This window comes from Shewanella sp. SR43-8 (genome assembly GCF_014163775.1).
GTDB classification, from domain to species: Bacteria; Pseudomonadota; Gammaproteobacteria; order Enterobacterales; family Shewanellaceae; genus Shewanella; species Shewanella vesiculosa.
Genome location: NZ_JACJDX010000005.1, coordinates 173,015 through 230,685 on the forward strand (window position 1 = coordinate 173,015; position 57,671 = coordinate 230,685).

The window sequence follows — 57,671 nt, forward strand, 5'->3', positions numbered from 1 at the left end:
CAGTTTTGTTGTTTTAGGGCCATTTGATTGGCATATCAGAGTCTTTGATAGGGTGTTTAATCATCGAAATATTAATCGAATAATTATTTTTATATTTTATTTCAGTATCTTATGTTTGTTTTTGATAGTTAACGTGTAACAAGTAAATAGACTTTTCATTATGTTTTATTGATTTACACACTTTTTATTGATGCATATAGAGGGTTAGGATAAATGGTAAAGCCATAACACTATTGTTATTGCCGACGATGATTTTTCATCTCAGTTAAAGTGACTCGTTGTGTTATGGCGCGATTATCTAATCCATTACTCGATTCAATATGCACGTTCGCGCAGCGGATGTATCGATTAGTTCACCTTGCTAATAATTACAGCTCAAATGGTTTTTGTTCAAATTATTTTTATGTTTGACAGTTTGTATCGCAAAGCCACTTTTAGCGTTAACGGCTCGGTTTGCAATTGGGGTTGAGTTGATTATGTAAAGTAGTGGATACATTTTATCGAGGTTACTAGTGCCTGATTTTGCCAGTATCACCTTGTTAAACAATCTAAAATTCTTATTCAGTTTAGTCAGGCTTAGGCATTTATCTGATGTATTATTAACATAAGTTGCCCCAGTGATAGCGTTGATATTTGAAGAATGTGAGATCCAGGTTGCGCTTAAACACAATAATATTGTATTTAAATAGACGTTCGGTCTAATATAATTGTTATGAACAATTTAAGCTTAGATATAATAATGAGTGCAGATATAAGTCCAAGCCAGAAACCCCGTCGTGGAAGGCCCCCTAAAGTGTCGCGTGATAATCCAGATACACGGGCCGAGCTTATTCGAAGTGGTCTAGAACAACTGACAGAACAAGGCTTTGCTTCATCGGGTATTGAACCGATTTTAAAAAAAGTGGGCGTCCCCAAAGGCTCCTTCTATCATTATTTTGCTAGTAAAGAAGCATTTGGTCAGGCGGTATTGAAAAATTATGCCGACTATTTTTTACATAAGCTGGAAGTTCATTTACTGGACGAATCATTTTTGCCACTAAGGCGAATTAGGAATTTTGTCGACAATGCCAAAGCAGGCATGATCCGTTATAAATTTAAGCGTGGTTGTCTAGTGGGTAACTTAGGGCAAGAAGTTGGCGTATTACCAGAAAGTTTTAGGCCGCAAATTATTGAGATATTGGTGAGTTGGCAAGACTGTCTAGCTCGGTGTCTTAAAGAGGCGCAATTACATGGAGAGCTGGCAGAAAGTGCAAACTGTCAACTTTTAGCTGAAAACTTTTGGGTCGGTTGGGAAGGGGCTGTCAGTCGAGCAAAGTTGGTGCAACAGGCCACACCGCTGGATAATTACTGCGATCTTTTTATGGCTGCATTACCCAAGCAACGTTAGCTTAGCCACTCTATTTTAAGTTGGTGTATTTTTAAGTTGGTACAAGTTCACTCAAAATGTATTCATTAATAGACGAGCAGTCTAAATTAGGAGAAGACAATGTTTCATGGCATGTTAATTGAAAAAGATGATCAAGGTTATCGTACTACAGTGAAAAGCATTGATGAAAATGTGCTTCCTGCAGGAGATGTAACGGTAAAAGTACTTTATAGCACGCTTAATTATAAAGATGCCCTCGCTATTACAGGTAAAGCACCTGTGGTGAGAACATTTCCTATGGTGCCTGGTATTGATTTAGTGGGCGTAGTCGAACATAGCGATAGTGATAAATTTGCCGCTGGTGATACGGTATTATTGAATGGTTTTGGTGTCGGTGAAACCCATTGTGGTGGTTTAGCCACTAAAGCACGTTTAAAAAGTGAGTGGCTCATTCCACTACCAAGCGCATTTTCCCCGCAGCAAGCCATGGCGATTGGCACCGCAGGCTACACGGCAATGTTATGTGTAATGGCACTTGAGAAAAATGGTGTCACACCCGATAAGGGTGAAGTGTTAGTGACCGGTGCTAATGGCGGTGTCGGCAGTTTTGCTATCGCAATTTTGGCCAAGCTTGGGTATCAGGTAGTGGCATCTACCGGGCGGGTTGATCAAAGTGATTATTTGAAAAAGTTAGGCGCTAAAGACATTATTGATCGTGCGAGCTTATCAGAAGCTGGTCGACCTTTGGCTAAGGAGCGTTGGGCTGGGGCGGTAGATTCTGTTGGCAGTCATACATTAGCCAATGTGTGTGCCAGTACAAAATATGGTGGGACTGTGGCTGCATGTGGTTTAGCACAGGGGATGGATTTTCCAGCGAGTGTCGCGCCTTTCATTTTACGCTGTGTGACGTTAGCGGGTGTTGACAGTGTGATGCGACCGTTAGCCGATCGTATTGAAGCATGGCAACGTCTTGGTGAAATCCTTGATCCTGCCATTTTTGATGACATAGTTCATGAAATCAGTTTGATTGAGGCGATTGATGTCGCCAGTGACTTATTGGCAGGTAAGGTTCGCGGCCGTGTTGTTGTTGACGTAAATCGTTAACATTCATGTTTAATCAGTTAGCCTAAGTTGATGATCGATTAGCTCGCTAAATATTAAAAATGCGACTAAGTAGGGTTATTTTGTTTAAGATGAGCTAATATTGATTTGTGGTTTATTTTTGAACTATTATGTTTGTGAGATAGTATCAAGCAATCAGTAAATAAACGCTGATATTAAGATATTTTTAGTGTTGATATCAGCGTGATAAGGCCATTAAATACTTTAAATATTATAATCTTAACTCTTTTTTATTTTACGATTATTTTTATGATGACTGAACCGTAACAGTTCTTAATCATTATGGTTAACATGTCAAGGATGATGAAATATTTATGCGCGAGAACATTCTGCTACACAAGCAAGTGACAATATTTATTGTTGATGACGACGATGTAGATGTCCTTGGTATTGAAAGAGCCCTGAAGAAACTTAGAATCGCTAATCCCACCATACGCGCCAAAGATGGTATCGAAGCGCTAGAACTGCTTCGTAAAAAAGCCATTGCCAAACCTTATATTATTTTACTTGATATCAATATGCCTCGAATGGGCGGAATCGACTTTTTGAAAGAACTCCGTGCTGACGATGACCTATGCGGAAGTGTTGTCTTTATATTGACGACTTCAAGTGACGATCAAGATAAAATGTTAGCCTACAAAAAAAATGTTGCTGGATACATAGTCAAAAAACAAGTTGGCGAATCCTTTTTGAACATTGTTGATATGTTGGGGCATTATTGGCGTGTAGTGGAGTTGCCGTACAATGAATAACGTCGCTGCTAACCAAGAGTTACCTATCACGCTGTTAATTATCGATGACGACCTTGTGGATAGGAAATCAATTAGGCGTGCTTTAATGTCCAGTCATCGGCCTATTATTATAATAGAGGCCAAAACAGGCGAAGAAGGGATCGCTCAGTTCGAAAACAACATTGTTGATGTGCTCTTGATTGATTACCGGTTGCCAGATATTGACGGTTTAGCATTAATTAAAGTTCTATTAGCGCGAAAAAAAACAGACGCAACGATTATTATGGTGAGTCAGCATGAAGATGAAATTTTATCATTAAATGCACTCAATGTTGGCGCGCACGACTTCCTGTTAAAAACCGAGGTCAATTCCGAACGTTTAATGAGAACTATCCGTCAGGCGCAACATCGTCAGTTTCTTGAAGGCGTAGTGCGTGAGAAAAATAACGCATTAGAATGGCTAGCAAATAGAGATTCATTAACACAATTAATCAATCGTTATACTTTTGAGAAAACACTTAAAGATGCTTGTACTAGAGTGTTATTCACCGGTGATAACATCGCGCTTCTGTTTATCGATTTAGACAATTTTAAAAAAGTGAATGACACATTAGGCCATTTTACTGGGGATAAGCTGTTACAAAACGTAGCCACTAGATTAGCTTCAGTAATTAAAGACGGTGATTGTTTAGCGCGTCTTGGCGGTGACGAATTCGTTATTTTGGCGAATAATATTGATTCAGAGCAACAAACATTCGCCATTGCCACTCAAGTTATTGATGCATTGACCCCTCCTTTACAAGTCGGAAATACGGCTTTTTCGATAACAGCCAGTATTGGTATTTCTATGTTAGGTGAGTTTGCCTCTTCACCTGAAGCAATGATGAAGTGTGCTGATATTGCCATGTATAAAGCTAAGCAGAACGGTCGAAATCACTTCTGTTTGTATACCGATATTCTTCATCAAGAAACACAGAGCAACGCCATTCTTGAAGAAGAAATGTCTTATGCGCTGCAATTGGAGCAGTTCGTAGTTTATTACCAACCTCAAATTTGTACAAAAACGAAAAAAGTTAAAGGGGTTGAGGCACTGATCCGTTGGGATCATCCTACCCGAGGTGTTTTAGCGCCAGGCGTATTTCTTGATATGGCTGAAGAATTAAACTTAATTAGTGAGATCGGTCAGTGGGTATTACAAACGGCTTGTAATCAATTAAAGCAATGGCAGTTGCAATATAACCTCTTAGACGAAGAGCTGACCATATCGGTCAATTTGTCTGCCTTACAATTACAAGATGTGCGATTGCTCAGTTTAGTTTCTCATGCCTTAGAATCGAGTCAATTATCACCATGTTGTTTAGAGCTAGAAATTACTGAAAGCTCGATTATTCATAGCCCTGAAAACATAGTTGAAAGGCTCCATGAGCTGACCAGAAAAAATGTAAAATTAGCTTTGGATGACTTTGGTACCGGCTATTCATCGATTAAACATTTACACCTGTTTCCTATTCATTCTTTAAAAGTGGATAAGAGTTTTATTGCTGCCTATAAGCAAAAAAAATCCCAAGATAAAGTGCTTGAAGCCATGATTAACTTTGCTAAATACCTTGGACTATGTGTGATTGCCGAAGGGGTAGAAACTGCAGAGCAGCTTGATTTTTGCCAATCTCAAGGCTGCGATTTGATACAAGGTTATTATTATTCTAAACCGATTTGCGCCGCAGATTTTGAAGCTAAATATTTAGCCATATAGTGAGTGAACTGCATATTTGGTAATGAAACACTATTGAGATAATTATGTTAAAGCAAATACCTTTGTTAAATCGTATTAAACCGCATTCATCGGCAATCACTTTTGTATTTGCGGCAGTGTTAATGCTGATTATTTGTCATTTTGTTTATTGGCAAGAAGTCGGCTCGATACAGCGTGAAATTGATACCGTCGCGCGCGCGAAAGCCGACATACTTAGAGAACACATAGATAACTTAAAACGTGAAACTTTATTCCTATCTAAACTGCCTGATGTAAAAGGCATTGCATCACTTGCTCACCAACCAGTATTAGACACTGAACAGCAAGCCCAATTTAATACCCATATTGCTCACTTAAAAGACGTATTTAAATATTATATTCAAAGTATTCCTGAGCTAGAACAAGCGCGTTTTATTGATAGTAAAACGGGCTTTGAGACGATTCGAGTAGAACGAATGAAAGGTAGCGTAATCGCGTTACCTGATTCATCTTTACAACAAAAAAGTGATAGAGATTATTTTATTGAAGCTCAAAAATTACAAGAGGGTGATGTATACGTATCGCCTTTTAATCTCAATCAAGAAAATGGCTCACTTGTCTTCCCTTACTTACCGGTAATGCGGGTGAGTACATTAGTTTTTTCTCAAGCGAAACCGCAAAAAGAATCGATTGGGCAAATCGTGATTAATGTGTCTGCTGAAGTACTATTTTCTCAACTAGATATCACCAGCACTTACTCAAATATTAATATCTATTTAGTCAATGATGCTGGTGATTACTTACTTCATCCAGATAAGACGAAAACCTTTGGCTTTGATATTGGTCAACGATACACACTAGAAGACGATTTTACTGATGTTGGTGACGGTATGTACCTCACCAAGGATGACAGTGATTTTTTTAGTTGGCTTAAGGTATTATTTTTTTCTGAGGAGAATGTTTACTTAGATAGCACCAATACACAGCGAAAAGTGGTGGTGCTTGCGGTGGCAAATAATCACCTAGCAATAACCAAAACACTCACGGTGATTTTTTGGTATTGGGTCATTATTGGCATTTTAATACTGCTATTGAAGAACACAAAAAATGAAGTCGCATTAAAGGCTAAGCAACAACACCTCAATACTGTTTTGACTATGGAGCAAGAACTAAACTCAATATTAAGCCATGCCCCTAATGGTATTATGGTGGTTAATCGACAAGGTATTATCACCCTCGCCAATACTCAAGTTGAACGTATTTTTGGCTACTCTCAAGGTGAGTTGTTAGGCCAATCGATGAATGTACTATTACCGGCAAGGTTTTGTCATGTACACCCTAATTTTATGCAAGCGTTTTTCTCTGCACCTGAAACTAAATTAATGGGCGGCGGTCGAGAATTATATGGCTTACACAAAACCGCCAAAGAAGTACCGCTTGAGATAGGTTTGAGTGTTATTGAATATAAGGGTGAGTTACAAGCTATTTGCGGTATTGTTGACATCACATTGAGAAGGCAATTAGAGCATTTGTTTGAGATGGTTGTAGATACCTTACCCAATGCGGTTTTGCTGGTTGATTATAATGGCGTTATTGAGTTAGTTAATAAACAGACTGAGAGGCTGTTTGGTTATTCAAGAGACGATCTCTTAGGTAACAATATTGCTATGCTGGTGCCTGAGTCTTTTCGTGAACAGCATTTAGCCTGGCGACAATCGTTCTTTATTGCCGCAGGTGAAGAGATTGATACCGAACGCTATTATATTAGTGGTTTATGCAAAGATGGCAGTATATTCCCGTTATCCATTGGGTTATGCACTATTGAAACGCATAAAGGTAAAAAACTGCTTTCATCTATTGTTGATTTAACGGATAGCGAACTCGAAGCAAGCGCATTAAAAAAGGTCACCGAAAATTTAGACCGCACCAGTAAAATGGCTGGCATTGGTGGCTGGGAGCTCGATTTAATCACCAACGAGTTGTTTTATTCTGAAGAGACCTATCGTATTTATGGCTTGCCATTGGGTTCTAAATTATCTCTAGACGAAGCAATTGCATTTTATACGCCAGATTCACAACCGATTATCCGCAAAACCCTTACAGAAGCCATTGAAATGGGGAAAGATTGGAATGTTGAGGTGCGTTTTACTAATGCTGCCAATAAGCTCATATGGGTCAAGGTTGCGGGCACTATAGAGTATGAAAATGGTAAAGCCGTTAGGCTTGCAGGAACCATGCAAGATATTTCAGAACGCAAATATTTCATTGAGGAACTTTCCAGAAGTAATACCGAACTGGATAACTTTGCCTACGTTGCCTCGCATGATCTTAAATCGCCTTTACGCGGCATTGATCAATTAGCCAGCTGGTTAGAAGAAGATTTAAAAGACAAATTAGAAGATGAAGATGCTGAGCATTTACGCTTAATGCGTGGTCGTATTAGCCGGATGGAAAAACTGTTAGATGACTTACTCTCCTATTCAAGAGCGGGCAAAAAAGGCGATGTTATTCATTCAATTAATATAAAGTCTGTGGTCGAAAATGTGTTTGATTTATGCAATACCAAAAATGCCTTTTCGCTGGAGTTTGAGTCCGCGACAACCGACATAACGACTGCTAGTGTGCCACTTGAGCAAGTGATAAGAAACCTGATTAATAATGCGATTAAACATCATGACACCGGAAAAGGCACTGTATATGTATCTATGGTGGTGAACGCTCCTTTTTATGAATTTGTGGTTAGAGATGATGGCCCAGGGATACTTGATGAGTTCTCTGAGAAAATATTTACCATGTTCACCACCTTAAAACCTCGAGATGAAGTGGAAGGCAGTGGCATGGGATTAGCGATTGTGAAAAAGATAGTGGTCGCCATGGGGGGCGAAATTAGCTTAGATACGAGTGTGCAAAAGGGCGCGTGTTTCAAGTTTACTTGGCCAATGGAAATACAAAACTTGATGCCCAACACCAGAGATGTCGAGTAGTGTTAATTTTGCCATCGTATGGGTTATCGTTGAAAAAAGATTTTATAGGCGCCTCAGCACTTTAGTTTAGCACTTTAGCTCAGCTCTTTAGTTCAGCAACTTAGCTTGGCAGCTGATTGGTAAGCTAAATTCCGCTGTAAATCGCCACATAAACTGAAATGTTTAGCCCCTACGGATAACTCAACAGTTAGCGTATCTGTTGAGTCTTTTGGAGGCGATGTTTGGTTAATTTATAAAGTCGTTTATTTGGGTGTCACTATTTATCGCTTATACGCTTAATAATGAAATAAGTGATAGTGAAGCGTCATCTGTAAGAAAGTCCATTTAATTTCAATACGCATCAGCGACTATGCAAGATGCATAAAGACGATAGCGTCATTTCACGGTAAACTATGTAGATTGTAGAGACAGCTTTTTGAGGTCATGAGAAAACATGGTAGAACTGCAGCAAAATAATCCACTTCACGGTTTAAAATCAGAAACGATGATTTCTGAGTTAGTGGCATTTTATGATTGGAAAATTTTATACGCCGCGTTGCGTTTAGAATGTTTCAACACTAATCCCAATATAGAAGCTTGTGTTAAGTTTCTTAAAAAAACCGAATGGGCCAGAGAACGCGTTGAAAATTTTTATTTGTATCGTTTTAAGCGTATGCCAAAAGGTAACTCTGCACAATTTGAACTAAAACCCCGAGAACGTGGCTTTGCTGATGGTATTTTACCACGCAAACCGCAACCTTTAACGGTTGAGTTAGTCGCAGAAATGAAAGCCAAAGCAACCGCCGATTATGAACAAATGAAGCATAATCAAAGTCGTTCATATGCTTCTCCGTCATCAGTTTCATATTCATCATCGAGTCGTTCAAATGACAGCGATGCAGCGACACAGCGTAGTAATAAAAATAAGCCTCAGCCGACATTTGATCCAAACAATCCGTGGAATAAATAACGGCTCGATTAATCTCATGTCCATACTAACGCAACCCAAAGATAATCATAATATTTTTGGGTTGCGTTTTTTATTGGGCATAAATTATATCTTAGTTAGCGATATAGCGTTCAGTGCCTTTCTAAGATTAGGTTGGCTATTTTTGTCAAGGTGTAGACACGCGACACAATGATTGCTTAAATAGAAATGCATGTCTTTGTTGTAATTAACTACGGCGCATTCGTATCAAGGTAACTGGGGTTATGTTGGTCGTGCTGTTAGCTTAATTTGAGGCATAAGGGATTAAGTACCTCACCCATTTTGCTATTAGCATTGGGATACAACAGGATAATAATAATGAAACTGAATAAAACCTTACTCGCCATGGGTATCGCATCTAGCGTGGTTATTGTTGGTTGCGGTGACGACACTCAATACGGTAAAACTCCTCAAGTCACACCTGAGCCTGAAGCCGCTCCTCTACTGCAAGCTTTTGCCCCTAATGGCACTTTAAAAGCGCAAATTCGTCGTACCCAATATGGGGTGCCGCACATTACCGCTGACAATTTAGAAAGTCTTGGTTTCGGTAACGGTTATGCCCAAGCGCAGGATAATTTATGTGTGATGGCGGATGGATTTATCAAAGCCAATTCAGAACGGTCGATGTACTTTGGTCCTCATGCATCGCTTGATTTTACAACTGGTCTTCCGACCAGTGAAGATAATGGTAACCTCATTTCCGACTTTGCATATAAAGCGTTAAAAATACGCCAGCTTGCTGAAAACCAATATTCGCAGTTTAGTTATAATTCGCGAGCACTAATGGAAGGGTTTAGTGCTGGATATAATCAATATCTTAGCGACATTGAAGCTGGGACTCAAACTGGCGAACCATTTTGCGCCGGTCAGCCGTGGGTTAAACCCATTACCGGTGTTGATGTGGCCAGCTATTTATTTTCTATTGCATTATTACCTGGTGCGGCAAACTTTTTAGATTTGATTTTTTATGCTAACCCCGGTGATGGCCAAGAATATTTACCGCGTATAGTGGGGCCGGCACCGTCTGCAGCACAGACCGCGTTTGTACATGATATGAACAACACCTTAATTGCTCGTGCGGCAAACATTACCACTCCAGAAACTAATCCTCGTAATTTGGGATCTAATGGTTGGGGATTAGGCAAAGACAAAACCGAAAATGGCAAAGGTATGGTGTTGGGTAATCCACATTTTCCGCATACTGGTAATTTACGCTTTTGGCAGTCACATTTAACCATACCAGGACAAATGGATGTGATGGGCGGTTCGTTAGTCGGTATGCCAGGGTTGGTTAACATAGGCTTTAACAAAGATGTTGCTTGGACGCATACCTTTTCTACCGCCGAACACTTTGTAATGTATAACCTTGAGTTAGTTTCAGGTGATAGATTGCAATATTTGTATGACGGGTCGCCATTGCCGATCACCAAAGAAACGGTTTCGATATTAGTTAATGGCGGCGCGGCAGGCATGCTGGTGGCGGAAAAAGATATCTATACCACAGCTAAAGGTCCAATGGTTGAAGCGCCGCCAACATTAGCGCCGTTTGGGTGGGATGACGGTCAAGCTTTCTTTATTCAAGATGCCAATATGGCCAACAAAGATCCGATTGATCATTGGTTAGCCATGAACCTCGCTAGCAATAAAGATGAATTTCAACAAGCGTTTAAAAATTATGATGGGGTAATATTCAATAACACCATGTATGCCGATAAAGAAGGTAATGCATTTTATATTGATGATTCTACTGTGCCGGGTTTTTCTGATTTAATGATCGATATTATTAGAACCACCCCAGCGATTGTTGCGGCTAAAGCACAGGCGGGATTTACTATTCTACCTGGTAATACCTCCGCATTTAGTTTTAGCGAGCCTATGCCTTACGAGCGTGCGCCCAAGCTTGAGCGAAGTGACTTTGTACAAAATTCAAATAACTCATTTTGGTCGACCAACCTTGCAGCTCCTTTAGAAAACTTCTCTCCTTTATACGGACCAGAACGAGGCCCATTGTCGCTCCGCACTCGCATGGGGTTAACCTTAATGAATGATGCCGCGGGTGATGACGGGAAATTTAATATTGACGAATTAGAAGCCGCTTTGTTATCTAACCGCGCCTATCTCGCTGAAATCGTGTTAACTGATTTAATTAGCCAATGTGATCAACAAGGTTCTACGCCTGTGATGGTGAGTGCAACATTGTCTAAAGATATCTCAGCATCGTGTGCAGCATTAAAAGCCTGGAACGGTAAACAAGATAATGACAGTAAAGGGGGCGCGTTAATTCGTGAGTTTGCCCATCAATTTGATCAAAATACTATGTTAACTGAGCCGTTTGATTATATGAGCGCCGCAAGCACACCTAATAAGCTTAATACTGATGGCAGCGCATTAATGGCTTTAGCCCATGCTGCGTTGAATCTCGAAGCGGCAGGTTTTGCTGTTGATGCTGCATTAGGTGACGTGCAATTTGTTGAAAAGTCACTCACTGATGGCAGTGCTTCTGGGGTTAAGTTACCTTGGCCTGGTAGTCATAATGCTGAGGGGGGATTCAACGTATTTTCAACCAGCTTATCTGGTGATGACACCTTAATCCCTCAGCATAAATACGCACCAGTATTAGATGTTGTGACAGGTAAAGCGACAGCATCAGGATTAACCGCACAAGGATATCAAGTGCGTTATGGTTCAAGTTGGATGATGACCGTCAGCTTTACTGATGATGGTCCTAAAGCAAAAGGTATTTTGACTTATTCGGAATCGAGTAATGTACTAAGCCCGAGCTTTTCTGATCAGAGTGAATTGTATTCTACACAAAAGCAGTTACGTCCGTTGTTATTCACTGAGGCAGAGATCCAAGCATCACTTGAATCCACTACAGAGCTGACCTACCAACGAAATTAGTAGTGGTCAGACCAAATAAACCAACCTGTTAGTTGCAGGTTGGTTTTCCATCAACAATTAACTAAGTTTGTGATTAAAATCAATAAAGCTATCAAATTAGCCCCATTCGGTGCCGCTTTTAGATTATCAACCCCTACTTTGGTATAAGAAGACCTAGCTTGACCTATTCTTGTAACTACAACAAACTCACAACTAAATATTATTATAATTAATGGGATAACAAAACAATGTTGATTTTTCTTATTTGTATTGGCGTGCTGCTGCTTGCATACAAGTTTTATAGTCCGTTTGTAGAACGACAAGCTGGCATTGACCCTAACGCAAAAACCCCCCAAGCGCGTTTTGAAGATGGTGTTGACTATGTTCCTGTTCATCCAGCGAAAGCATTTTTAATTCAATTTCTTAATATTGCCGGAGTTGGACCGATATTCGGCCCCATTTTAGGTGCGTTGTACGGCCCTATTGCACTGGTGTGGATTGTGCTGGGTAATATACTGGGTGGTGCAGTACACGATTATTTTTCTGGCGTAATGAGCATTAAGGAAGACGGTAAAAGCTTACCTGAAATTGCAGGGCATTATTTTAACATCTACTTTAAAGCGGCCATGTTGATCTTTACCGCTATGCTGCTGTTCTTTGTTGGCGTGGTGTTTATCATGAGCCCAGCAGGTTTGCTGAGTAACTTAGATTATTTTAAAGATACTATTTTTGCTAATAATACCTTTTGGGTATTAGTTATTTTAGCTTACTACTTCTTCGCAACATTACTGCCGATAGACAAAATTATTACTAAGCTTTATCCTTTTTTTGGCGCGCTAATGATAGTGATGACAACCTCTATTGCAGTGGCGTTGTTAATCCATGCGCCACAACTTCCAGAATTTGGCGATGTGTTTGCTTATTTTAATCACAGCCACTACAACAATGATTTATTAGAGCCTAATCCAGACGGTTTACCTGTATGGCCATTATTGTTTGTCACCATTACTTGTGGTGCCATCAGTGGTTTCCATTCAACGCAAGCTCCGATTATGGCCCGTTGTTTAACCAACGAAAAGTATGTTCGTCCAGTGTATTATGGCGCCATGGTTGCTGAAGGTATTGTTGCTTGTGTATGGGCAACAGCGGGTATTGCTGCATTCCCTGGTGGTTATGTTGAGCTAAAAGCTATTCTTGCTCAAGGTGGCCCGGGTATGGTGGTTAACCAAGTCGCAACCACTTACTTAGGTGTTATAGGTGGTATTATGGCGGTTATCGCGGTTGCTGTATTCCCTATTACATCTGGTGATACTGCATTTAGATCGTTACGTCTAACCATTATCGATGCGTTTAAAATTCCACAAAGCATGACTAACCGTCTGTTAGTTGCGGTACCTGTGTTAATTATCGCTTACTTTATGACCAAAATTGACTTTACGTTAATTTGGCGTTACTTCGCATTCTCTAATATGTTGTTATCTACCAGCGTATTGTGGCTAGCGACTAAGTATCTGTTTGATCGTGGCGCGTTCCATTGGATTGTTAGTCTGCCTGCTATTATCGGTACTTGTGTGACTCTGTCGTACATTTTAACTGCCGGTATTGGCTTAGGTTTTCCACAAGAGATGAGCCAGCCAGCGGGTATCGTAGTGGGGATAGTATGTCTTATTGCTCTGATTATTGCGCACAACAAGCGTAAAGTGACTCCTGCTGCATAATTTTTTACAGCGTTAATTCAAAGGGCTGCTTAATGCAGCCCTTTTTTATTGTTCAGCGAAAAAATAGATGTGATTAGTGACCCACACGATCAAGCTTTTGTATCAGTTCCATCTTAATACTATTGGGTGTTTGGCTGTGCCAGTAGCCACTGACGTAAGCAAATAGCGGTAACATGAACATAGTGGTCAGCAACACTATCAATATCCCTCTGGCGGACAGCTGAATACCATTACGAGTACTAAATTGTAGAGCTTGTTTTTTTGGACAAGCTGATACACAACGCATACAGGCTTGGCACTCGTCGGAGCGAATATTTTTTTGAGTATGCACTGATATATTAGCAGGGCATGCGCGAGTACATTTATCGCAACTCATGCCTTTGGCATCAATTAAACAATGTTGAGTATCGCGGCGTATTTTGAATGGGCTTAAAAAACTGACAATACCTAACAGTGCGCCATAGGGGCAAATATAACGGCAAAAACCTTGGCGACGCCATGCTGCTAAGGCAAAGATAATACTAAAACCTATCAGTGCCACTATGGATGGCATCATAAAAAACACAGCCATTTTTAAGTCAGCTACTTTGTGATAATTGCCCTCTAAGTAGTGGGGAATACTTGCCGATGGCATAGAAATGACCAAATAAAGCAGCGCTGCGAGTAGTAAATACTTGACCATTCTCAGTGGCCAGTCAATCCATGCTGGTGGTAATAGTTCAGCATGAATAACACGCTTTCTGAGTTTATACAGGTATTCACCAGCAAGTCCCAGCGGGCAAGCCCAGCCACAAAAAGCGCGTTTGCACACCACACCGGTAAGTAGTACGACACAGAGCATCACTACAGCCGCGGGGTGATTTTGATCCCACAGGCCTAAGGTTAAAATTGCTTTAAGTTCTATGCCGCCAGCAATAGGTAAAAATGCATCACCGATATCGGGTCGCATTAACCAAGGTGTTTCTCCTGCATATAATAAGCCTGCGTTGATGGCATATTGTACCCCGACTAATAACATCGCCAGGGCAAAAAAATGTTGGCAAATTTCACGTACTTGATTGGGTCTACCTTCAGCATTAGCAAATGCAGGTTGGTATTGCCCTACTGCGGTGACGATTAATACTGACACGAGCAATAGGAGCAATAATGGCCAAAAAAAACTGGCTAAGGTGGCACCAAGTAATAATGCTCCGCTAGCGAGTGCCCCCCATTTTTTGCCACTCCAATACAGTAGGCTAGTGCTATACACTAGGGCTAGCATTAAGGTGATTGATTCAATTGTGCTCATTATCCAATGCCTGTGCTGTGGTTCTCTCGGTTAATAATGATAAAACCTCAGCATTCAAGCGAATGTGAGTTGGGTCGCCAAACTTAATAATAGTTTTCTAAATATATGATCTATATTGATTTGTTCTATTTATGTAAACATTGTTAAGTCTTGTGTTAATTAGCTTGTTTCAATTGATTGTCATTAACCTGTCTTATTTTTTCGTTAACGTATTAAGATGATTTTGTGACAGTAAAAAGTGGCTAATGGCTAGGTTTTCATTTGAGCATTCCTTCGAGATAGACACCTTAAAGCGCTTGATTGCTCAGCATCAGCAGCAATTTCGCCATCAGTCCTTGGCAGATTTATATTACCGTGGTGAAAAATTGTCGGTTACAGCCATTGAGCTAGGTCAACAGAAACAGCCATGTCCTACGGTATTGTTTGTTGGCGGGGTCCATGGGGTTGAGCGTATCGGTGCCCAAGTGATTTTGGCCTTTTTAGACAGCTTACTCAATCGGTTACCATGGGATACTCACTTACAGCAATTATTGCAACACGTGCGCTTAGCCTTTGTCCCCGTGGTGAATCCGGTTGGCTTTTTGCGTGGCAGCCGAGGCAATGGTAACAATGTTGATTTAATGCGTAATGCTCCCATTGATTCAGATGAAGACGTGACCTTTCTCGTCGGCGGTCAGCGACTTTCGCCGCGTTTGCCTTGGTATCGAGGGCAAAATGGTATGGAGCTAGAAACCCATGCGTTAGTGAGCTATGTGCAACAATTACAGCAAGACAGCAGCAGTGTTATGGTGCTCGATGCTCACTCAGGTTTTGGTTTACAGGATCATTTGTGGTTTCCACATGCGCATACTCGACAACCCTTTGAAGGCATAGGTTATATTTATCAGTTAATGCAGTTGTTCGAAAAAGGCTATCCGCATCACAGCCATTATCAGTTAGCACCTCAAAGCCATTTCTATCGTACCCACGGTGATATTTGGGATTATTTGGTGGCGAGTAATGTCAGCGGGAAACCGTTTATTCCGTTAACCTTAGAAATGGGCTCGTGGGCTTGGGTACGTAAAAATCCACGGCAGCTATTTAACTTCTCTGGTTATTTTAATCCGCAAAAAACACATCGGCATCAACGTATTTTACGCCGTCACCTGGTATTAATGCAGTTCATTATAGATGCAGCTTATGCGCAAATTATTGAACAAATAAAACCCCAACAACTGACACAATTGACTCAACAAGCTAAGCGCTTCTGGTCTAAAAAGGCTAAGTGAGGATAAACGATGACCACCTTAGTGTTACTCAGAGGCTTAATGCGCGACAGCCGCCATTGGTATGGTTTTGACCAGCGTTTAAACCAGCAAGGGCTCAATGTCATTTGTGTTGACTTGCCCGGTAATGGCCTATTAGTCAATCAGCCTAGCCCAGGTAAGATGCAAGACTATTGCGAGGCGGTGTGGCTACAAATTGATGCCGCTTTGCTCAAGCAGGCCATGCGGCCAAGCCAAGTTAAGTTGGTCTTGGTGGGATTATCTATGGGCGGTATGTTGGCGCTAACCATGGCGGCGCAGTGTCGCTCACGAATTCAGCATGTGGTGTTAATTAACAGCAGTGCGGCCAACTTGTCGCCTTGGTATTATCGGTTTCAATGTGTCGGCTTAGTGACCTCTATAACGCATGTTTTACTAAGGTTTTTGCGCTCTGGCTTAACGAGCTCTCAGCAAGCCAACACAGGCAAAGGTCACTGGTTAGAAGCGATTGTCGTTGATTTTACCAGCAGGCATTTTAGTCACAACATTGAAGTGATTAATGCTTGGAGTTTACTGAGATTGCAATGCCATACATCATTTATCAATGGACTAAGGCAATTGTACGCTTCGGCCCGTTTTCATAGTCCTGAATTGAATAACATACCGGTCAGCGTGATAGTCGCCAATCAAGATAAGTTAGCTCACCCCAAATGCAGCGAACAGTTAGCGCTATTTTATCAAACACAGTTACATAAAATGGATGATTGCGGCCATGATGCCAGTCTCGATCAGCCACTGAAATTACAACAAGTATTACTGGATATTATTCGTTAGAAGTCATTTATTAGGGCTTATCAAATCGTGATTAGTGACTCTAGCTTGCTTGCCATTTTTTTATGTCTTGCTGCCAAGCATTGGCGGTAAAGTCGATAAATGCTCTGGCGACGGTTTGTTGATAACTGCGCGACAAATACACGGCCCATATGGTTTTACCTGGTACCGTCAGTTGGGGTAATACTTCAACCAGTTCTTGGCGTTCAAGGTAGCCATTGGCTAAATCGGTAGGTAAACACACTATGCCATTGCCGCGACGGGCTGCATTGATTAATACGCCCATGTCGTTGGCTTGTAAATTACCGCTCACATCCAATAGGTGAGGTTGTGAGTCTGCAATTATTTCCCAGCGTTGCTGACTAGAGTGACGCAAACAGTTGTGTTGCAATAAGTCATTAACCGATTCGATGGCTGAGTGTTTGGCGAGATAGTCTGGGGAGGCACAAATGACGCTATCGATGTGCATTAAGCGTCTAGCTATTAAGCTTTCATCTGGCTGATGAGTGTAACGCAGGGCGATATCAACCCTGTCGTTAACCAATTGTGAGACATTATCCGACAGTAATAGTTGTATATTAACCTGAGGATGTTGCAGGCAAAAAGCCTCAACTACGTCATACAGTTTGTGTTGCCCAAGTCCAATGGGCGAGGCGATACGGATACTGCCTACCAGTTCATTATTATGACTATTGGCGCGACTCTCCATCGCGGTGACTTCACTTAAAATACGCTGGCAATAATTCAGTGCTTCTTCGCCTTGTAAGGTAAGACTCACTTGGCGAGTGGTGCGATGTAATAATCGCAACCCCAACCATTGCTCAACTTCTTTGATATGGCGTGACACTTGTAAACGGCTTAAACCTAGTTGCTCGGCCGCTTGGGTAAAGCTGCCACAACTGGCCACTTCCACAAAGCTGCGTATAGCAGATATTTTGTCCATAACATCATCCTATCGCGACAGCCAAAGGTTATAAGCTTTCTATATTTTCCAATAGGTTATCGGCTTTGTTAATAATGGCCTGTTGCGTGTGCGCATCCATTTTTTGCCAGTTTTTATACACCATAGTCATGCGAGGGTTGTGTTGAAATTTCTCTTGATGGCGTTGAATAAAATGCCAATATAAACTGTTGAATGGGCAGGCATTATCTTCTGTCTTGAGTTTGACATTGTAATGGCAGCTTTTGCAATAGTCGCTCATTTTGTTCAAATAGTTACCGCTGGCGGCATACGGTTTGGTGGCCACAATGCCGCCGTCGGCAAATTGAGTCATCCCGCGGGTATTGGGCATTTCGACCCATTCGATGGCATCAATGTAAATGCCCAAATACCACTGGTCGACGTCATCTGGATTGATACCCGCGAGTAAACTAAAACAGCCCGTGACCATTAGCCGTTGAATATGGTGGGCATAGGCATAATCGAGCGACTGTTTTATGGTGTGGTGCATGCAATTCATCTTAGTGTTGGCGGTCCAAAAATACTCCGGCAGGGGTCGTTGTGCTTGCAAGGCATTTTGCGTCGCGTAGTCGGGCATATTGATCCAATAAATACCGCGGACATATTCGCGCCAACCGAGTATTTGGCGGACAAAACCCTCTACTTGGGCCAGTGAAATATCATCTTGATGCGCTTGCCAATGGGCGATAACTTTATTGATGACTTCGCTAGGTGAAATCATTTTGCTGTTAAGCGCAAACGATAATCTTGAGTGATATAGACTCCAATCCGCACGACTATTTTCGGTCATTGCATCTTGAAAATGACCAAAGCGGATTAATAAATGCTGGCAAAAAAAGTCAAGTAACTCACGTGATTGGCGTCGATTAAGCGGCCATAATAATTGGCTTTCTGCTTTGCCTATGGTGTTGATATTATGGCGCTTAAGTCGGGCTAAAATATCACTGACGTCATTGGCAAACATTAATGGCGCAGGAATATCGCCAAGGTCATTCTTTTTAAAGCTGGCACGGTTTTGCTGGTCAAAGTTCCACTGGCCTCCCAAAGGTTCTCCATCTTGCATCAGCACATTAAAACGTTTGCGCATCCGCCGATAAAAGAACTCCATTTTGGCGTGTTTTTTCGGGGTGAATTCAGTTTGAATATCGCTAAACGGCAGTAAAAAATGTTCACTGTCAGTGCTATTGATAGCAATGCCTGGTAGTAAAAGAGAGCCCAATTGCTGCGCTAAACGGTATTCGTCAGCGTGTTGGTATTGAAAATGGGTTAATTGATGCGTTGCAGTAATGTGTTCAAGCAAGGCGGGTAGGTCGGCATACTGCTGGGTTTCATCTAAGGTCAGGTACAAAACTTGATGACCACTCTTGGCTAAGGCCTGTGCAAATTGCGCCATAGAGGCAAAAAAGGCGCAGACCTTCTGAACATGATGAGTGACGTAGCTTGCTTCTTGTCCCAACTCGGCAATCAAATACACCACATTAGGATCGACTTGTTTAAACCAGGAGTGTGACGCATTAAGTTGATCGCCCAAGATGAGTCTCAATGTGCTGGTTTCTGGCAATAATGTTGGTGAAGCATTGGTGTAAAGTGTCGTCATGGTGATTACCTTTATTCAGATTTATGTCGGCGACAGCGTTCAGAACAATATTTAACCTTGTCCCAATCTTTAGCCCATTTTTTACGCCACGCAAACGGGCGTTGGCAAACTAAACAGACTTTATGCTCAAGATGGCGTTTTTTATGTGTCATGACGGTCTTTAGCCTGAGTTGTTGTGGCTATCGGTTTGCCCTTAGTTCGTTTTCGCTTAGGGCTAACATGACGACCTAATACCGCAGCGATATGGCGTTTAACTTGAGGTTGATCGCGATATGACCACAAGCGATCGCGGGCAATTTGTGATGCCAGAGTAAGATCTATCATAGGTTCAGGGTAATCACGGCCTAAGATTAGGTCATTGAAAATAGCTTCCATTGGCGGTTGCAGCCAAGGTTGATGAATATACTCATTGGGTAAGTTGGTGAGCTCTGGGCACCACAATCGAATAAACTCCCCGCGTGGATCTTGGTCTTGTGACTGCTTGATGGGATTGTATAAGCGTATGGTGTTAATGCCTGTCACCGAGGCTTGCATTTGCAGTTGCGGGTAATGGATCCCAGGTTCAAAATCGAGAAAATAATTGGCTAACGGTAAGCTAGCATGTTGCCACGCAATGTTTAAATGATGGGTCACAAAACTGACCAACATGGCGCGCATTCTAAAATTGATATAACCAGTCTCTCGTAAACAGCGCATGCAGGCATCAATAATGGGGATCCCCGTTTGGCCTTCAGCCCAGCGCTGAATATCTTGCGCTACGTTGTCGTCGCTGCGATAAGGATAATCTAGATACCCAGGGTTTACCGGGGTGAATTCCATGCTGCATTGGCTTTCAAATTTCTGCATAAAATGGCAATGCCAATGTAGGCGCGACATCATCGCCAATAAAGGCTTTTTCCACGCTTTATTGCTGGTTTGTACTGCGTTATAACGGGTTAATGTCGCTTGATACACTTGCTTTAAACTGATGTTTCCCCATGCTAAATAAGGTGATAAGCGTGAACAGTGGCTGCGACTTAAGCTCGGGCTCGAAATACTGCGTTGGTAGTCTTTACCACGGTAGCTTAGAAAACTGCTCAGTATTGCTCTAGCCGCTTTAGGACCACCCGTTTGGAATTGATCATTGTCTGTAATGATGGCCTGATCGATAAGCGGAGTATGGTAGTTGTCGAGCTTTTGCAGCTGACATTGTTGCCAATTTGGGACCGCAATACGGCTGTTCATCACTTGTTGCCAGTGTTGATCCCAGGCTTGACGATGCTTGCGCCCTCGAACTACCGCACCTGTTGGTGATTGTTGCCAAGGGATCTGTTGCTGATGACACCAGAGTGCCACCGCTTTATCGCGCTCAAAGCTGTTGTGTAGACCAATCTCTTGATGGCTGAACATAGTGTTAATTTCAAACTGTTGTGATAACTCGTCCAGTAAATCAATTATTGGTACACAAAAGGCATACACCTGACCATTAAATCGCGCCAGTTGTTGATTCATATCTTGCAGCGACTGCCACACAAAGCGCCAATGACGTTGATTATAATGCGGGTCAGCCAGCATAAAGGGTTCAAAATCATAAATAAGCAAGCAGGGTAAATCATGGTTAAACGCATCGACCAGCGGCTGATGATCAGACAAGCGCAAGTCGCGTTTAAACCAGACGATATTAATAGCCTGTTTGATCGTGTCGGGCATGGCGCCAAAAATCTCATGGTGAATTAGGCTATTAGATACGCATTAGCATGCCGTTTAGATTGCTTTAAACTTCACAATTATGATTTATTTTGTATCTCTAAATGAAACAATTAAGCGCAATAAGTGATATTTATCTCGGATTATGTTGTCTATACACTGGCTTCATTGTTAATTAATAGAGCGAGACAAAACATGAAACTAGCAGTATTAGGCGCAACAGGTTGGATTGGTGGCACTATCATGCAGCAGGCTATTAGCCGTGGTCATGAAGTGGTTGCCGTCGTTCGCGACGCCAGCAAAGTCAGTCAAGATGTGGCCGTACGAACACTTGATTTAACCACTATGACAAGCGATGCCATAGCTAGCGCATTTGCCGACGTTGATGTGGTGATAGCGTCAATCGGCGGCCGCGCCGCACAAAATCATCAAGTGGTAGCACAAACCGCACAGCAATTATTACAGCACTTACCTCAAGCAGGCACACCGCGTTTGTTGTGGGTCGGTGGTGCTGGTAGTTTAGAAGTCGCGCCAGGGGTGACGTTAGTGTCAACAGCAGAATTCCCTGAAGAATATAAAGCCGAAGCCATCGCCCAAGGTGAAGCATTGGCAGTATTCTGCGCTACTGATTCTGCTATCAAGTGGACTTATGTTAGTCCCGCCGCCTTTATTTTCCCTGGCGAGTCCGAAGGCCCGTACCGTGTAGGTGGCGATGAATTCTTTACTGATGCAGACGGCCAAAGCCGAGTGTCAGTAGTCGATTACGCCAAAGCCATGTTAGATGAAGCCGAAAATGCCAAGCATATTAATCAACGTATTAGCGTTGCTTACTAAGTTTATTGAGTGAGCTGATTTATAGAAACAGGCCTAAACCTATACGTAAAGGCTATGCTCTAAAAACGATGCTATTGATAGCATTTTGAGTTTAACGGTACATGCCAGATAACCATGAAACAATCATTTATCATCGTTAAATGGGTACTAGGCACTACCTATTATCTTATATAAATCATAGATATAATAAAAAGGGTGCCAAAATTATTGGCACCCAGTAGCCTTAACCTTTTTTCTTTCTAGGTTTGACTATCTCTGTCGTATTTGACTCTTTTTTCAATTTACGTTTTTCTTTTAACGATAACAATGGTTTTTTCATTTCATGCTTAGACATATTATCACCTAATAATAAATAAAATATTAATAATGCTTATTTAATGCAATAAAAGAGATTGTTGAAATAAATAACCCATCGCCCTCCTTAATCATCTGTCACAGTTAATGCGTAGCTTAATTTAAAAATTTAAGCGTAGATTGCCTTTCTACTCAGAATAACGTATCTCAACCATTTAATAAGATTGTGAGACATGACTATTTAATAAATCTATTTTTAATAGTCCATATAATTAAAATTCGCCATTCTAAGCGAGCTTAAAACTATATCAACTCAATGATTTAATTAAAGATGAGTATTTTTTGATCTGTAAAAACAGATGGGCGTAAAGGGACGCCCGCTTAAACGGGGAATTCTAGGGCGAAGCTCCCTAAAAAAATAATAGAATAAAATATAATAATTGATATTTTCATAACGTCAATATAGCAGCTTAAATAATAACTTCAAGCAAATTTGTGGAAATAAAAAAGATAATAGTAACCTTAATATTTTAAATATATGACAAGTCATGAAACCATCAGTTTTCGCTAGATTTAATAAAATTACGGTCACATCGTTATGGTCTGCTATTGATTGAAATCGCTTAATGATAAGTATGCACAATTGGTAACGTCAGTGGATCCAACCCGCTAAATCTCTCGACCCAACATACACAGGTTTTAACAACATTGAGATTAATACTTCTGGGTAAAAGCTTCGGGATAACATTTTTAGGATAAAAAAGGCTCAATGATGTATTACATCAGAAGGTGAAAAGCTTAGTAAGGGCATGATATATATTTCTATGAAAAATATATCATGCTCTTAGGTTTTAATATTAAGCTTATAAGGTTCAAGTGATTGATTTTTATTTCAATTTTTTGCTAGGTAAGTTCAACGTGTATCAATAATTTCGAGCTTAGCGGTTGTATTCGCCAGCTCTTTCAGGTTGATAGAAAATTTCTTTAATTTTAATTTTTATTAACCCTCCACCAGGCTTAGGCCATTCAATTTCATCACCTTGAGAAAGCCCAAGTAACGCACTGCCAACAGGTGCAAGAATAGATATTTTATCACCACTTAAATCAAGGTCTTTGGGATAAACAAGAGTCATCATAAATTCATCACGAGACGATTCGACAGTAAATTTAACTGTTGAATTCATCGTCACAATTGTAGGCGGCACTTCCGTTGGTTCAACTATATTTGCACGGGCGAGCTCTTCTTCTAGCTCACTAATGCCGACCATTTTTTTTGTCGGTAATGACTCAATTAACTTAAAGAGTCTTATAGAATCCAGTGACGAAATAGTTATTTCAGGTCGGTTACTCATTTATCCCTCAAACAGTCCAGTAATTAATGCTTTAAAATTCACCTTGTGATCAAACTTTAATTTAAAAGAAAGTTTAATGAGGTAAAATATATTGATTATAAAATTTATGTACGATCTGAGATGCTATCCCTAATACATTAAAAATACCTTAATAAATTTAATTATTAATCTATAGTGATAAAAATATATACGCCGCCTAAATGATTAACCATAAGAACATCAATAAAGCTACTATCACAACCGACCTCGGTATTTTTATGTATTATCCCATTGATGGCAAAACTCAATAAAGCTTTTCAGCAGCGGGCTATGGTATTTGTCTTTATGAACCACTAACCAAAATGGTCGTTGCATATTAAGATGATTGCTCGCTTGAGGTAGATCCAGCCGAACTACGCGGCCATCGTTAATGGCATATTGTGCCGCTAAAGTTGATAAGCAACCTAAGCCGAGTCCCGCGGAAACACTGTTAATTAGCGCTTCTGTAGTATTAAGTTCAAACACTTCATGCCACGACGCTATTTGCGGCGCTATGGTATGTAAGAAAAACTCTCGCGAGCCTGAGCCTGCTTCACGTAATACCCATTCACTGTGTTCTAAATGGCTAAATTTGCACTTAGCTTGTTGGCTTATAGGTAACTGAGGCGCTGCGATAATACACATCTCATCATGGCTGAATTGAGTAGCGATAAGTTCTGGATGATGACTTTTCCCTTCGATCAAGCCGATATCTAGTTCGTAATCCAGCAGTTTTTGGCAAATAAGCCGTGAATTAGAAATCACCACACTTTGCGAGAAATGCTGATATTGCTGCCGAAATTGGCTCAATAACCCCGGAACAACATGGTTCCCTAGGGTGTCACTGGCACCTATTTTCAATTGACCTGAAAAAGCGTGGTCTGCATCAAACAATTGGCTGATGTTATTTGCTCTACTAAGCAGCTCGTCGGCCAGAGGTAACAGCTTGTGACCTTCTTGATTAAGAATTAAGCGGTTGTTAACCCGATCAAATAGCGCATGACCGAGTTGTTTTTCTAATTCTGCCAGTGCCATGCTCACCGCTGCTTTAGACAAATATAACGCCTCGGCTGCTGCCGTTAGGGTTTTATGTTGAGTAATGCTGCTAAAAACATTGAGCTGTTTGAGTGAAATATTCATCGCGCCTGACTTAGTGAAGGTATTGGCTAATAAACCGATAAAATGGCGGCAGTGACTTTTAAACCGCTAATTGTTTAATTTTTCTGAACGTATGTTCCGTATAATTGGATATATATAAACAAAGTGCAAGCGTAATATTGGCTTATTCTCTGATGGGTAGTTTGAGGTTGTAATGATTCGAGCAGTAAAAAATTCACTAATGGCCGCACCAACGCCGATGGCAGGGCTGGCGTTGGGTATTGCAAGTTTAGGTTGGAGTTGGGAAAACCTTGTGGATTTACACCGTTATGGACAATGGTTCTCGGCTGCTATTGCCAGTGTGTTGTTACTGATTTTGAGTGGTAAATTCATATTACATTCAAATCTATTGCGTCAAGATCTTGCTCATCCTGTGGTAGGCAGTGTGGTGCCTACCTTTGCCATGGCATTAATGGTGGTATCAAATTCGTTGGGCCATGTCTCTGCGTTAGCGGGTGATTTATTATGGTCATTTGCGGTATTGCTGCACATTAGTTTTTTAGTGGGGTTTATTTATCATCGCAGTAAGCAGTTTTCATTAACTCACATGGTACCGAGTTGGTTTGTTCCGCCGATTGGCATTGTGGTTGCCGACGTTTCTTTTTCAGGTAATGAGCATTTATTATGGGTTGCACATGGGGCACTGTTTTTTGGAATGTTGTGCTATGCGGTGATGTTACCCATGATGCTTTACCGTCTTATTTTTAGAGAACAAATTCCCGATGCAGCTAAACCAACACTAGCCATTCTAGCCGCGCCAGCCAGCTTGTCTTTAGCAGGATATCTAACCATTACTCAGCAACCGTCTCCGGTGATCGTTGGGCTATTATTTGGTATTGGGGTGTTAATGACGGCGATTATTTATCTGTCATTTTTTAAGTTATTACGGCTACCTTTTAGCCCTGGTTATGCCGCTTTTACCTTCCCTATGGTGATAGGTGCGACTGCGTTATTTAAAATGTCTGTATGGATGGAAAGCATCGGCATTGCAAACGAGTATGTACAGCAAATTCATGCTTTAGCAGAACTTGAACTGCTTGTCGCTACTGTGGTAGTCAGTTATGTTTGTCTGCGATACCTGCATTTTTATCAGCCAAAGAAGGTACAACTGGCTTCTTAATTTGCAATAAATATACTATTGGTCAATGCCTTCACTAACACTGTATGCGGCATTTAATATGAGCGAACTAGCATGACTCCAGCAATTGAAATGGCGAAAAAGCATAAAATAGATTTTGAAGTGCATGAATATCATCATGATACTAATAGTGAATCTTATGGTTTAGAAGCGGCGCAAAAACTGGCTGTACCCGCTGCACAGGTGTTTAAAACCTTGGTGGTGAGTGTGGATAATCAATCGCTGGTGGTTGGCATTGTGCCTGTATCGTCGATGCTGAGTATGAAGTTAATCGCTAAAGCTGCGGGCGCTAAAAAAGCCCATATGGCAGAAGCATTAGCAGTAGAGCGTTCGAGCGGTTATGTATTAGGTGGTGTTAGCCCATTAGGTCAAAAAAAGCGTTTAATGACAGTGATTGACGCCTCTGCGCAGCAGTTCGATTGTATCTATGTCAGCGCTGGCAAAAGAGGCTTAGAGATTTCACTAAGCCCAGCCGATTTACAATGCTTACTCAATGCTAAGTTTGCTGATATTTGCGCTCAAACATAATGACATTTGCCATTAACTAACCGCGTTGCCTTTATGCGGGGCTCAAGCAGCTGATCATTGCGCTATCAAGATTCAAACTATCAAGAGTCAAACTAGCAAGATCCACTTCAGCAATCATAGTGATACAGGATTATTAATTTATTTTTGCTTTAAACTCTGCTTGAGTTTGGTTATTGGCTTTTTGGTACCAATAATCCAGCATTCTCATCACTTCTGCTTGGGTGATATCTTCAGCTGTAACTTCAATTACGTCAGCGCTCGGGCTAATGACCTGACTACTGTGATCGCTTGCTATGTTTGCCCCAGATACAGGATTAAGTGATGGGTTGATTACAGTGCTAGACGCGACAGCCGCTATGGCAGCAGAAGCATTATATTGAGCCATTTCTTGGACAAAATCGCGTCCAATTTGTAAGCCTGATTTAATCAATTTATCTTGGGTAAATGCAATCTTGTTACCACTGCTATCGGTTAATGTTATGGCTGGTTTTAGATTAAATTTTTTGGCACTTGCCGCTGAGTTTATTGGCGGTAGCGTTAATCGATAATCTTGCTCACTGGCGTTAAAGCGCAAGACAATTACGTCAGAGATAAAGTCATTTTGGCTACCATTATCGCGGTAACGAGCTTGATAGCGAAAGGCTATTTGCTGCATACCATTAGGCAGAGTTGAGTCTAGCAATACCTTAGACTGTTGGTGTGATGCCTTATTATTGACGAATACCGTTTCGGTTCTGTCGGGCAAATGCAAACTGGCCGCGATAGCGTATTGGCTGAATAAACTAAAGCAAAGTAACGCGATAATGCTACGCATAATGTGATTCCGTGTAGATTGATTAAGTGGTTGTGAATGCTGGGCGATAATGCTCTGGTAATTCAAAGGTTTTTAGACTGTGACTGATGGGGCATACAAAGCGGAAAAAACACGATGTTAGCGCTAAATCGGGGCAATGTTCAGCACCATTTCCATGTAAACGGTCGCCCACTACCGGATGGCCAAGACTAGCCATATGAATCCGAATTTGATGTTTACGTCCTGTGTCTATTTTTACCTGCACCTTGGATTGATCCAACGTAGCGTCGTAGGTGAGTAAGGTGGCGTATGATAGCGCGGGCTTATTATCAACAGGGCTATCAATGGTAACGGGCTTGCTCGGAAATGCACCTTCAACAATCACTTGATAGTATTTTTCTAATGCACGTGTTTCAAATAACTTAGCGATGGCTGCAGTGGTTTTTTTACTGTGTCCAAGCACTAATAAACCGGTTGCAGCGCGGTCCAGACGATGAATAATAAACGCATTGCGTTGCGGTTGTAAGTTCAACTCGGCGTAGCGGTTGATGGTGGTGTGATCACTCCACTTTGAACCTTGGCAACGCATACCATAAGGCTTATACCAAATACTGTATTCACCTTCATCAAACAGTAACTCTGCCGGAGCAACTTGTTCGTCTAAAATATATTGATTGTAATAAAGATGCAGTTTATCTCCGGGTTGCAGAGGTTTTTTCGCGCGACGAATACGATTGGTTTGCTTGCCGTGACTGTGCCATATAGCGCCTTTTTGCATGGCATCTTTTAGCACTTGTTTACTCAAACCACTGGTTTGTGCCAGTAAATTGATAGCATCAGTACCATGTTCAGTTACATCAATATGGTATTCAGTTTTATCTACAATCATTTGCAACTCTATAGATCCATTCGGTACACGGTCATTTAGGGGTAAATGTTACCTTATTTGGCTGCTGTATGTTTATTAGTTAATGAAACTTTCTCTTGAGTCGCGTATCTGGGTATCATCTGCGGCAAAGTTGTTTTAGCATAATGCGACAAAACATAGCAGCAATTGGAGTAGGTAATTTGGAACACATCATTTGGGATCTTGACCCTGTGCTGATCTCGTTCATGGGGTTAAAGGTTCATTGGTATGGGGCGTTATTTGCATTAGCGATTGCGACTGGCTTTCAAGTGATGAAGCGCATTTACACAAAAGAGGGTTTAGATGTTGAATCTCTCGACAACCTGCTGGTTTATTGTGTGGTCGGCATTATTGTTGGTGCGCGTTTAGCCCATTGTATTTTCTACGATCCGAGTTATTACTTGGCACATCCGTTGAAAATTTTCGCCATTTGGGAAGGGGGACTTGCCAGCCATGGTGGTGGACTAGGGGCGATATTGGCCTTGTATTATTACCAGCGCAAAGTGAAGTTACCGTTTTTATTTTTACTTGATCGTTTAGCGATCGCGACTGCCATATTTGGCTTTTTTGTGCGTTTGGCAAACTTTGCTAATTCAGAGATTATAGGTGATCCAACCACGCAGCCATGGGGCATTATTTTCAAGCGGATTGATATGATACCGCGTCACCCTGCGCAACTGTATGAGTCGTTTGCTTATTTATTGATATTTGTTGGCCTTTACGCCATTTATAAATATACCAATATGAAGCAAAAGCACGGTGCGATATTTGGCGTGTTTTTAGTGTCGGTCTTTAGTGCGCGTATTGCGATTGAAAGCGTTAAAGTCAGTCAAGCGGCCTACCATGAATCAATACTCAGTGCCGGACAATGGTTAAGCTTACCGTTTTTATTCACTGGCATTGTATTGCTGATTATGGCTTACCGTAAACCCAGTTAAGCGCTGAGATACTATATAGAATCTATAACAAAAACGTCCTATGCCAGATGGCATAGGACGTTTTTTTATAAGGATGATTTAGCCATAAGTGACTTATTTATCCTACTGTTATTTTCTATAATGGTTTCATACCAGCAGGCAAATATTTAAAGCGCTGCATTTGTTCGTAATGCGTGTTGACAATTTTTTGCACTTGTTCAGTCGTGAGTTTAGTTTTCCACTGATGCTTGCCACCATTTCTAAAGAAGGCATTAGCATTTTCGTGTTTCTCTACAAAGCCGCGTTTATTTTCTTGGGCTTTTAGTTGTGCGAAAGAAGAGTGCTTAATGGCATTTTTTAATCTAACAGGATCCTTTTTCAAGCCTAAAAATGACTCCACTTTTCTGAAGGCTTTTTTGGGGTCATCCAAAATATCTTCGTAGCGTAAAATCAACTTTGAAGCATCATCGGCGGTCCAACTAGACACGTGCATAGACCAAGAGGTAATGATTTGCGGCACATGTGGTACTTCATTTGGTGTGCCAGTCATTTCTTCTGCCATATAAGCTATGGCTTCATCTATGGTGTAATCAAAGTAATTGGCCATTGAAATGGCCACATCTAGCGGGTTACGGACCACATAAATTGCCCCTGATGTTACCGTCGAATTATGCAGTGGCTGGCTATTATATTCGCCCAAGTAGTTGTGGGTTTTGACAAATGTAGTGCCATTGGCTTGGTGAGCAATATCAGCCTGAACCTGTGGCCTCAGTACACTAATTTCTTCTAAAGTCAGTTCGGTGGTGGCCGTTTTATCTTTGGGTAAATAAGGTCGATAACGGTGCGCAGCCGATTCCGCTGTCGAAATGGTGTGCATGGTATTGATGTCGATTGGCTGATCTTGATTTTGAATGTAATTTTCTAAAAATGCACGCACCCAGGTATTACCCGATTTAGGGTAAGAGGCCACCCAAAGTATGTTTCCCATCCGTAATCCTTTGTTATTATTTTTGCGTCGTTCAATGCTGTAAAACTACCGATAATTGTCCGAAATGGCAAGTTTACTGGGGTGTTTAGCGAAGAATTAGAGTGTGATTATAGCGATGATAATATCACTCAATGTAAACCTTGTTATGCATATCACCCTTGATCCCCCACGGTTTATTGTTAAGTAATAAGATTGATTGCTTTACATCAAATCGCGAGCAAATGTAACATGATTGTTAATGAATGCCTTGCGACAGTTTGCTAGAGGTAATTTAGGCTGTATTAGGTATAAAACAACAAGGAGAGTTTTTGATGAATGTTAATGCAACGCTGGTTGGTCAGTTAATTGTTATTTTCGCATTGGTAGTGGGTGTTATCAGTTATTTTATTGGTCGTCGTAAAACACAATCGCCGATCCTGGCTGGTGTGCTTGGCGCTGTATTATCAATTGTACCGCTATTTGGTTTGATCTATTTAGTGGTGTTGATGCTAAAGAGTGATGTTAATTTAGGCGCAGAAACCGCAAGTCGTTAGCAAGGATGTGTACAATATTGTGACTAAGGACAGCACATATGAAGTATTTACCTTGTTTAGTCGCTAGTGTTTTAGTGTTATATGCAAACTCACTAGCATTTCAACTATCGGTAAAATATTCGTCGGTAATCGATTATCTTCTATTGGTGCCCGATTTGAATAGTCACAGTTGGGAGTACTTATTAATCGCGGGTTATGATGCCTCGATTCGGCTGCTGACAACTTTGTTTATTTTATTGATATTTAGGAAGATTGTTCCTCGGTCTCCCTTTAATGTTAAGGCTGCTGCTTTGATACAGTTGCCATTTGTGTTTCTAGTCGTACTAAATTTCGATTCAACTGATTCAACATTAATTCCTGGCTCTGCTTACGAAGCATTCCGTTTAATCGGTTCTATTTCAGAGTGTGTTTCAGTATTAATGGCTTACGGCTTAATCGTTGCGTACAACAAATTTACCTCAGAAAAAATTGCGGTTACCTCTTCACCATAGCGTTCGGCATTATCAGTTGAGCATTAAAAGGTGATAGCCAAGTTTTGTGGTACTTTACCGCGCTAACTCGGCTCTCATTCAGTCGCTGTGTCCGTGGGGTTACCCTGTAAACGCTTTGATTTTACCTAAGCAACCCTTTATACTTGCCGCTGCATTTTTATGCAGTGCGCGTTTATTAAATTTTAAGCTTAATGTACATATATTAAAGAGGTTGTCTTTCCGTAATGAATATTAAGCCGCATTAGTTTTTCCTCCCCTATTTGGATCGCTAAGATCCGTCCGTAATTGCTGCCTTGTTGGTAGTTTTTGTTGTATATCATTATCCAATATCATTTTGTCGTATTAATGAGTTAATTTCACTGCTGACGCGCGCAGATATGTCTGGCGTTAACATCTGTTATTGGCATATTGGCTAACATTAAAACAGAGTAAAACACATGATACAAAGCATGAAAAAAGAGTGGTTCTCTAACATCCGTGGAGACCTATTAGCCGGTATTGTTGTCGCGCTGGCGTTAATTCCTGAAGCGATTGCCTTTTCGATTATTGCCGGGGTGGATCCCAAAGTTGGCCTATATGCTTCCTTCTGTATTGCAGTCGTGATTGCGTTTACCGGCGGTCGTCCGGGCATGATTTCGGCCGCGACTGGCGCTATGGCGCTATTGATGGTGACCTTAGTCAAAGAGCATGGTCTTGAGTATTTATTAGCGGCGACGTTATTGACCGGCCTGTTTCAAATTGCAGCAGGTTACTTAAAACTGGGCAGTTTGATGCGATTTGTCTCGCGTTCGGTCGTGACCGGTTTTGTGAATGCGCTGGCCATTTTGATTTTTATGGCACAGTTACCTGAGCTTACAAATGTGACGTGGCATGTGTACGCCATGACCGCAGCTGGACTGGGGATTATTTACTTATTCCCATTAATCCCTGTGATCGGAAAATCCTTGCCGTCACCTTTAATATGTATTGTTGGCTTAACCATTTTTGCGGTGTATATGGGATTAGATATCCGTACCGTAGGCGATATGGGGCAGTTGCCAGATACCTTACCGATTTTCCTTTGGCCAGAAGTGCCATTAACCCTTGAAACCTTAATGATCATCTTGCCTTATTCTGCTGGTCTTGCGGTTGTTGGTTTATTGGAATCGATGATGACAGCAACTATTGTTGATGACTTAACCGATACCCCAAGTGATAAAAACCGCGAATGTAAAGGCCAGGGTATTGCCAATATCGGTGCGGGTTTACTGGGCGGTATGGCGGGTTGTGCCATGATCGGTCAATCAATTATTAACGTTAAGTCTGGTGGTCGTGGGCGTTTATCGACATTTTCGGCGGGTCTTTTTCTGTTAGTGTTAATCGTATTTCTGGGGGATTGGTTAAAAATGATCCCGATGGCAGCACTTGTCGCGGTGATGATCATGGTGTCTATTGGAACCTTCTCTTGGGATTCTATCCGTAATCTTAAACATCATCCTTTATCGACCAATCTTGTGATGGTTGCCACAGTAGTTGTCGTTGTCGCTACCCATAATTTAGCGATTGGGGTATTTGTGGGTGTGCTACTTGCCTCGTTATTCTTTGCCAATAAAGTGGGCCGTTTTATGGTGGTTAAAAGCAGCGACACTACTGCAGAAACCGGGCGTCATTATCACATTATTGGCCAAGTCTTTTTTGCCTCAGCAGATAAGTTCAGTACCTCATTTGATTTCAGAGAAGTGGTTGATAAGGTGACGATTGATTTATCTCAAGCACATTTTTGGGATATTACCGCCGTATCTGCTCTGGATAAAGTGGTGATTAAATTCCGCCGTGAAGGGACTGAAGTTGAGATAATTGGCCTTAACGCCGCCAGCGCGACCATAGTCGATAAATTTGGTGTGCATGATAAACCAGAAGACGTTGAAAAAATGATGTCTGGTCACTAAGCCCATAGCAACAGCATAAAAGGATAATAATGATGACAAATGTGATTGCCTGTATTGATGGTTCAAAAGCCACACACGCGGTATCTGATGCTAGTGGGTGGGCGGCGATGAAGTTGCATGCCCCGGTGACGTTATTACATGTATTGGATAAGTCTGCCTACCCGACAGAGTTAAATTTGTCGGGAAATATTGGCCTTGGGAGTCGTGAGCATCTGCTGGCTGAAATGGTTGAGCTTGAAGGACGCATGAGTAAACTCGCGCTCGAACAAGGTAAATATATGCTCCAAGATGCTCAAACCAGCATTGTAGCTGGACAACCATCAGTGGTGGTGCAAACACTGCAGCGCCATGGGGATTTAGTGGAAACGCTACTGGAGCAGGAAGCCGATGCCAGACTGGTGGTTATTGGTCGCCAAGGTGAGCAACATCAAGATCAGGCGCAAGCGATTGGCAGTCATTTAGAAAGTGTTATTCGCACCCTTAAACAGCCCATTTTAGTGGTGATGGCTGAGTTTGCAATGCCAAGCCGTTTTATGATTGCCTATGATGGCAGTGCCACCTCGAAAACCGTGCTTGAACGAGTGATAAGCAGCCCACTACTTAAAGGGCTCGAATGTCATTTAGTGATGGTGTCAGATAATCAGTCTCAAGCGCTAACCGAATTGACCTCAGTTGCCGACTCTCTTACTGAGGCTGGTTTTGAGGTGATAACCGCAGTTTGTCAGGGCGAGGTGCAAACGGCTCTTGAAGCTTATCAACTCGCACACCAAATTGATTTAATGGTCATGGGGGCTTATGGCCATTCACGTATTCGTGAGTTTTTTGTTGGGAGTAATACCACACGGATGATCAGTAAAAGTCATATTCCATTGTTGTTATTGCGTTAAGTAAAAAGACGGCGTCTTGATAGGGTCGCTTCGCTGCTAGGGCGTGACTTCGTCACTGCTAGGGCGTGACTTCGTCACTGCTAGGGTCGCTTCGCTGCTAGGGCGTGACTTCGTCACTGCTAGGGCCGCTTCGCTGCTAAGATTTTATAGGATCTCGCCGCGTAGCGTCCTAGCAGCGCAGCGATCTAGGCTTTTGCTTTTAAAGCGTTCTGCGCTTTAATTCACTAAGACACTAGCGGTTAGGCCAAGCTCGTCGTACTTGGCCGTAGTGACTTTTCTGCTTTAACCGCACACACCTTATACTCAGGGATTTTAGCAATCGGATCTAATGCATTGATGGTCAGCTTATTGGCTGCCGCTTCGGCAAAGTGAAACGGTAAAAATAATACTCCAACCTGAGCTCGCTTAGTGACAAAGGCGGCTATCTCTATTTCTCCTCGGCGAGTGCTCAGTGTTAGCATATCACCGTTATTGACACCCAATTGCTCGGCATCAAAAACCGATATCATCACTCTGGGCGCACCTTTAATATCCAGTTCCGGGGTTTTGCGCGTCATGGTGCCAGTATGGAACTGTTCCAACAAACGGCCTGTTGACAGGGTTAATGGATACTCGCTATCGGGCATTTCGGCAGGGAGACGGTAACTCACCGGGATCATTCTGCCTTTGCCGCGTAAAAATGTCTCTGTGTGTAAAATCGGTGTGCCAGGATGGTTTTCATCAAGGCACGGCCACTGTAAACCATCTACCTTGTGTTCAAGGCGTTGCCAGGTTAACCCTTGGTATTGCGGGGTAACCTGATTAATTTCTTGCCAAATATCTTTGGTGCTGTGGTAATGCCAGTCTGCATCAAGGCTATTGGCAATCATTTGGATTATTTTCCAGTCTACCAGCGCATCTCCTGGTGGGGTTAACGCCACCCGTAATTGTTGTACCCGACGTTCGGTATTGGTGAAATGGCCATCTTTTTCGGCAAAGGCGGTTGCGGGTAATACCACATGAGCCATTTGGGCGGTTTCGGTTAAAAAGATGTCTTGCACCAGCATAAATTTGATTTTGGATAGTGCGGCGATCACATGGGCTTGATCCGGATCGCTTAGCACTGGATTTTCACCTAAAACATACAGTGCATCGATTTTGCCTTTGACAATAGCTTGCATGATTTCTGTCGCTGCTAATCCTATGTTTGGATCAAGCGAAGTATTGCCCCAAGCTTTAGCAAACTTAGCTTGATGAATCGGGTCATTAATTTTTTGATAGCCGGGATAATAATTGGGTAAGGCACCCATATCACAAGCACCTTGAACGTTACTTTGGCCGCGCAACGGATTTAGCCCGCCGCCATTGACGCCAATATTGCTACACAGTAGTTGTAAGTTAGAGGTAGACACCACGTTGTCATAACCCGAGGTATGCTGGGTGATGCCCATGGCGTAATACAAGGCCGTTTTGTTTGCGGTGCCGATCATTTTTGCCATAGTGGCAATATCTTTTGCCCTTACACCAGTAATTAACGCCGCATTGGTTAAGTTATAATCGGGCTTCATCACTTCTTGCTTAAGCAATTGATAGTCTTCAATACGGCTATTGATGTAGTGCATATCTTGCCAGTTATTGATGATAATTTGCTGCATGATGGCATTGAGTAACATCACATCTGTGCCCGGTTTATGTGAGACATATAAATGGGCGCTGTCTGCGATAGTGGTTCTCTTTGGGTCCGCCACAATTAAGCGCGCGCCGTGTTGATTGACGGCTCGTTTAATATGCGAGGCAATAATAGGGTGGGCGCTGGTGGTATCCGAGCCGATGATAAAAATCACATCTGAGTCTTTAATACTGGGAATATTATTGGTCATGGCCCCGCCACCAAGGGTATCGGATAAGCCGGCAACTGATGATGAATGACACAGTCTCGCGCAATGATCTATATTGTTGGTACCCATGATACTGCGGGTCAATTTCTGCATTAAATAGTTTTCTTCATTGGTGCATTTAGCCGAAGATAATGCGGCAAACTTGCTTGGCCCAGTGGCATCTTTAATCGGTTGCAGTTGCTCGGCAATATAGCGAATGGCCTCGCTCCAAGTGGCGGGTTGTAGCTGACCATTTTTACGAATAAATGGCGTGGTAAGACGTTTAGGGCTGTTTAAAAAATCAAATCCAGAGCGTCCTTTAACACACAGCATCCCCTCATTCACCTGTGAGTGAGTATCGCCTGTGACGCGCATAACGTGATTTTTGCTTTGGTCGACATGCAGTTCAACCCGGCAACCAACGCCACAATATGTACACACGGTTGAGGTTTTGGTTAACGCTCTATCGCTGCCTTGGGTTTTATCGCGGGCATCAACCAAAGCACCAGTGGGGCAGACTTGTACGCAGTTACCACATTGCACACAATCGCTGTCATTCATCGACGCAGTAAAGCCAACACGAGGGGCGTTGCGGCTAATGCCTGCGGTTGTAGCGTCAGGAAGTGCTTGATAGCTATTGGCTTCAAAAGCGATAACATTATGACCACTTTGCTGATGGCAGGCGTCAATACAGGCTCCGCAACTGATGCAACGATTGGCATCAAAAGTAATAAAAGGTGCACTGTTATCGACTTTAAATTTACGCGCCTGGGTTTGGTCTAGAGTTTTGCCATCGACTTTATATTCGGTGGCATAGTCACGTAACTGACAAGCAGTATTAGCTTGGCAAGCACATTCTAAACAGCGCATAGCTTCTTTTATTGCCTCATCGGCAATGAAGCCTAGCTCAACTTCGCCAAAGTTCAGTGCGCGATTTAATTGCGTTAGCTCAGGCATTTTTAGTCGCGAACGTTTAACGGTGTCGGGATACAAGTCAGCAGACAATGACGCCGTGTTATCGGCTTTTGTGGAGTTAAAATCTTGAGGCTGTAAATGACAGGTTAACCCCTCAGTGAGTAATCCTTCAATTGCTTCAGCGGCTTTTCGGCCATCGGCCACCGCACCCACGGCGGTTCCTGGGCCGGTGCGAGAATCACCAATAACAAACAGTTTCTCCACTCCAGCAGACATGGTTTGCTCACAACCAAGAAAAGTATGCCAGTGGGTGAGGGCAAGGTGACCGGTGTCGATTTGGTTTTCTGGTTGCTCTAAAAAGTCTAAATCTACCTGTTGAGATACTGCCGCAATAACGGTATCAAAAGCTTCTTCAAAGGTTTCACCTGTGGCTTTAGGCGAGCGTCGCCCTGATGCATCGGGCTCACCGAGCGCCATTTTAGCAAACGTCACAGACTTGACTCGGCCTTGGTCATCACTGTGGTTTTCAATTGGATTGGTAAGAAAGTGAAACTTAACCCCTTCGACCTCGGCTTCATTTATTTCATAGGGTTCTGCGGGCATTTCATCGCGGCTACGGCGATAGATTAAGGTCACATCAGCACCATCGCGCACAGCGGTTCGGGCACAATCAATTGCGGTGTTACCCCCACCAATAACGGCGACTTTTTTGCCAGTGATTAATGTCTTGTTGGTGCAATAATCGCGTAAATAGTCGACACCCAAATAGCAGCCTGCTAAATCGCTGCCAGGGTAATTCATTGGCACCGCTTTTTGTGCGCCAATGGCGAGGCAAACAGCATCATAATTGGCGACTAAATCGTGTAGATTGATGTCACGACCGAGTTCTACGCCAGTTTGTATCTTAAGTCCGTTGCGAGTGAGTAGTTCAATTTCTTTATCCAGAATGTCTTTGGGTAAGCGGTACTCTGGGATGCCGTAACGTAACCAGCCGCCCGCTTTGGCTGCTGATTCCATAATCGTGACATCGTGACCATTATTAGACAGATAATAACCGGCAGTTAGCCCCGCAGGGCCACTGCCGATAATGGCAATACGCTTATTGGTTGCCGGTGCTCTTGGTGGTACATAAGACTCTAGATCATGTAAATCTAAATCTGCGGCATGACGTTTTAATTGGCGAATCGCCACAGGTTCATCAACAAGCCCTCGGCGACACTGGGCTTCACAAAAAGCAGGGCAGACACGGCCAATTGACAGTGGCATAGGTAAGGTTTTTTTGATGACTTTGACCGCTTCTTTATGCTCACCTCTGCCGATATGATACAGATAAGACTGCACGTCAACGCCCGCAGGACAGGCAGTTTGGCAAGGGGCTTCACAATCGGCAAAATGGTCGCTGAGAATATGCTTAAGTGCATCTTGACGGATTTTGCTTAAAGCGCTCGACCGAGTTATCACCTCTAAACCCGCTTCAAGCGACGTTTCACATGCGCGAACACATCGTAAACTGCCATCATTATTTTTTATGTGTACTTGGCATAAGTTACAGTGCTGCTTGGCTTGATTGTGGGAGAAATCACACAAGCTGGGGATATTAATACCGGCGTCAGTGGCAGCTTTTAATAAGTTATCTGCCTGAGGCAGCGATAACGATATGCCGTCGATAGTGATATCTATCATTGCAATACCTTCTAATTGGTTGAGTCACTGGCTAGGTTTTGCTGCCATTGAGAATACGACGATGAGGGCTTTATTGAGCGACCAAAGCGCAGATCGACTGTGTCTATAGAGGGGAGAACTGTCAGTCATGCAGGTCCATCTTGATAACTTTTTTCTCGCCTCCCTAGTCGTATTAACAGCCATTTACAATAGCCATATACAATGTAGCCAGTTTAATTTGCTGGGCGATACTCATTTGTGACCTAGATCATTTTTAATGAAGATAAATAAAACTCATAAATTTAATTGCTATTAAACAATTGCTTGGAGTATTTTTTAACTTGTTGGTATGACGAGTTTGGTGAGGTTTTTATATTGCTGTTCTGTATGTTAAACAGTTGGATGCGTTAATGGTTTCGCTGGCGCTAAATTGAAACAGGCTCAACGGATGCCGTTGAGCCTGTTTGTTGTTGCTGTAGTATTTGTTGCCGTTGTATTTGTGGCTATTACAGTGGTTATTTCAGTTTAAATACCACTTCGACTCTATCGCTAATTGTCACTTGGCCTTGCTGATAAGTTTGCGCGACATCGGAACTTACTTTCATACTGGCGCGGTACATTTCCGGTTGATTTGATTGTTGCGGAAAGTATCTCACCTGCCATACTCCGTCAATTTCTTCACCAAAGCCTTTGGCTAACGATTGCGCTTTTTGCTTGGCATCCACAATGGCAGCTTGGCGTGCTTGCTCAATAATATCGGCTTCTTTGCTGGATTTTAGCTGTATATTGCTGATGTTATTAATGCCTTCTACTAAAGCGCTGTCGAGTAATTCATTTAAGCTGTTCAGATCCACTACTGTGACTGTCATTTGGCGACTTGCGCTATAGCCGGTTAGCTTACGGGGTTCATTTTGCACATACATATATTGTGGATTGAGTTGCAAATTAGCACTTTGAATGTGTTTTTTATCAACACCCGCTTTGAGTAAACGCTGCATAAATTGGCTGACCGCTTGGTCGGCTTGATCTTTAGCCGCTTTAGCGCTATCGGCTTCGACTAATACTTCAACATTGATGATAGCCATGTCTGCAGACGCTTCTATGGTGCTGGTTCCCACGGTTTCAATATTTGCGAAACTAAGCTCGGCCGCTTGCACCGTGGATAAACTGCTGCTGGCGGTTAAGGTAAATAATGCGCCAGAGATAATGCTGGTAAGTAAAGTTTTATTCATTGATGACTCCGCTAATGGTTAGCTTAATGCTGTGAAAATACAGGTTTAAATGGGTCTGTTAAGAGTGTAAACGTAGCCAAATTAAAAAAGGGTTTTTTTATTGATCATTATTTACATTAAAAGATATCAGCATAGGTTTTAAGCTGCTCAAGTCATATGAGCAACCCAGACTTTATCATCTTAACATTCATATTGCAGGGTGTGCTTTTTGCTGCATGCGGTACTCGCTTGGCGTGGTACCTTGCCAGCGCTTAAATGCTCGTCGAAAATTAGCCACATCCACATAGCCTAATTGATAGGAAAGTTGTTTAATACTGCCTTGAGATTGTGACAAGTAGTGCTTGGCAATCTGATGATTGACCGACGCCACAATACTTTTATAGCTACTTTGCTGTTGGGCTAAATGGCGATGTACCGTGCGAGGTGTCATGTGAAAATGCGCTGCAGTGTCGCTTAAGCTTGGCAATGGCACCGAGCTTTGCAGTAAATACTGGTATAGCTTGTCGCTCAAACTTTGTTGACCGTTAAGCTGCTTAAGTTCGTTAATACACCATTGTTTAGCTTGCATAAATGAGCTGGGGTCGGCCATATCAAGAGGTTGTGTCATTGATGCTAGGGTTAACATTAGCTGGGTCTTAGCTTGATTAAAATGAACCGGAGCCTTAAATAATTCTGCGTACTGCTGCCAATAACTGGGTGGCGCAAAACTGATATTCACCTGGCATAATGGCGACGATTGCGGCGTGAGTTGTTGTAATAACTTAGTCAGGGTCACTAAAAGAGCATCCATATAGGGTTGCTGTATCATGCCCAGTGGTTGAACTGCTTCAAGGGTAACAACCAAAGCCTTGGTCGTTTCGTGGATGCTTATCTTAACCAGCGGCGTACGAGTGTTAATAAACTGCTTTAATGTCTCAATGGCTTGTTTGAGAGTGCTGCTGTTAAGCATGGCAAATCCCATCATGCCATGAGTGTTAATACCGATACGATTACCCACATGTAAACCTAAGTCTGGTCTGGCCGAAAGGTGAATGGCAGAGGCGATTAGGCGTTGATAATCATCAAAACTTACTTGATAGTGCGGGTCTTGTAATTGCTCAAGTGTCATACCATTATGAGCTAGCCAGATATTAACATTACAGTCCCACTGGCGCAGCTGTTGGTAAACTTGGTTTAAGTAAAAAATCGGCAGTGGCTGCATAGCATCCTTATCAATGGCTTTTATAGCAATCCTGTTTATCAGTTGTAACGGATTTGTTGGTGCTTGTCTATTAATGACCCCTTTATGTCCATTTCCCCCTCTTTGCTAGCTTGTCTGCTGGCGTAAAGTAAACCTTTAACCTTTAAAGGACTGTATATGTTGTCGATGTTTACCGCCAAAGCAGTGAGCTTAACCATTAATGACGCCCTTGTGGTTGAGCAAGCCAGCGTAAAACACACTATTTTAACTTCGGCACTGGCAGCCAATATTGCCTTTCCCCATCATTGCCAGGTTGGCAGTTGTGGCGCTTGTCGGTGCCAGTTAGTGTCCGGTGAGGTTAAACAATTAACCGACAGTGCTTATGTGCTGTCAGCCAAAGCAATCGCTCAAGGAATGATTTTGGCGTGTCAAAGCATGCCAATATCTGCTGTCAATATTAAGGTTAATCTGCTTCAGTGTCAGTTGGCTGATGAACCGCAAGAGTGAGGAGATGTTAATGTTTAAGTACCTTAAGTTTATGTCGCTTCACCTTATGGCGCTGATCGCCATTGCCAGTATTACTTTAGGTGAGTCGTACATTAGTATGGGTTTTGCCATTTGGGTAGCGGTGTACTTAGGCGGCGATATGATATTTGGTGATGATGTGCAAGCGCCAAGCTATCGCTTTACAGCTTTACTGACGTGGCAGTTATGGCTGGCGTTGCCCTTAACCGTGATGTTGGTATTTGTGTGCTGCTGGCAATTTGCCAGTCAAGATATTGGTCAATATGGGGCTTGGGTCAGCAGTCTTAGTGGTTATGATGTGTTACTCGCGCGTGAAAATACCAGCGTGGTTCAGTATGGGGTGATGGTGATTTATTTGGGCTTAGTGGTTGGGGTAATGGCCACCATTACTGGGCACGAATTAACTCATCGAACTTGGCAGCCGGTGTCATTATTGATTGGTCGCTGGTTATTGGCATTTAGCTTTGATGCTAACTTTGCCATTGAGCATGTGTATGGGCATCACAAATATGTCAGTACTTTGGACGATCCCGCCACTGCGCCTCGTGGTCGTAATGTCTATGCGCACATTGTTATATCGACCATTAAAGGCAACATAAGTGCATGGCATATTGAACGCCAAAGGCTGTTGCGTAAGCAGCTTGCTGTATGGAGTTGGCATAATAAAGCGTTAAGAGGCTATGCCATGAGCTTAGTCATTATGCTGTGGGTGTTCTGGCTGGCGGGTTGGCAGGGATTAAGCTTTTTTGTGCTAATGGGGTTATGGGCTAAAGCGACCTTGGAGATAGTTAATTATATGGAGCATTATGGCTTAGTGCGAGCCGTTAATTCGCCAGTACAGGCGCACCATTCTTGGAATACAAATAAACGAGTGAGTTCGTGGGCGATGTTTAATTTAACCCGCCATTCGCATCATCATGCTCAAGGGCAATTGCCTTATCATCAATTATTGCCATATCCACAGGCACCGCAAATGATTGGTGGCTATCTTAGTACCTTTGTTATTGCGCTTATTCCGCCATTATGGCATCGGCTCATGTTGCCTAAATTACAGCATTGGGATGGGCACTTTGCCACGCCTATTGAGTATCAACTGGCTCAGCAAGCCAATGCAAACAGTGGTATTGCTGCTTACCAAGCATGTGCTTAACCTTACTATTCAGTTAGCGTTAGCTACTCATATTGATGCGGTTACGGCCGGTTGATTTAGCGCGGTAAAGTGCTGTGTCTGCGGCGCAAACCAGTGCGGTTGGCGTGCGGTATTGGCCACTGCGTTCACAGGCGATGCCTTGGCTAACACTGATTTTAGTTTGTGCAGGTAAACCTATGTCGGTAAAGGTTAACTGGTTAATACGGCGTTGAATGTTTTTAGCTATATATTCTGCTGTTAACGGGTTGCTGTTAGGTAAAATAACCACAAATTCTTCGCCACCATAACGGGCAGCCATGGCATTGTTAGAGGGGAGCACGTCTGCCAGTACTTGGGCAATTTTTTGCAAACATTTATCACCGTTAACATGGCCAAACTGATCGTTAAATATTTTAAAATAATCGACATCGATAATGATTAAACACAGCGGTTGGTCGTGATTAATGCTGTCATTCCAGTTGGTTTGCAGGGCATCATCAAAAGCATGTCGATTGGCAAGACCGGTTAATTTGTCGGTATGCGCTAAGTGGCGCAGTTTATTGTATTCGGCTTTATGCGAAGTCAGGTTATGCATAATGCCAATAAATAATGGCTCCGAGCCTATTTGTATTGACGGTAAACATGACAATGATAAATCGGCTTCGAGCAACGTGCTGTCGGCGCGGTTAATGATAATTTCTTTAGGCCCATGGTTAAACTGAGTCACTTTATTGCTTTGATCGCTGGCGTTGTTCCACAGGTCAAATAAAGATTGATACTCATCTTTAAAAGGACTTTGTAGATAATCGGTCCAGGTTTGACCAATTAACATTTCAGCTGGGGCACCGAATAATTTAGCGCCTAACGGATTAATCATCTCAATAACGCCAGCGGAGTTAATCACAAATATCGCTTCTGAAATCGCGTTAATCACATTGAGTAAGGTGCGAATTTGTAAGTTATCTACTACAGCCATTTTGCCATTCTGGTTTGCTGAAGTGGCATCAAAAGTGGCATCAAACATCACCGCTGTCGATGACGAGTCGGCTAGGGTTTCAGCTTCAACACGCAGTGGTATTTTTACCGCGTTAGGATATTTAGACAATGAGTCTGTTAATTTAGTCACACGAGAAATCGTGTCATTGAGTTCAGTTAATTTATCATTGGTAAACATGGTGCATTTCCTCAAGCGTTTGGTGTTGGTAACCCCTTGTTGATGTCAAACACTCTATTAGGAATGGGAGCTTTTAACCTTTCGGTAATCTTCTGATTTTAACTTATTGATTTGTAACTTATTAAATCCAAATTTTATTTTGTCAATGTGTTGTGATTGAGTGGATTATGTTGCATGTACCTGAGATGCGACTTAATTTTATTGCTGAGTTTTAGGTTTTTCCTCCCTGGAATCGACAATATTCTTAGCGGGAATAGCCTGTTGTACGGCAATATTTGCTTGTGATTGTGACAGATATTGGGCCGTCATTGGCTAGTGTTTAGAGCGTTATTTAGCAGCAGTTTGCTCGCTGCGCTGTTGGACAATAATGGTGTTTTATACCCAGTGAACGGGCAAAAGGAAAGCCCAAGTAGGGTTTTATTACTGGATAACATATCGAACACAACAACTCAGATCATAAAGTGAAAAGTCATTTATTATCTTTCATTATGCGGCCACTGTTGATATCGCAACTGGATAAATACCAGCCATTTTAGCAATCGTTATGCTATTGGTTAGTTTATCAGGCTGAACAATATTAAAGCTCAGGGATAGCCCTGAGCTTTAATATTAGATGTATTTAATATTTAGTCTGGGCGATTAACAATTTGTGGATCAGGACTAAGTAACAATAAGGTATTAGCGCGGTTAGACAGCACAAACTGAAACTTTGTGTCACCGGGAGTTTCATCTAAATCGGTTAATTGAATCAATGTGCCATCACTGCTGATGGTAATCGCATCGATGATGCCGTCAAATGGGGTCGTAAACGCCGCACCAACAAATTTTAGTCCTTTACCGGTTTTATCAATTAGCTGGTAAGAGATGGTGCTGTATTGGTTAATGACCACATTGCCACACACAGGTGAGCCGTCAAGGTTAGTGTAGGTCAATACTGGCTCTTCTTTTTCGCCTAGGGTAACGGTGAGGTTAAAAAATGTTGCTTGGCCTTGGGTATTTGACATCATATTCTCCATACTTTTTGTTTAGGGTTTAGGGTTTAGGGTTTTTATTTTAGGATTAAACCTATAATCGGCTATGTTCGATTGTTGTAATAGTTGTAGCAAGTCAAGCTGCTGATCAAGTTCACCAAGGCAGTCGAGGGCTTGAGCATAAGGAATGGTATACTGAGGGGAGCTGTTGTTATCGACAATAGAGGCGAGTAGCGCTTTTGATTGCTGACACAGTGAGTTAACTTGCTGTGACTCTCCTAAGGATGTCTGTAATGAAGCCGCTAACATATTACTCTGAGCTAACCCTGCCGGATAAGTTGTGTTTTGCGTGAATTCGGTGATTAATTGGCTAAAAAAGATTATGGCCTGGCGCGTATGAACAAGGCTTTCTGACAACCGCCCTTGAGAGGCTAAATAATTTGCCGCCGCCAGCTGATATTTAGCCCATAGGTCATTTTTCTTAGTTGATGTGACTAGGGTCATATCTGTATCAAGTATAATTGCTAACGATTCAATACTATATTCAGTGGCCTGTTCAATTGGATCAGGGCTAAATGCCAACATATCAAGGTAAGCATAAAATTGTTGGGTCTTCCAAATATCATTTTTGGGGTCTTGTTTAAGGGCGTTGGTAATCCCCGCTAAGCTAAGCTGTGCCTTCTCAAAAGCTTGTTGGCGTTGACCTTGGTAATTTAATAATTTAGCCAGCAGAGCATAACTGCTTGATGATCGCTCAAGTAAATAAGGTTGTTTTTCTAGTACAGTGTTGGCAAGCTCTATTTGAATTTGTTGATGTATTTTTATTGCGGCAACAACATCTCCTTGCGAAACCGCTGCACTGGCAAGCCATGAGCGAGTATCTGCAATATCAGCTATCAGCTGGCTATTGGTTTGGTCTTTATCCCACAGTTGTAGTTTAAGTTGTAATGATTGCTCAAATGCCTCACGGGCATCGGTAAAGTTTTGCTGCTTCATGTATATGGAGCCAAGAGAATTTTGCGCATAGGACAATTCCATTAGCGCATCGTTATCGTCTGGTGCATATTGATACATGGTTTGGCTGTATGTTAAATACTGTTCGAACCAAGGCTGTGCCGCTGTCCAATCATTTTGATCGTATTCAAGCTGGCCGAGCCAAAAAGCATTGGCACCTAAGGTTTTGAGTAAACTGAGGTGTTGCGGTTGCATTTCGAGTAACGGCAGCATGCGCTCACGGGCGGCGATTAAGGCGCTGTGGGCCTCGTCGATATTGCCGCGAGAATAAGCCACTTCGCCCATGGCTTCTAAGGTTTGGCCGTGTTGAAAGCGCGCTTCAAAGCTTAAATAGCTGGCATCGTCGGCCGAAAAATCGCTGAAATATTCCAGTGCTTTGTTACTGATCCCATCGAGCAAGTCCATGCGGCCAATGCCGCGCATTTTGTCGGCGAACTCACCGACCATAAAACCGAGTAAGTTTTCTGCCGCAAGGCGTTTTTGTTGTGCCTGGGTTTCGGCCTCAATGCTGCGAATACTCATGGCGACCGAAATGAGTGTCAGTGCCACAAGTGCTAGCATAACTGCGCGGCGGCGCCAGCGGCCGATGTTGGCTTGTTTGGTTGAGGCTTGAATGAGTGCCAGCTCTTGAGGCTCTAAACTAAACAATTGGTTATCGAGCAATGTACTTGCTTCTACTAATGGTTTGCCTTCTGCCAGTAAATAAGCATTACTCTTTGACTCGGCCAGCCAGCGGTTAGATTGATGCTGTAAACGGCTTTTAATCGCTAAACTGTCGCTGTGATCGGTTATCCATTTTGTCGCACGGGGCCAGCGCCTTAATAGCGCTTCGTGGGCAATGCTAAAGCAGGCTTGATCGTGTTGCAGATGCGAGACAAACAAGCGGTTATCAACCATGGCTTTGACGAGGTTTATCTCGGCATCACTACAGAGATCGCTCCAGCGGGCAGTGTTGCTGGTGATTGATTTTTCATCTTCGGTGAGGGTGACTAACATCGACAGTATTTTCGGCAGTGCAGCGCGTTCGCTGTTACTTAATTGGCCTAGCACTTCTTCAGCATTTTTACCGATGGCGCCTTCAATCCCCCCAAGCGAATGGTATACCGACACCAATAATTGGTTGTCATCATCTTTGTTCAAATACAATGATTGCAAGGTGTATTGCAACATGGGCAAAGCATCAGGGTTTGAGGCGGCGTCACTGCAAAGTATTTCGTCCAGCGGCATTGCGGTATCGGGATCGAGTGTCCAGGTAAGATTAGCTGCATTGGCCGGCAAGCGGATCATTTGCATCAGCTCTGCTCGAGTTGGCGCGGATAAATCAAAATGTGAGCCATTGGCTTTGCCTGCCATTAGGCTAGGGTGACTTACTACCTGAGGATAAAAGTCATTGCGGCAAGCACTGATAATTAATATTACCCCTGAAACCGCAAGGGTTTCGAGGATATCTAATACATTGTTGCGTTCGGATTCGGTAAATAATGGCGATGCTAATAAGATTTCTAAACGGTCGATAAACAATGAAAAATGGGGCCGACTGTATGTTGGGGTATTGTCATCATTGATGGATGAATGATTAGCTAAAGCTAGCTGACAATATTCAATAACGGCATTGATGTTGTTTTGCAATGTGTTTGCCAGCATTTCGGCACTGCAGTCGGTAAACACCGCTTGGTCATTGATTTCCCAGTCGAGCATGGCACTGGCGATATCGATAATTAAACGGTCTTTAGTCACATCGGCTAAATCTAGGTTGGCATTATCAATTACGCCAACCCCGTTAAAGCCATTTTTGGACATCAAATTAGGCATGATACCGGCATTAATGAGCGATGATTTACCTGTACCGCTGGGGCCGAGGATTAAGCAGAAGGCACGGCCGAATTCAACTTGTTTAGTGATGCGATTTAATAAGGTGTTAACTTGCTCACTTCGGCCAAAAAATACGCTGGAGTCGTTGGTTTCAAATGCACGTAAGCCCGGAAAAGGCGAGGCGCCTTGCCATTGTGCAGGGGTGACTTTAGCATGGTGACCAACAGGAAATTCAACACTGGCGATGGTGCGATAACCGCGTTTGCGGATGGTTTCTATGTACTGCGGATTAGATGCTTGATCGCCTAATGCTTTACGCAGTTGGGTAATCACTTTATGCAGCGGATTATCGCCAATGGCAATGTCACCCCAACATTGACGAATAATATCGTCTGGGGTGAGTACCTCTCCTTGGTGTTGGCATAGCAGGCGTAATACATCCATGGCTTTAGGTTCAAGGGTGCGGATTGTGTCACCCGATTGAACACTGTTACTTTGCGGATTAATTTGCCAATCACCAAAAAAGAAAGTGCTGTTGCTCATGTTTGATTTCCAATGCGTTAATCACGTTAATGTTGGCCAAATATAAGTCACTCCATGATCACTTTCATCCAGAGCTAAGCTCAGTCAAAAGGCCTATCAGAGTTCGTCTTTATTTGTGCACATTTTATTATATTGTGCGATTACGTCAGTTGTATTTTTGTTATTAAATTGTACCGCAAAACAATCGTTACCTCGACAACTATATCACCTATGTATTGAGTTAATCCCTTTGTTCTAACTGCTTTATTTGTTCTACTATCGATTGATTCACCGGTGTTTTTACGCCATATTTTTTGCCAATTTTAACTACAGCACCATTAATAAAGTCGACTTCGGTTTGTCGTTTCGCCTTGATGTCTTGCCACATAGAAGAACGAGCTTTGGGATCGATATCGAGCATCTGTTTAGCTAATAATGTAAATAACATATTGGGTAGCGATAATATTAGCGGTAACCATTGAGGTTTTACCTTAGTGTATTGATGCAGCTCGATGTCTGCCGCTTCGCAGACGTTTAACCATTCTTTCATTGCACGAGCCAGTTGCCGACGGCTAGCATAATGGCTGAGTTGCTGTTTGATGGGTAAGTCGCTAAGAGCATTTAATGCATTGTTAAGGTTTAACAATAGCTTGCCATAAATTATTGGCAGCATATTTTGATGCAAGTCGCAGCCAAAACCCTGTTTAATCATTGCTGCCTGAATTGCCTGTGTGTGATGGTTTGTCTGTAAGGTAAACACGCCTTCTGTACCTTTATGAAAATGGCTATTGGGCTGTTGTAACACATTAAAGGGGGTGATGCCCTGGAGCAGATTGCAGTGACTTAGAGACTGGTAAATGCTGTCGAAGCTGCCGAGGCCATTTTGCATAAAAATAATACTGCTGTCGCTGTGCGTTATCGCGATTAATGACTTGGCGATACTGCTAACCTGGTGGCACTTTAAGGTGACGAAAATTACATCAAATGGTATGTCAATTGGCGCCTGATCTATATCAGTGATAATGGCTGGTGGCATGACGGTTTGTAAAAAGCCTTGGTAGTCACTTAAGGTAATACCGTTATTGGCGATAATGTTTTTTTTCATCGTCGGCCTGCAAATGAGGCTAACATCAAAACCAGACAAACACAGCTGGCCGGCTAAATAGCAGCCAGTAGAACCCGCGCCATAAATTGCAATTCTCATTGGATTATGTCTCTTTTTTTATTATTAGTAAGCTAAGCTTTCAATCCAACCCCCGAGGCTGTGATGACTTGTAACATATCAGCATTTTTAGCCGTGTAGAAATTTAAAAATAATAACAGAACTACAATGAACCATAATCACCTTGCAGCGCAGAGATTTAGTGTTATCGCTGTCAATACACGCAGATGCCGCCGACATTAAAAGCAAATGGACGATGATGAATTTAAAGAGGTTATGATACGGCCCATGTATTAGGCCGCAAGGTTGTCAGCCATGCCCATGCTGCCCAAGGAATTAATCTGCCTTTTGTGATGTAGGCCGGGGTTATATATAAACGCTAGTGCTAACTTGTTGCGGCACAATGATGGTTCAAATAGCCACAATGCCGCAGCTTTATTTTTTAATAATTAAAAATCAATTAGTTATTTAACAAGGGCATAATCTATTTGATTTTTAGCGTTAGTGTTCGCATAATAGCCAATTGTGTTTATACAGTACTCTTCACTATAAACCTGTAGAAGGTTCTTCCACTTCAAGGCGTCAATAATGAATTCATACGGATGTTGATTGTAGCTAAGGAATGCTCATGTCGATTGATACTCTCGCGTTATTAGTTTTTATCTTATTGGCTTTGATCGCTTTATTGCTGTTTGCTAATTTGAAAGAATATCGACAAGAAAAAACACAAAAACATCTTATCAATTCTTATGAACAAATCCTCGATCACGTTGGCGCTTATATTTATGTCAAAGATACCGATTGCCGCTATGTATATTGTAACCAACTCACTTTAGATTATTTTGGCGTTAGCCTTGAACAATTAAAAGGGACGTCAGACAGTGATTATTTGCCTCCTGAAGTGGCGGATGTTTTGCAACATAATGACCATAAGGTGTTAACGCTTCAGCGTAAAGTATCTGGTGATTTTGTCGTAGAGGGTGAAAACGAGACCAATGTTTACCATGAAGTTAAGCAGCCTCTATATGATAAAAGAGGTCAGCTTATGGGGTTAATTGGCATTTCTACCGTTATCACCGAAGAATATAATCTACGTGTCAAACTGGAACATCTCGCCAATAGCGATCCATTAACAGGGCTTTATAATCGTCGTTCGTTTAATGCATTCTGTGACCATGAGTTTGCTCGGGCAATGCGCTATGGTGAATCGCTGTCATTTATGATTATCGACATTGATTTTTTTAAGAATGTTAATGATACCTTCGGCCACTTAGTGGGCGACGAGGTGATTAAGCGGGTGGCTGATATATGCAATGAACATGCGCGTGAGTCGGATATATTGGCTCGAATTGGCGGTGAAGAATTTGCCATTATATTACCCAATACTAATATTGATTCTGCTTATGAACTGGCTGAGCGTTTACGAAAAGCTCAGCAACAATACGATCAACAGCAAGCGCCTTGTATTACCATCAGCATAGGTATTTCAACCTTAGACTCACAAGACAATACTTTTATCGATATGTTTAAGCGTGCAGATAAAGCGTTATATTCGTCAAAAAATATCGGCCGTAATAGTGTTAATGTAGCCTAATTGCATGTGATTATTGATCATTTCAGTATGATGGCTAAGCCGATTTAATCGCATCAGCCAATGCGGCGGCATCACGCAATCAACAATAGATCTTAAAAATTGTTAATTTAAGTTGCACGCAATTAGTTATCGTGATTATCATGTGTCTCAAGCAACGCACATTTACTGTCAATTTGAGTGCTTAAGTCAGTTAGAACTCAATATGCTTAGACAGTTTTAGTCTAAATTGATCCAGCCGTTGTTTTAGATCGCTCAGTTCAGCAAGGTCGATACCGCATTGCTCAACAATACATTCGTGGATCTGCTGGGCCCGAGGTTGGAGAAGATAACCTTTTTCGGTTAATTGCATGCATAGCACTCGCTCGTCTTTAGGCTCGCGAATACGCTTAAGCAGTCCGTCGGTTTCAAGGCGTTTGATGACTGGAGTTAATGCACCCGATTGTTGCCCGAGTTTGCTGGCTAAAGTTTTTAAACTTAAACCATCTTGCTCCCAAAGCACTAGCATTACTAAATATTGAGTGTAGGTGAGCCCAATAGAGTCAAGTAAAGGTTTATAGAGCTGCACGATTGCCAATGACGTCGAATAGACAGCAAAACAGAACTGATTCTCAAGTAGCATGGGTTTGTTTTTATTCATATCAGTGCTTAGCTCGCAAAATGGTTGGTGGTATTTAGGCTGATCAATTTAAGTAAAAGAAACGTATTAGTCGACCTTGGTTGTATATGGTATCAGTGTTTAGCTGATATGTATTACAGGTATGAATAGCTTTTAACATTTGCTAATCACTTAGGTCATATTGTCTTCTCGTGCACCATCTGATGGTGCCTATGTCATTTAAAGGATACAAGATGAACACTCAAAACCGTCGAATTGTTCTCGCCAGCCGCCCTCAAGGTGAGCCAGTTGCTCATAATTTCCGTTTAGAAACCGTTAACAAACCAGTGCCTGGCGAAGGTGAAGTCTTATTGCGTGCGGTGTATTTATCACTCGATCCTTACATGCGTGGCCGTATGAATGATGCTAAATCATATGCCGAGCCGGTTGCTATTGATGATGTCATGGTTGGCGCCGCGGTATCACAAGTGGAAGTGTCTAATCACCCTGATTATAAAGTGGGTGAGTGGGTATTATCATTTGGTGGTTGGCAAGATTATCTAGTGTCTAACGGCGAAGGCTTAATGACATTAGGTGACAATCCTACTCATCCTTCTTATGCTCTAGGCATTATGGGAATGCCCGGTTTTACTGCGTACATGGGGTTATTAGACATTGGCGCACCCAAAGCGGGTGAAACTGTTGTGGTTGCAGCGGCCACAGGTCCAGTTGGCGCAACAGTTGGTCAAATTGCTAAATTAAAAGGTTGCCGCGTTGTAGGTATTGCTGGTGGCGCTGAAAAATGTCGCCATGCCAAAGAAGTACTCGGTTTTGACGAGTGTATTGACCATAAAGCGCCTGACTTTGCACAGCAACTGGCAACACATTGCCATGATGGCATAGATGTGTATTTTGAAAATGTTGGCGGCAAAGTATTTGATGCTGTGATGCCGTTACTCAATACCAGTGCTAGGGTGCCAGTCTGTGGCTTAATTTCTCAGTATAACGCGACGTCGTTACCTGATGGTCCCGATCGTTTGTCATTATTAATGGGCACTTTGCTGGTTAAGCGCATTAAGATGCAAGGTTTTATTATTTTTGACGATTATGGCGATCGTTACCCAGAATTTGCCCAAGATATGGGCCAATGGTTGGCACAAGGCAAGATTCAGTATCGTGAACAAATTGTCGAGGGTCTTGAAAATATGGCCTCAGCCTTTATTGGGCTTTTAAAAGGCGAAAATTTCGGCAAGATTGTCATTAAAGTAAACAATCCTCTGTAATCTGAGTGATTACGAATAAATTTACACTATTTAAGGAATAACAATGAAAGTATTAATGGTATTGACCTCTCACGACACACTAGGCGACACAGGTGAGAAAACCGGTTTTTGGTTAGAAGAACTCGCTGCGCCTTATTACGCATTTACAGATAAGGGTGTTGAAGTGGTACTGACTTCACCTAAGGGTGGCAAGCCACCATTAGACCCAAAAAGTGATCAAGCAGATTTTCAAACCGATTCAACTCGTCGTTTCGCTACTGACGAAAAAGCTCAGGCACTGTTAGCCAATACTCATACATTGGCATCAATTGACGTAGCAGAATATGACGCAGTATTTTATCCTGGTGGCCATGGTCCATTGTGGGATTTAGCGAACGACAAAGATTCTATTGCGTTAATTGAGCAATGCTACAAAACAGAAAAGCTTTTAGGTTTGGTATGTCACGCTCCTGCAGCGCTTAAATACCCTAAAAAGCCAGACGGAACGCCACTTGTTGCCGGTAAAAATGTTACCGGTTTTACTAATGGCGAAGAAGAAGCTGTACAGTTAACTAACGTAGTGCCATTTTTAGTTGAAGACATGCTGCAGGAAAATGGTGCAACCTACTCTAAGGGTGACGATTGGCACCCATATGCCGTGGTTGATGGTAAGTTAGTCACAGGTCAAAACCCTGCATCATCAGAGTTAGTGGCTGAAAAAATGTTAGCGTTATTAAGCTAATCAGCTGCTTGGTTGAGTTGTTATACTTAACCTTAACTCGACATTACAAATAAGTAGATTGATAAAAGTAAACCCAGTGAGTTGTTCATTAGGTTTACTTTTCATCACCAACATTACAAGGACGGCTTAATGATTAAATTACATCACTTAAATAAATCACGCTCAAAACGTATAATTTGGTTGTTAGAAGAATTGGGCGTGGACTATGAGCTGGTTGCTTATCAGCGTGATGCAAGCACATTTTTAGCGCCAGAGTCGTTAAAAGCAGTTCATCCTTTAGGTAAATCTCCAGTATTAGAGGCCAGCGGTTACACTATTGCTGAGTCTGGTGCGATTACTGAGTATTTAATTCAAACCTACGGTGCAGATAAGCTGATGCCGACACCCGGTTCTGCAGATTATATTGATTATTTACAATGGATGCATTTTGCTGAAAGTTCTGCTGCATTGCCATTATTATTGAAGATCTTTGTTAAAATGGATGGGGCTGAAACTCGCTTTATCGGTGGATATGCCGATGCTGAAACCGCAAAAGTCATCAGTTACTTTAATGACCGTTTGCAAGGTAAGTCATATTTAGTTGGCAACAGTCTTAGCGGCGCAGATATTATGATGTCGTTTATTGCGGAGCTTGTTGGCCAAAATGGCGAGTTTGAAAAATATCCAAATATTGCAAAGTATTATCAGCAATTAATGAGCCATGCATCATTTAAAAAAGCGATGCAAATCGAAGCTGAACACGATCGTTAATCATTAATGCGTATCCATTTAAAAGACGAACTCAGTTCGTCTTTTTTATTGCTGCAGCGGTTATTTTCATTCAGTTACCCCTATATTATTGATTATGCTTTTACCATCGGCAGGCCAATGTTTAACAGGCCACACAGTTGGTTTTTGGTTAAAGATTGTTCGCTGTCATACTAAGGTGTTACTATAACAAGGGTTTTATTGCGTGCTACAAGGTTAGATTATGACAACTTTATCAAATGAGGAACTTGCTTATTTCAGTGATGTTTTTTCACCGGCAGATGACTGCACAGACAACGCTTTATCGAAACATTCGTTAAGTGTCGCAACTGAAGTACCCCAAGTGCTTGCGCATATTTTGGGAAATGCCAAACTCACTTTGCTCGCTGAAATAAGCTACTATCGCTTATGGTTTCCATTGACCTTAACAATAGATGATCTTGGACAATTCTCTCCAGAATTGGGGATCCCAGAAGTGATTGATATGCGAGGCGGAGAACGCAGTTGGCGACTAGATGATGTTAAAAATATCAAGGTGATTGATCATGACACTGAGAAATACGTTGAAGTGTTATCTCTGTCTAGCTCGGGTATGACCATTAAGGTGCCGCAAGAACTTAACACTAAAATGCCCCGTTTAACCCAATTGATTTTACCTAATGGTGTTCATCTAGATATGTTGTTTGAACCTGTCAGGACTGAAAATGGGGTGATGGCGGCAAAGATTAGTGCAGAAGGTGAGTCGCGTGAAATATTGCGCCAATTTTTATTTAGCGAACATAAAGCTAAGTATGCACACCTTTATAAAAATATTAACTACTAACGATAAAATCCTTAGCTAACATAACTTTAACCGCATCGATAAAGTCATTGTCATTTTTGGCCTGAATTAATTGGCACAACTCATCACCTACACTGGTAAAGCGATAATAGGTAAATAATAAGTGCTGATCTTTAGGCTTTAGAGTCAAGGTAGTATTAGACATTGCTAACTGAATGTTTTCATTGCTGCTTAGTAACCCTGTTTCAAACTCGCTTTTATGCAAAATCCCCGCATCGACTAGGGTTAAAATACTCGAATAAGGTAAGCCAAATTGCGACAGGCCAAAGTTTGTTTGAGTGTGCTTGCGAAAATATTGTTTTATCCCGCCGTTAATACGATAACTGCTAAGTAATTTAAACCTAGGCTCAGTGTTGATTTTAACTGACATACCTAAGGCTTTTTCAAATATCTGTGCTTCTCGAAAGGTTAACTGTGTTAACAGTGCCAAGGTGCGAAGGCTAAAGTTGCCTGGATTGACGATTTCGCTGGCTAAGATTCTGGCCCATAAATCTTGCATTTTTCGATTATGGATCTGTTCTGCCATCTTAAAAAATTGATAACGCCAATCAGGATCTAACTCCACTCCAGTCACATCCGATGGCGTATAGTTAAGTGCTAATGCAAAAATGCTCTCAAGATTAGTTTGATGTTGGCTAAGTTGTTTGCGTTGACGGTATTGCGCCCGTTCTGCAACGGATGCGGTAGACGGACGATAATCGTCTTCACTGGCTAAACCGATAATGCGTCCGAGCAATAAGGTTTTTTTGCGCGCAGACACTTGAGTGTTGTCATCTTGTATCTCAGTTACATCAATATCAGCCATCACTCATCCTCTCAGTGCTTTGCGCTTGCGCCAGGTATTTTGGGGTACGACATTTATGTTGAATCGTTTAGTTTTTTGTAGTCAACGGAGACCATAAGGCTTCTTTACCCGACACCGGATGGCGCGGCACATTGAATGCTAATGCGAGCGAGCATAGGGCAAACCCAGTACCAATAAAGAATACTGCTTTAGGCGAGCTTAACCACAATATACCTAATAACGCTGGAATAATCACCGCGGCAATATGGTTAATGGTAAAGCTTACCGACATGGTTGAGGCAATATCCTGTTTATCGGCAATTTTTTGAAAATAGGTTTTCATTGCAATTGCCATGGCGAAAAGCAGGTGATCGATTACATATAATCCCGCAGCAATATTGGCATCGCTGACATAAGCGTAGCTGCTGAAAATAAGCACTAAGCCAAGGTATTCAATAATTAACGCATTACGTTCCCCTATGCGACCAATAAAGCGGCCAATCTTTGGGGCAAACAATAAATTCACTAGGTAATTAATCAGAAACAAGGCGGTGATTTCAGATACCGAATAGCCAAATTTCTCAACCATCATAAAGCCGGCGAACACCATAAAAATTTGTCTGCGTGCACCAGAAAAAAACGTCAGTAAATAATACAGCCAGTAGCGTTTTCGCATGATTAGATGCTTGTGCTGAATGGAGCCAATGGCAAAACGTGGAAAGTATACCGCCATCATAAACACCATGAGTAAGCCACAACCACCAATGATGCTGTACATCCAGATATAGTCAAGTTTAAGCCAACTCATGATCAGCCAAATTGATCCGTAACCGACGAGCGCCGCAGCGGATCGCCATGCTAACGCTTTTCCCATAAATCCCGGTGCATCGGCTTTATCAACCCACTGTAATGTCAGCGATTGATTGATGGTTTCAAAATAATGAAAACCTATCGACATCAATACCGTTGTTAAATACAGACCAATCACGTCGGGAAACCAGCCGGTAATGCCCACGCCAATACACAACAAGGCCAAAGATGATAAGGCAAAGGTTTGTTCTTTGATCATCAGTAATACAAATACTGCGGTAAAGGCTAAAAATCCTGGTATTTCTCTTAGGCTCTGCAATAAGCCAATTTCGGCGCCGGTGAATGCGGCGCGTTCAATCACAAAATTATTGAGTAATGCCTGCCAAACTGCGAATACCATCGACATAACAAAGGTCATCCACAGCAGGAGGTGTTGTGGGTTTGTTCGTTGGATCGAAATGGGGGCAGCATGTGTAAGTGATGTGTCTGACATGGTTGAAACTCTTATCCCTAAGTTTATCCATCTATAGTGACATAAAATAGTTTTCTAAGTGAACTGTATTTTGCCTGCCGTTTGGGGTTATCAGTCCATGATTCATTTGCCATGTTAAATCTGACACAAGCTTGGTTATTTGGGGTTTTCTGGTCGATGATTTTCTGCGAAGTACTTCACATTGCATTGAGGCAGTGCATATTAGGTGAATTGCTTATCATGATGACGTGATCTGTTTCATGTAAATTCTGTCATCGGTGGTCTAAGATACTGTATTACTTTAAATGATTCCTATAAGAGGTCAGCATGAGTCAGATTTTACTGATCCATTCTAGTGTGCATGGTTACACTCAACAAATATGTGAGTATTTACAACGTCAACTCGCTAGCCAAGATCAGCAGGTGACGGTAGCCCCTTTGGATGATGCTCCCGATTTAGCCTTGTTTGATAAAGTGTATATTGGTGCCAGTATTCGTCATGGCAAACATCGTCCGACGTTGTACCAATTTATTGAAACCCATCGAGCGCAATTAGAAAGTAAACCCAGTGGTTTTTTTTCAGTGAGTTTAGTGGCGCGTAAACCCCACAAAAATACGCCGCAAACCAACAATTATATGCAACAGTTTTTAAGTCAAAGTGCATGGCAACCTAAGCTGCTGCAGGTATTTGGTGGTAATTTAGATTACCAAGGTTACAACGCATTAGATCGAAATATTATTCGCTTTATAATGTGGCTAACCAAAGGTCCTACCGACCCCAACACTAAGGTAGAATT

At 42.2% G+C, this 57,671-nt stretch carries 46 protein-coding genes (1 of these 46 cut by a window edge); 26 read left to right on the forward strand and 20 right to left on the reverse strand.

Annotated features, from left to right (window positions below; genetic code table 11):
• Positions 1-739: 739 nt before the first annotated feature.
• The 8 genes from H5114_RS08165 (at position 740) to H5114_RS08200 (ending at position 13,500) form a co-directional block, all read left to right on the forward strand.
• Entirely contained in the window at positions 740-1,387 is a 648-nt protein-coding gene (locus H5114_RS08165) for a TetR/AcrR family transcriptional regulator (protein WP_259395260.1), read from the forward strand.
• A gap of 99 nt (positions 1,388-1,486) precedes the next feature.
• The gene (locus H5114_RS08170; protein WP_182697530.1) at positions 1,487-2,470 is read left to right on the forward strand and encodes an MDR family oxidoreductase; all 984 of its coding nucleotides are present in this window, start codon (positions 1,487-1,489) and stop codon (positions 2,468-2,470) included.
• A 332-nt stretch (positions 2,471-2,802) separates the two neighbouring features.
• Entirely contained in the window at positions 2,803-3,240 is a 438-nt protein-coding gene (locus H5114_RS08175) for a response regulator (RefSeq protein WP_124015509.1), read from the forward strand.
• Positions 3,233-4,972, forward strand: coding sequence for a bifunctional diguanylate cyclase/phosphodiesterase (locus H5114_RS08180; protein WP_182722658.1), 1,740 nt, complete (start codon positions 3,233-3,235; stop codon positions 4,970-4,972). Before H5114_RS08175 ends, H5114_RS08180 begins: the two co-directional genes overlap by 8 nt.
• Positions 4,973-5,016: 44 nt before the next feature.
• Positions 5,017-7,935 carry a PAS domain S-box protein gene (locus H5114_RS08185; protein WP_182722659.1) on the forward strand — a complete coding sequence of 973 codons (2,919 nt, stop codon included), beginning with the start codon at positions 5,017-5,019 and terminating at the stop codon, positions 7,933-7,935.
• Between the two features lie 433 nt (positions 7,936-8,368).
• On the forward strand, positions 8,369-8,884 hold the full coding sequence (locus tag H5114_RS08190; protein ID WP_124015512.1) for a VF530 family protein: 516 nt from the start codon (positions 8,369-8,371) through the stop codon (positions 8,882-8,884).
• 336 nt (positions 8,885-9,220) lie between these two features.
• Positions 9,221-11,803, forward strand: coding sequence for an acylase (locus H5114_RS08195; protein WP_182722660.1), 2,583 nt, complete (start codon positions 9,221-9,223; stop codon positions 11,801-11,803).
• 227 nt (positions 11,804-12,030) lie between these two features.
• Entirely contained in the window at positions 12,031-13,500 is a 1,470-nt protein-coding gene (locus tag H5114_RS08200) for a carbon starvation protein A (RefSeq protein WP_182722661.1), read from the forward strand.
• Between the two features lie 73 nt (positions 13,501-13,573).
• Here H5114_RS08200 and H5114_RS08205 read toward each other — a convergent pair whose 3' ends face one another.
• Complete coding sequence (locus H5114_RS08205; RefSeq protein ID WP_182697525.1) at positions 13,574-14,788, reverse strand: 4Fe-4S binding protein; 1,215 nt, start codon at positions 14,786-14,788, stop codon at positions 13,574-13,576.
• 245 nt (positions 14,789-15,033) lie between these two features.
• On the opposite strand from H5114_RS08205, the gene H5114_RS08210 reads away from it, so the two are divergent.
• Both H5114_RS08210 and H5114_RS08215 read left to right on the forward strand, forming a co-directional pair.
• Entirely contained in the window at positions 15,034-16,056 is a 1,023-nt protein-coding gene (locus tag H5114_RS08210; protein WP_182722662.1) for a DUF2817 domain-containing protein, read from the forward strand.
• A 9-nt stretch (positions 16,057-16,065) separates the two neighbouring features.
• Entirely contained in the window at positions 16,066-16,866 is an 801-nt protein-coding gene (locus tag H5114_RS08215) for an alpha/beta fold hydrolase (protein WP_182722663.1), read from the forward strand.
• 40 nt (positions 16,867-16,906) lie between these two features.
• Here the strand turns inward: H5114_RS08215 and H5114_RS08220 are convergent, their stop codons facing one another.
• Genes H5114_RS08220 through H5114_RS08235 form a run of 4 tightly spaced genes read right to left on the reverse strand, consistent with a single transcriptional unit; the run spans position 16,907 to position 21,110 of the window.
• A complete protein-coding gene (locus H5114_RS08220) occupies positions 16,907-17,806 on the reverse strand; it encodes a LysR family transcriptional regulator (RefSeq protein ID WP_182722664.1) in 900 nt (299 codons plus the stop codon).
• A 28-nt stretch (positions 17,807-17,834) separates the two neighbouring features.
• A complete protein-coding gene (locus H5114_RS08225) occupies positions 17,835-19,421 on the reverse strand; it encodes a cryptochrome/photolyase family protein (protein WP_182722665.1) in 1,587 nt (528 codons plus the stop codon).
• A gap of 11 nt (positions 19,422-19,432) precedes the next feature.
• A complete protein-coding gene (locus H5114_RS08230) occupies positions 19,433-19,573 on the reverse strand; it encodes a DUF2256 domain-containing protein (RefSeq protein WP_124015520.1) in 141 nt (46 codons plus the stop codon).
• Entirely contained in the window at positions 19,563-21,110 is a 1,548-nt protein-coding gene (locus H5114_RS08235) for a cryptochrome/deoxyribodipyrimidine photo-lyase family protein (RefSeq protein WP_220492497.1), read from the reverse strand. The genes H5114_RS08230 and H5114_RS08235 overlap by 11 nt, the downstream gene beginning before the upstream one ends.
• Positions 21,111-21,302: 192 nt before the next feature.
• On the opposite strand from H5114_RS08235, the gene H5114_RS08240 reads away from it, so the two are divergent.
• Positions 21,303-21,941 carry an NAD(P)-dependent oxidoreductase gene (locus H5114_RS08240; RefSeq protein ID WP_182722666.1) on the forward strand — a complete coding sequence of 213 codons (639 nt, stop codon included), beginning with the start codon at positions 21,303-21,305 and terminating at the stop codon, positions 21,939-21,941.
• A 1,232-nt stretch (positions 21,942-23,173) separates the two neighbouring features.
• Here H5114_RS08240 and rnk read toward each other — a convergent pair.
• The gene (gene rnk / locus H5114_RS08245) at positions 23,174-23,587 is read right to left on the reverse strand and encodes a nucleoside diphosphate kinase regulator (protein WP_124015522.1); all 414 of its coding nucleotides are present in this window, start codon (positions 23,585-23,587) and stop codon (positions 23,174-23,176) included.
• A 255-nt stretch (positions 23,588-23,842) separates the two neighbouring features.
• Entirely contained in the window at positions 23,843-24,745 is a 903-nt protein-coding gene (locus tag H5114_RS08250; RefSeq protein WP_182722667.1) for a LysR substrate-binding domain-containing protein, read from the reverse strand.
• A gap of 172 nt (positions 24,746-24,917) precedes the next feature.
• Here H5114_RS08250 and H5114_RS08255 point away from each other — a divergent pair, with 172 nt between their 5' ends.
• Both H5114_RS08255 and ybaK read left to right on the forward strand, forming a co-directional pair.
• Positions 24,918-25,883, forward strand: a complete 966-nt coding sequence (locus H5114_RS08255; RefSeq protein ID WP_182722668.1) for a TDT family transporter — start codon at positions 24,918-24,920, stop codon at positions 25,881-25,883.
• Positions 25,884-25,955: 72 nt separating this feature from the next.
• A complete protein-coding gene (gene ybaK / locus H5114_RS08260) occupies positions 25,956-26,429 on the forward strand; it encodes a Cys-tRNA(Pro) deacylase (RefSeq protein ID WP_124015525.1) in 474 nt (157 codons plus the stop codon).
• 133 nt (positions 26,430-26,562) lie between these two features.
• Here the strand turns inward: ybaK and H5114_RS08265 are convergent, their stop codons facing one another.
• Positions 26,563-27,243, reverse strand: a complete 681-nt coding sequence (locus H5114_RS08265) for a DUF2057 domain-containing protein (RefSeq protein ID WP_182722669.1) — start codon at positions 27,241-27,243, stop codon at positions 26,563-26,565.
• Between the two features lie 22 nt (positions 27,244-27,265).
• Positions 27,266-28,111, reverse strand: a complete 846-nt coding sequence (locus H5114_RS08270; protein WP_182697516.1) for an RNA pseudouridine synthase — start codon at positions 28,109-28,111, stop codon at positions 27,266-27,268.
• A 179-nt stretch (positions 28,112-28,290) separates the two neighbouring features.
• Between H5114_RS08270 and lgt the strand changes: the two genes are divergently transcribed.
• Complete coding sequence (gene lgt / locus H5114_RS08275) at positions 28,291-29,067, forward strand: prolipoprotein diacylglyceryl transferase (protein ID WP_124015528.1); 777 nt, start codon at positions 28,291-28,293, stop codon at positions 29,065-29,067.
• Positions 29,068-29,182: 115 nt separating this feature from the next.
• Here lgt and H5114_RS08280 read toward each other — a convergent pair whose 3' ends face one another.
• Complete coding sequence (locus H5114_RS08280) at positions 29,183-30,034, reverse strand: sulfotransferase domain-containing protein (RefSeq protein ID WP_124015529.1); 852 nt, start codon at positions 30,032-30,034, stop codon at positions 29,183-29,185.
• A 311-nt stretch (positions 30,035-30,345) separates the two neighbouring features.
• On the opposite strand from H5114_RS08280, the gene H5114_RS08285 reads away from it, so the two are divergent.
• The 4 genes from H5114_RS08285 (at position 30,346) to H5114_RS08300 (ending at position 33,873) form a co-directional block, all read left to right on the forward strand.
• A complete protein-coding gene (locus H5114_RS08285) occupies positions 30,346-30,567 on the forward strand; it encodes a hypothetical protein (RefSeq protein WP_124015530.1) in 222 nt (73 codons plus the stop codon).
• Positions 30,568-30,605: 38 nt separating this feature from the next.
• A complete protein-coding gene (locus H5114_RS08290) occupies positions 30,606-31,058 on the forward strand; it encodes a hypothetical protein (protein ID WP_182722670.1) in 453 nt (150 codons plus the stop codon).
• A gap of 437 nt (positions 31,059-31,495) precedes the next feature.
• On the forward strand, positions 31,496-32,986 hold the full coding sequence (locus H5114_RS08295; protein WP_182722671.1) for a SulP family inorganic anion transporter: 1,491 nt from the start codon (positions 31,496-31,498) through the stop codon (positions 32,984-32,986).
• Positions 32,987-33,018: 32 nt separating this feature from the next.
• A complete protein-coding gene (locus tag H5114_RS08300; RefSeq protein ID WP_182722733.1) occupies positions 33,019-33,873 on the forward strand; it encodes a universal stress protein in 855 nt (284 codons plus the stop codon).
• A 239-nt stretch (positions 33,874-34,112) separates the two neighbouring features.
• Here the strand turns inward: H5114_RS08300 and fdhF are convergent, their stop codons facing one another.
• From fdhF to H5114_RS08315, 3 genes are all read right to left on the reverse strand, one after another.
• Positions 34,113-38,327, reverse strand: coding sequence for a formate dehydrogenase subunit alpha (fdhF, locus tag H5114_RS08305; protein ID WP_182722672.1), 4,215 nt, complete (start codon positions 38,325-38,327; stop codon positions 34,113-34,115).
• 494 nt (positions 38,328-38,821) lie between these two features.
• Positions 38,822-39,538, reverse strand: coding sequence for an oxidative stress defense protein (locus tag H5114_RS08310; RefSeq protein ID WP_124015534.1), 717 nt, complete (start codon positions 39,536-39,538; stop codon positions 38,822-38,824).
• A 187-nt stretch (positions 39,539-39,725) separates the two neighbouring features.
• Positions 39,726-40,739, reverse strand: a complete 1,014-nt coding sequence (locus H5114_RS08315; protein ID WP_182722673.1) for an AraC family transcriptional regulator — start codon at positions 40,737-40,739, stop codon at positions 39,726-39,728.
• Positions 40,740-40,895: 156 nt separating this feature from the next.
• Here H5114_RS08315 and H5114_RS08320 point away from each other — a divergent pair, with 156 nt between their 5' ends.
• Positions 40,896-41,225: a 2Fe-2S iron-sulfur cluster-binding protein gene (locus tag H5114_RS08320; RefSeq protein WP_182722674.1), complete on the forward strand. Its 330-nt coding sequence runs from the start codon at positions 40,896-40,898 to the stop codon at positions 41,223-41,225.
• A 10-nt stretch (positions 41,226-41,235) separates the two neighbouring features.
• Positions 41,236-42,393 (forward strand): alkane 1-monooxygenase, encoded by a 1,158-nt coding sequence (locus tag H5114_RS08325; protein ID WP_220492498.1) that lies wholly within the window; start codon positions 41,236-41,238, stop codon positions 42,391-42,393.
• A gap of 19 nt (positions 42,394-42,412) precedes the next feature.
• Here H5114_RS08325 and H5114_RS08330 read toward each other — a convergent pair whose 3' ends face one another.
• From H5114_RS08330 to H5114_RS08345, 4 genes are all read right to left on the reverse strand, one after another.
• Positions 42,413-43,546 carry a sensor domain-containing diguanylate cyclase gene (locus tag H5114_RS08330; protein WP_182697510.1) on the reverse strand — a complete coding sequence of 378 codons (1,134 nt, stop codon included), beginning with the start codon at positions 43,544-43,546 and terminating at the stop codon, positions 42,413-42,415.
• A gap of 626 nt (positions 43,547-44,172) precedes the next feature.
• Positions 44,173-44,550, reverse strand: a complete 378-nt coding sequence (locus tag H5114_RS08335; RefSeq protein ID WP_182722676.1) for a DP-EP family protein — start codon at positions 44,548-44,550, stop codon at positions 44,173-44,175.
• Positions 44,551-44,571: 21 nt separating this feature from the next.
• Entirely contained in the window at positions 44,572-47,886 is a 3,315-nt protein-coding gene (locus H5114_RS08340; protein ID WP_182722677.1) for a winged helix-turn-helix domain-containing protein, read from the reverse strand.
• A gap of 220 nt (positions 47,887-48,106) precedes the next feature.
• A complete protein-coding gene (locus H5114_RS08345; protein ID WP_182722678.1) occupies positions 48,107-49,069 on the reverse strand; it encodes a 2-dehydropantoate 2-reductase in 963 nt (320 codons plus the stop codon).
• Between the two features lie 586 nt (positions 49,070-49,655).
• Between H5114_RS08345 and H5114_RS08350 the strand changes: the two genes are divergently transcribed.
• Positions 49,656-50,621, forward strand: a complete 966-nt coding sequence (locus H5114_RS08350) for a GGDEF domain-containing protein (RefSeq protein ID WP_182722679.1) — start codon at positions 49,656-49,658, stop codon at positions 50,619-50,621.
• A 190-nt stretch (positions 50,622-50,811) separates the two neighbouring features.
• Here H5114_RS08350 and H5114_RS08355 read toward each other — a convergent pair whose 3' ends face one another.
• The gene (locus tag H5114_RS08355; protein WP_124015543.1) at positions 50,812-51,258 is read right to left on the reverse strand and encodes a MarR family winged helix-turn-helix transcriptional regulator; all 447 of its coding nucleotides are present in this window, start codon (positions 51,256-51,258) and stop codon (positions 50,812-50,814) included.
• Positions 51,259-51,470: 212 nt separating this feature from the next.
• Between H5114_RS08355 and H5114_RS08360 the strand changes: the two genes are divergently transcribed.
• The 4 genes from H5114_RS08360 to H5114_RS08375 all read left to right on the forward strand — a co-directional run bounded on the left by H5114_RS08360 (position 51,471) and on the right by H5114_RS08375 (position 54,790).
• Complete coding sequence (locus H5114_RS08360) at positions 51,471-52,499, forward strand: NADP-dependent oxidoreductase (RefSeq protein ID WP_124015544.1); 1,029 nt, start codon at positions 51,471-51,473, stop codon at positions 52,497-52,499.
• 43 nt (positions 52,500-52,542) lie between these two features.
• A complete protein-coding gene (locus H5114_RS08365) occupies positions 52,543-53,220 on the forward strand; it encodes a type 1 glutamine amidotransferase domain-containing protein (RefSeq protein WP_207891308.1) in 678 nt (225 codons plus the stop codon).
• Positions 53,221-53,349: 129 nt separating this feature from the next.
• Positions 53,350-53,970: a glutathione S-transferase family protein gene (locus H5114_RS08370; protein WP_124015546.1), complete on the forward strand. Its 621-nt coding sequence runs from the start codon at positions 53,350-53,352 to the stop codon at positions 53,968-53,970.
• Between the two features lie 220 nt (positions 53,971-54,190).
• The gene (locus tag H5114_RS08375) at positions 54,191-54,790 is read left to right on the forward strand and encodes a hypothetical protein (RefSeq protein WP_124015547.1); all 600 of its coding nucleotides are present in this window, start codon (positions 54,191-54,193) and stop codon (positions 54,788-54,790) included.
• Here H5114_RS08375 and H5114_RS08380 read toward each other — a convergent pair.
• Both H5114_RS08380 and H5114_RS08385 read right to left on the reverse strand, forming a co-directional pair.
• Positions 54,780-55,613, reverse strand: coding sequence for a TIGR03899 family protein (locus H5114_RS08380; RefSeq protein ID WP_124015548.1), 834 nt, complete (start codon positions 55,611-55,613; stop codon positions 54,780-54,782). The genes H5114_RS08375 and H5114_RS08380 overlap by 11 nt on opposite strands.
• Before the next feature lie 67 nt (positions 55,614-55,680).
• Complete coding sequence (locus H5114_RS08385; RefSeq protein WP_182722680.1) at positions 55,681-56,895, reverse strand: MFS transporter; 1,215 nt, start codon at positions 56,893-56,895, stop codon at positions 55,681-55,683.
• A 306-nt stretch (positions 56,896-57,201) separates the two neighbouring features.
• On the opposite strand from H5114_RS08385, the gene hemG reads away from it, so the two are divergent.
• Positions 57,202-57,671: the 5' portion of a menaquinone-dependent protoporphyrinogen IX dehydrogenase gene (gene hemG, locus H5114_RS08390; protein WP_182722681.1), read on the forward strand. It continues 52 nt past the right edge of the window; the window shows 470 of its 522 coding nt (coding positions 1-470); it begins with the start codon at positions 57,202-57,204; its stop codon lies off the right edge, out of view.

Coding starts and splice junctions, on each gene's coding strand:
- H5114_RS08165 (WP_259395260.1), top strand. CDS start 740: ATGAGTGCAGATATAAGTCCAAGCCAGAAACCCCGTCGTGGAAGGCCC.
- H5114_RS08170 (WP_182697530.1), top strand. CDS start 1,487: ATGTTTCATGGCATGTTAATTGAAAAAGATGATCAAGGTTATCGTACT.
- H5114_RS08175 (WP_124015509.1), top strand. CDS start 2,803: ATGCGCGAGAACATTCTGCTACACAAGCAAGTGACAATATTTATTGTT.
- H5114_RS08180 (WP_182722658.1), top strand. CDS start 3,233: ATGAATAACGTCGCTGCTAACCAAGAGTTACCTATCACGCTGTTAATT.
- H5114_RS08185 (WP_182722659.1), top strand. CDS start 5,017: ATGTTAAAGCAAATACCTTTGTTAAATCGTATTAAACCGCATTCATCG.
- H5114_RS08190 (WP_124015512.1), top strand. CDS start 8,369: ATGGTAGAACTGCAGCAAAATAATCCACTTCACGGTTTAAAATCAGAA.
- H5114_RS08195 (WP_182722660.1), top strand. CDS start 9,221: ATGAAACTGAATAAAACCTTACTCGCCATGGGTATCGCATCTAGCGTG.
- H5114_RS08200 (WP_182722661.1), top strand. CDS start 12,031: ATGTTGATTTTTCTTATTTGTATTGGCGTGCTGCTGCTTGCATACAAG.
- H5114_RS08205 (WP_182697525.1), bottom strand. CDS start 14,788: ATGAGCACAATTGAATCAATCACCTTAATGCTAGCCCTAGTGTATAGC.
- H5114_RS08210 (WP_182722662.1), top strand. CDS start 15,034: ATGGCTAGGTTTTCATTTGAGCATTCCTTCGAGATAGACACCTTAAAG.
- H5114_RS08215 (WP_182722663.1), top strand. CDS start 16,066: ATGACCACCTTAGTGTTACTCAGAGGCTTAATGCGCGACAGCCGCCAT.
- H5114_RS08220 (WP_182722664.1), bottom strand. CDS start 17,806: ATGGACAAAATATCTGCTATACGCAGCTTTGTGGAAGTGGCCAGTTGT.
- H5114_RS08225 (WP_182722665.1), bottom strand. CDS start 19,421: ATGACGACACTTTACACCAATGCTTCACCAACATTATTGCCAGAAACC.
- H5114_RS08230 (WP_124015520.1), bottom strand. CDS start 19,573: ATGACACATAAAAAACGCCATCTTGAGCATAAAGTCTGTTTAGTTTGC.
- H5114_RS08235 (WP_220492497.1), bottom strand. CDS start 21,110: ATGCCCGACACGATCAAACAGGCTATTAATATCGTCTGGTTTAAACGC.
- H5114_RS08240 (WP_182722666.1), top strand. CDS start 21,303: ATGAAACTAGCAGTATTAGGCGCAACAGGTTGGATTGGTGGCACTATC.
- rnk (WP_124015522.1), bottom strand. CDS start 23,587: ATGAGTAACCGACCTGAAATAACTATTTCGTCACTGGATTCTATAAGA.
- H5114_RS08250 (WP_182722667.1), bottom strand. CDS start 24,745: ATGAATATTTCACTCAAACAGCTCAATGTTTTTAGCAGCATTACTCAA.
- H5114_RS08255 (WP_182722668.1), top strand. CDS start 24,918: ATGATTCGAGCAGTAAAAAATTCACTAATGGCCGCACCAACGCCGATG.
- ybaK (WP_124015525.1), top strand. CDS start 25,956: ATGACTCCAGCAATTGAAATGGCGAAAAAGCATAAAATAGATTTTGAA.
- H5114_RS08265 (WP_182722669.1), bottom strand. CDS start 27,243: ATGCGTAGCATTATCGCGTTACTTTGCTTTAGTTTATTCAGCCAATAC.
- H5114_RS08270 (WP_182697516.1), bottom strand. CDS start 28,111: ATGATTGTAGATAAAACTGAATACCATATTGATGTAACTGAACATGGT.
- H5114_RS08280 (WP_124015529.1), bottom strand. CDS start 30,034: ATGGGAAACATACTTTGGGTGGCCTCTTACCCTAAATCGGGTAATACC.
- H5114_RS08285 (WP_124015530.1), top strand. CDS start 30,346: ATGAATGTTAATGCAACGCTGGTTGGTCAGTTAATTGTTATTTTCGCA.
- H5114_RS08290 (WP_182722670.1), top strand. CDS start 30,606: ATGAAGTATTTACCTTGTTTAGTCGCTAGTGTTTTAGTGTTATATGCA.
- H5114_RS08295 (WP_182722671.1), top strand. CDS start 31,496: ATGATACAAAGCATGAAAAAAGAGTGGTTCTCTAACATCCGTGGAGAC.
- H5114_RS08300 (WP_182722733.1), top strand. CDS start 33,019: ATGACAAATGTGATTGCCTGTATTGATGGTTCAAAAGCCACACACGCG.
- fdhF (WP_182722672.1), bottom strand. CDS start 38,327: ATGATAGATATCACTATCGACGGCATATCGTTATCGCTGCCTCAGGCA.
- H5114_RS08310 (WP_124015534.1), bottom strand. CDS start 39,538: ATGAATAAAACTTTACTTACCAGCATTATCTCTGGCGCATTATTTACC.
- H5114_RS08315 (WP_182722673.1), bottom strand. CDS start 40,739: ATGCAGCCACTGCCGATTTTTTACTTAAACCAAGTTTACCAACAGCTG.
- H5114_RS08320 (WP_182722674.1), top strand. CDS start 40,896: ATGTTGTCGATGTTTACCGCCAAAGCAGTGAGCTTAACCATTAATGAC.
- H5114_RS08325 (WP_220492498.1), top strand. CDS start 41,236: ATGTTTAAGTACCTTAAGTTTATGTCGCTTCACCTTATGGCGCTGATC.
- H5114_RS08330 (WP_182697510.1), bottom strand. CDS start 43,546: ATGTTTACCAATGATAAATTAACTGAACTCAATGACACGATTTCTCGT.
- H5114_RS08335 (WP_182722676.1), bottom strand. CDS start 44,550: ATGTCAAATACCCAAGGCCAAGCAACATTTTTTAACCTCACCGTTACC.
- H5114_RS08340 (WP_182722677.1), bottom strand. CDS start 47,886: ATGAGCAACAGCACTTTCTTTTTTGGTGATTGGCAAATTAATCCGCAA.
- H5114_RS08345 (WP_182722678.1), bottom strand. CDS start 49,069: ATGAGAATTGCAATTTATGGCGCGGGTTCTACTGGCTGCTATTTAGCC.
- H5114_RS08350 (WP_182722679.1), top strand. CDS start 49,656: ATGTCGATTGATACTCTCGCGTTATTAGTTTTTATCTTATTGGCTTTG.
- H5114_RS08355 (WP_124015543.1), bottom strand. CDS start 51,258: ATGAATAAAAACAAACCCATGCTACTTGAGAATCAGTTCTGTTTTGCT.
- H5114_RS08360 (WP_124015544.1), top strand. CDS start 51,471: ATGAACACTCAAAACCGTCGAATTGTTCTCGCCAGCCGCCCTCAAGGT.
- H5114_RS08365 (WP_207891308.1), top strand. CDS start 52,543: ATGAAAGTATTAATGGTATTGACCTCTCACGACACACTAGGCGACACA.
- H5114_RS08370 (WP_124015546.1), top strand. CDS start 53,350: ATGATTAAATTACATCACTTAAATAAATCACGCTCAAAACGTATAATT.
- H5114_RS08375 (WP_124015547.1), top strand. CDS start 54,191: ATGACAACTTTATCAAATGAGGAACTTGCTTATTTCAGTGATGTTTTT.
- H5114_RS08380 (WP_124015548.1), bottom strand. CDS start 55,613: ATGGCTGATATTGATGTAACTGAGATACAAGATGACAACACTCAAGTG.
- H5114_RS08385 (WP_182722680.1), bottom strand. CDS start 56,895: ATGTCAGACACATCACTTACACATGCTGCCCCCATTTCGATCCAACGA.